The 57,671-nt window shown below is 35.6% G+C and carries 43 protein-coding genes, 3 tRNA genes, 1 rRNA gene and 6 pseudogenes (1 of these 53 only partly in view); 28 read left to right on the top strand and 25 right to left on the bottom strand.

The window, feature by feature from the left end; all coding sequences use genetic code 11:
- A pseudogene (locus AAGD74_RS00565) lies at nt 1–380 on the bottom strand (IS630 family transposase); it reaches 472 nt to the left of the window's first position.
- Nucleotides 381–447: 67 nt separating this feature from the next.
- Between AAGD74_RS00565 and AAGD74_RS00560 the strand changes: the two are divergent.
- Nucleotides 448–882, top strand: a pseudogene (locus AAGD74_RS00560) (IS481 family transposase); the annotation flags it as partial.
- A gap of 8 nt (nt 883–890) precedes the next feature.
- On the opposite strand, the gene AAGD74_RS00555 reads toward AAGD74_RS00560, so the two are convergent.
- A protein-coding gene (locus AAGD74_RS00555) for an IS630 family transposase (RefSeq protein WP_265029767.1) occupies nt 891–1,902 on the bottom strand; the annotation gives its coding sequence in 2 pieces (ribosomal slippage) (nt 891–1,439 and nt 1,441–1,902; 1,011 coding nt in all).
- A gap of 83 nt (nt 1,903–1,985) precedes the next feature.
- On the opposite strand from AAGD74_RS00555, the pseudogene AAGD74_RS00550 reads away from it, so the two are divergent.
- A pseudogene (locus AAGD74_RS00550) lies at nt 1,986–2,573 on the top strand (integrase core domain-containing protein); the annotation flags it as partial.
- A complete protein-coding gene (locus tag AAGD74_RS00545; RefSeq protein ID WP_341810660.1) occupies nt 2,573–2,743 on the top strand; it encodes a hypothetical protein in 171 nt (56 codons plus the stop codon). The pseudogene AAGD74_RS00550 and the gene AAGD74_RS00545, both read left to right, overlap by 1 nt.
- Here the strand turns inward: AAGD74_RS00545 and AAGD74_RS00540 are convergent.
- A pseudogene (locus AAGD74_RS00540) lies at nt 2,730–4,016 on the bottom strand (IS4 family transposase). The gene AAGD74_RS00545 and the pseudogene AAGD74_RS00540 sit on opposite strands and share 14 nt — an antisense overlap.
- 119 nt (nt 4,017–4,135) lie before the next feature.
- Between AAGD74_RS00540 and AAGD74_RS00535 the strand changes: the two are divergent.
- On the top strand, nt 4,136–4,462 hold the full coding sequence (locus tag AAGD74_RS00535) for a transposase (RefSeq protein WP_338482649.1): 327 nt from the start codon (nt 4,136–4,138) through the stop codon (nt 4,460–4,462).
- Nucleotides 4,463–4,578: 116 nt separating this feature from the next.
- Here the strand turns inward: AAGD74_RS00535 and AAGD74_RS00530 are convergent, their stop codons facing one another.
- Nucleotides 4,579–7,395: a WPE palindromic element domain-containing protein gene (locus tag AAGD74_RS00530; RefSeq protein WP_341810659.1), complete on the bottom strand. Its 2,817-nt coding sequence runs from the start codon at nt 7,393–7,395 to the stop codon at nt 4,579–4,581.
- A gap of 108 nt (nt 7,396–7,503) precedes the next feature.
- Here AAGD74_RS00530 and AAGD74_RS00525 point away from each other — a divergent pair, with 108 nt between their 5' ends.
- The 5 genes from AAGD74_RS00525 to AAGD74_RS00505 all read left to right on the top strand — a co-directional run bounded on the left by AAGD74_RS00525 (nt 7,504) and on the right by AAGD74_RS00505 (nt 16,884).
- Complete coding sequence (locus tag AAGD74_RS00525) at nt 7,504–10,611, top strand: AIR synthase-related protein (RefSeq protein ID WP_236514424.1); 3,108 nt, start codon at nt 7,504–7,506, stop codon at nt 10,609–10,611.
- A 1,233-nt stretch (nt 10,612–11,844) separates the two neighbouring features.
- Nucleotides 11,845–14,640: an excinuclease ABC subunit UvrA gene (gene uvrA / locus AAGD74_RS00520; RefSeq protein ID WP_006279734.1), complete on the top strand. Its 2,796-nt coding sequence runs from the start codon at nt 11,845–11,847 to the stop codon at nt 14,638–14,640.
- 54 nt (nt 14,641–14,694) lie between these two features.
- Nucleotides 14,695–15,009 carry a hypothetical protein gene (locus AAGD74_RS00515; RefSeq protein WP_010082388.1) on the top strand — a complete coding sequence of 105 codons (315 nt, stop codon included), beginning with the start codon at nt 14,695–14,697 and terminating at the stop codon, nt 15,007–15,009.
- 227 nt (nt 15,010–15,236) lie between these two features.
- Nucleotides 15,237–15,962: a ComF family protein gene (locus AAGD74_RS00510; protein WP_006279736.1), complete on the top strand. Its 726-nt coding sequence runs from the start codon at nt 15,237–15,239 to the stop codon at nt 15,960–15,962.
- Between the two features lie 64 nt (nt 15,963–16,026).
- Nucleotides 16,027–16,884, top strand: coding sequence for an ankyrin repeat domain-containing protein (locus tag AAGD74_RS00505; protein ID WP_341810658.1), 858 nt, complete (start codon nt 16,027–16,029; stop codon nt 16,882–16,884).
- Here the strand turns inward: AAGD74_RS00505 and AAGD74_RS00500 are convergent.
- From AAGD74_RS00500 to AAGD74_RS00490, 3 genes are read right to left on the bottom strand one after another with little or no spacing between them, the layout of a single operon-like run.
- Complete coding sequence (locus tag AAGD74_RS00500; protein WP_007548562.1) at nt 16,881–18,263, bottom strand: IS66-like element ISWen3 family transposase; 1,383 nt, start codon at nt 18,261–18,263, stop codon at nt 16,881–16,883. The two genes, AAGD74_RS00505 and AAGD74_RS00500, sit on opposite strands and share 4 nt — an antisense overlap.
- Before the next feature lie 50 nt (nt 18,264–18,313).
- Nucleotides 18,314–19,162, bottom strand: coding sequence for an FKBP-type peptidyl-prolyl cis-trans isomerase (locus AAGD74_RS00495; RefSeq protein ID WP_341810657.1), 849 nt, complete (start codon nt 19,160–19,162; stop codon nt 18,314–18,316).
- Nucleotides 19,155–19,946 (bottom strand): polyprenyl synthetase family protein, encoded by a 792-nt coding sequence (locus AAGD74_RS00490; protein ID WP_077188418.1) that lies wholly within the window; start codon nt 19,944–19,946, stop codon nt 19,155–19,157. Before AAGD74_RS00490 ends, AAGD74_RS00495 begins: the two co-directional genes overlap by 8 nt.
- A 145-nt stretch (nt 19,947–20,091) precedes the next feature.
- Between AAGD74_RS00490 and acpP the strand changes: the two genes are divergently transcribed.
- The 5 genes from acpP to thyX all read left to right on the top strand — a co-directional run bounded on the left by acpP (nt 20,092) and on the right by thyX (nt 25,010).
- Nucleotides 20,092–20,352 (top strand): acyl carrier protein, encoded by a 261-nt coding sequence (gene acpP, locus AAGD74_RS00485; protein ID WP_006279836.1) that lies wholly within the window; start codon nt 20,092–20,094, stop codon nt 20,350–20,352.
- A 13-nt stretch (nt 20,353–20,365) separates the two neighbouring features.
- Nucleotides 20,366–21,637 carry a beta-ketoacyl-ACP synthase II gene (gene fabF / locus AAGD74_RS00480; RefSeq protein WP_338482607.1) on the top strand — a complete coding sequence of 424 codons (1,272 nt, stop codon included), beginning with the start codon at nt 20,366–20,368 and terminating at the stop codon, nt 21,635–21,637.
- A gap of 632 nt (nt 21,638–22,269) precedes the next feature.
- Nucleotides 22,270–22,713 carry a CPBP family intramembrane glutamic endopeptidase gene (locus AAGD74_RS00475; protein WP_231115834.1) on the top strand — a complete coding sequence of 148 codons (444 nt, stop codon included), beginning with the start codon at nt 22,270–22,272 and terminating at the stop codon, nt 22,711–22,713.
- Between the two features lie 155 nt (nt 22,714–22,868).
- Entirely contained in the window at nt 22,869–24,146 is a 1,278-nt protein-coding gene (gene murA / locus AAGD74_RS00470; protein ID WP_006279833.1) for a UDP-N-acetylglucosamine 1-carboxyvinyltransferase, read from the top strand.
- A gap of 9 nt (nt 24,147–24,155) precedes the next feature.
- The gene (gene thyX, locus AAGD74_RS00465; RefSeq protein ID WP_341810656.1) at nt 24,156–25,010 is read left to right on the top strand and encodes an FAD-dependent thymidylate synthase; all 855 of its coding nucleotides are present in this window, start codon (nt 24,156–24,158) and stop codon (nt 25,008–25,010) included.
- A 72-nt stretch (nt 25,011–25,082) separates the two neighbouring features.
- Here the strand turns inward: thyX and AAGD74_RS00460 are convergent, their stop codons facing one another.
- The gene (locus AAGD74_RS00460) at nt 25,083–26,867 is read right to left on the bottom strand and encodes a hypothetical protein (RefSeq protein ID WP_077188420.1); all 1,785 of its coding nucleotides are present in this window, start codon (nt 26,865–26,867) and stop codon (nt 25,083–25,085) included.
- A gap of 144 nt (nt 26,868–27,011) precedes the next feature.
- Here AAGD74_RS00460 and priA point away from each other — a divergent pair, with 144 nt between their 5' ends.
- Nucleotides 27,012–29,354, top strand: coding sequence for a primosomal protein N' (gene priA / locus AAGD74_RS00455; RefSeq protein WP_265040694.1), 2,343 nt, complete (start codon nt 27,012–27,014; stop codon nt 29,352–29,354).
- 9 nt (nt 29,355–29,363) lie between these two features.
- Here priA and petA read toward each other — a convergent pair whose 3' ends face one another.
- The 6 genes and pseudogenes from petA to AAGD74_RS00425 all read right to left on the bottom strand — a co-directional run bounded on the left by petA (nt 29,364) and on the right by AAGD74_RS00425 (nt 35,678).
- Nucleotides 29,364–29,963 carry a ubiquinol-cytochrome c reductase iron-sulfur subunit gene (petA, locus tag AAGD74_RS00450; protein ID WP_010963095.1) on the bottom strand — a complete coding sequence of 200 codons (600 nt, stop codon included), beginning with the start codon at nt 29,961–29,963 and terminating at the stop codon, nt 29,364–29,366.
- Between the two features lie 92 nt (nt 29,964–30,055).
- Nucleotides 30,056–32,758 (bottom strand): DNA topoisomerase (ATP-hydrolyzing) subunit A, encoded by a 2,703-nt coding sequence (gene gyrA / locus AAGD74_RS00445; RefSeq protein WP_338482608.1) that lies wholly within the window; start codon nt 32,756–32,758, stop codon nt 30,056–30,058.
- A gap of 52 nt (nt 32,759–32,810) precedes the next feature.
- Nucleotides 32,811–32,883: transfer RNA gene (locus tag AAGD74_RS00440), tRNA-Val, on the bottom strand.
- A gap of 838 nt (nt 32,884–33,721) precedes the next feature.
- Nucleotides 33,722–34,597 carry a tetratricopeptide repeat protein gene (locus tag AAGD74_RS00435; RefSeq protein WP_265029909.1) on the bottom strand — a complete coding sequence of 292 codons (876 nt, stop codon included), beginning with the start codon at nt 34,595–34,597 and terminating at the stop codon, nt 33,722–33,724.
- A 168-nt stretch (nt 34,598–34,765) separates the two neighbouring features.
- Nucleotides 34,766–35,155, bottom strand: coding sequence for a DUF1284 domain-containing protein (locus tag AAGD74_RS00430; RefSeq protein ID WP_006279825.1), 390 nt, complete (start codon nt 35,153–35,155; stop codon nt 34,766–34,768).
- Nucleotides 35,152–35,678, bottom strand: a pseudogene (locus AAGD74_RS00425) (biotin transporter BioY). Before AAGD74_RS00425 ends, AAGD74_RS00430 begins: the two are co-directional and overlap by 4 nt.
- Nucleotides 35,679–35,763: 85 nt before the next feature.
- Between AAGD74_RS00425 and AAGD74_RS00420 the strand changes: the two are divergent.
- Both AAGD74_RS00420 and dapF read left to right on the top strand, forming a co-directional pair.
- Nucleotides 35,764–36,351 (top strand): nitroreductase family protein, encoded by a 588-nt coding sequence (locus AAGD74_RS00420; protein ID WP_006279823.1) that lies wholly within the window; start codon nt 35,764–35,766, stop codon nt 36,349–36,351.
- The gene (gene dapF / locus AAGD74_RS00415) at nt 36,332–37,120 is read left to right on the top strand and encodes a diaminopimelate epimerase (protein ID WP_006279822.1); all 789 of its coding nucleotides are present in this window, start codon (nt 36,332–36,334) and stop codon (nt 37,118–37,120) included. The genes AAGD74_RS00420 and dapF overlap by 20 nt, the downstream gene beginning before the upstream one ends.
- An 8-nt stretch (nt 37,121–37,128) precedes the next feature.
- Here the strand turns inward: dapF and sucD are convergent, their stop codons facing one another.
- From sucD to hemF, 9 genes are all read right to left on the bottom strand, one after another.
- Nucleotides 37,129–38,004 carry a succinate--CoA ligase subunit alpha gene (gene sucD, locus AAGD74_RS00410; protein ID WP_338482611.1) on the bottom strand — a complete coding sequence of 292 codons (876 nt, stop codon included), beginning with the start codon at nt 38,002–38,004 and terminating at the stop codon, nt 37,129–37,131.
- A gap of 3 nt (nt 38,005–38,007) precedes the next feature.
- Nucleotides 38,008–39,159 carry an ADP-forming succinate--CoA ligase subunit beta gene (sucC, locus tag AAGD74_RS00405; protein WP_338482612.1) on the bottom strand — a complete coding sequence of 384 codons (1,152 nt, stop codon included), beginning with the start codon at nt 39,157–39,159 and terminating at the stop codon, nt 38,008–38,010.
- Between the two features lie 37 nt (nt 39,160–39,196).
- Nucleotides 39,197–39,397: a 30S ribosomal protein S21 gene (rpsU, locus tag AAGD74_RS00400; protein WP_338482613.1), complete on the bottom strand. Its 201-nt coding sequence runs from the start codon at nt 39,395–39,397 to the stop codon at nt 39,197–39,199.
- A gap of 199 nt (nt 39,398–39,596) precedes the next feature.
- Nucleotides 39,597–39,670: transfer RNA gene (locus AAGD74_RS00395), tRNA-Pro, on the bottom strand.
- Nucleotides 39,671–39,888: 218 nt separating this feature from the next.
- On the bottom strand, nt 39,889–40,575 hold the full coding sequence (locus tag AAGD74_RS00390; RefSeq protein WP_006279818.1) for a 16S rRNA (uracil(1498)-N(3))-methyltransferase: 687 nt from the start codon (nt 40,573–40,575) through the stop codon (nt 39,889–39,891).
- Nucleotides 40,576–40,603: 28 nt separating this feature from the next.
- Nucleotides 40,604–40,675 (bottom strand) — tRNA-Glu (locus tag AAGD74_RS00385).
- 68 nt (nt 40,676–40,743) lie between these two features.
- The gene (locus AAGD74_RS00380) at nt 40,744–41,094 is read right to left on the bottom strand and encodes a hypothetical protein (protein WP_245611069.1); all 351 of its coding nucleotides are present in this window, start codon (nt 41,092–41,094) and stop codon (nt 40,744–40,746) included.
- Between the two features lie 55 nt (nt 41,095–41,149).
- Complete coding sequence (locus tag AAGD74_RS00375) at nt 41,150–41,866, bottom strand: hypothetical protein (RefSeq protein WP_338482614.1); 717 nt, start codon at nt 41,864–41,866, stop codon at nt 41,150–41,152.
- A gap of 81 nt (nt 41,867–41,947) precedes the next feature.
- The gene (hemF, locus tag AAGD74_RS00370) at nt 41,948–42,772 is read right to left on the bottom strand and encodes an oxygen-dependent coproporphyrinogen oxidase (RefSeq protein ID WP_236514518.1); all 825 of its coding nucleotides are present in this window, start codon (nt 42,770–42,772) and stop codon (nt 41,948–41,950) included.
- A gap of 160 nt (nt 42,773–42,932) precedes the next feature.
- Here hemF and AAGD74_RS00365 point away from each other — a divergent pair, with 160 nt between their 5' ends.
- The 3 genes from AAGD74_RS00365 to AAGD74_RS00355 all read left to right on the top strand — a co-directional run bounded on the left by AAGD74_RS00365 (nt 42,933) and on the right by AAGD74_RS00355 (nt 47,194).
- Nucleotides 42,933–45,413, top strand: a complete 2,481-nt coding sequence (locus tag AAGD74_RS00365) for a response regulator (protein ID WP_341810655.1) — start codon at nt 42,933–42,935, stop codon at nt 45,411–45,413.
- Nucleotides 45,414–45,503: 90 nt separating this feature from the next.
- Nucleotides 45,504–46,346 (top strand): ParA family protein, encoded by an 843-nt coding sequence (locus tag AAGD74_RS00360; protein ID WP_077188426.1) that lies wholly within the window; start codon nt 45,504–45,506, stop codon nt 46,344–46,346.
- A complete protein-coding gene (locus AAGD74_RS00355; RefSeq protein WP_006279814.1) occupies nt 46,343–47,194 on the top strand; it encodes a ParB/RepB/Spo0J family partition protein in 852 nt (283 codons plus the stop codon). Before AAGD74_RS00360 ends, AAGD74_RS00355 begins: the two co-directional genes overlap by 4 nt.
- A gap of 797 nt (nt 47,195–47,991) precedes the next feature.
- Here AAGD74_RS00355 and AAGD74_RS00350 read toward each other — a convergent pair.
- Nucleotides 47,992–48,606 (bottom strand): hypothetical protein, encoded by a 615-nt coding sequence (locus AAGD74_RS00350; protein ID WP_338482616.1) that lies wholly within the window; start codon nt 48,604–48,606, stop codon nt 47,992–47,994.
- Nucleotides 48,607–48,759: 153 nt separating this feature from the next.
- Here AAGD74_RS00350 and AAGD74_RS00345 point away from each other — a divergent pair.
- The 5 genes and pseudogenes from AAGD74_RS00345 to AAGD74_RS00325 all read left to right on the top strand — a co-directional run bounded on the left by AAGD74_RS00345 (nt 48,760) and on the right by AAGD74_RS00325 (nt 53,451).
- Nucleotides 48,760–50,264: ribosomal RNA gene (locus AAGD74_RS00345) — 16S ribosomal RNA — on the top strand.
- Nucleotides 50,265–50,364: 100 nt separating this feature from the next.
- The gene (sdhC, locus tag AAGD74_RS00340; protein WP_338482618.1) at nt 50,365–50,742 is read left to right on the top strand and encodes a succinate dehydrogenase, cytochrome b556 subunit; all 378 of its coding nucleotides are present in this window, start codon (nt 50,365–50,367) and stop codon (nt 50,740–50,742) included.
- A complete protein-coding gene (sdhD, locus tag AAGD74_RS00335) occupies nt 50,739–51,095 on the top strand; it encodes a succinate dehydrogenase, hydrophobic membrane anchor protein (protein ID WP_010963113.1) in 357 nt (118 codons plus the stop codon). Before sdhC ends, sdhD begins: the two co-directional genes overlap by 4 nt.
- An 84-nt stretch (nt 51,096–51,179) precedes the next feature.
- Entirely contained in the window at nt 51,180–52,430 is a 1,251-nt protein-coding gene (locus AAGD74_RS00330; protein ID WP_338976882.1) for a hypothetical protein, read from the top strand.
- Nucleotides 52,431–52,530: 100 nt separating this feature from the next.
- Nucleotides 52,531–53,451: pseudogene (locus AAGD74_RS00325) on the top strand (mannose-1-phosphate guanylyltransferase).
- Here AAGD74_RS00325 and AAGD74_RS00320 read toward each other — a convergent pair.
- Nucleotides 53,430–54,441 (bottom strand): IS630 family transposase gene (locus AAGD74_RS00320; RefSeq protein WP_265029767.1). Its coding sequence is split into 2 segments (ribosomal slippage): nt 53,430–53,978 and nt 53,980–54,441, totalling 1,011 coding nucleotides; the frame shifts between segments, so codons are not numbered across the junction. The pseudogene AAGD74_RS00325 and the gene AAGD74_RS00320 sit on opposite strands and share 22 nt — an antisense overlap.
- A 144-nt stretch (nt 54,442–54,585) precedes the next feature.
- On the opposite strand from AAGD74_RS00320, the gene AAGD74_RS00315 reads away from it, so the two are divergent.
- The 3 genes from AAGD74_RS00315 to AAGD74_RS00305 all read left to right on the top strand — a co-directional run bounded on the left by AAGD74_RS00315 (nt 54,586) and on the right by AAGD74_RS00305 (nt 57,434).
- Nucleotides 54,586–55,418 (top strand): IS5-like element ISWpi1 family transposase gene (locus tag AAGD74_RS00315; RefSeq protein ID WP_236514306.1). Its coding sequence is split into 2 segments (ribosomal slippage): nt 54,586–54,955 and nt 54,955–55,418, totalling 834 coding nucleotides; the frame shifts between segments, so codons are not numbered across the junction.
- A complete protein-coding gene (locus tag AAGD74_RS00310; RefSeq protein ID WP_341810654.1) occupies nt 55,411–55,848 on the top strand; it encodes a phosphomannose isomerase type II C-terminal cupin domain in 438 nt (145 codons plus the stop codon). Before AAGD74_RS00315 ends, AAGD74_RS00310 begins: the two co-directional genes overlap by 8 nt.
- A gap of 128 nt (nt 55,849–55,976) precedes the next feature.
- The gene (locus AAGD74_RS00305) at nt 55,977–57,434 is read left to right on the top strand and encodes a hypothetical protein (protein ID WP_341810653.1); all 1,458 of its coding nucleotides are present in this window, start codon (nt 55,977–55,979) and stop codon (nt 57,432–57,434) included.
- The last annotated feature ends 237 nt before the right edge of the window (nt 57,435–57,671 follow it).

Genomic DNA, 57,671 nt, shown 5'->3' with positions numbered 1-57,671 from the left:
CAAAAATTCAGCACGTTTTTCTTCGTTTCTTTCCTTGTATCCATATGTCTTTTTTTGCGCGTAAATCCAATTTTTTTAAGGGCTCGATAGATCGTTTGGATACTAACGTTGTTCCAAAGTTTAGCCATTTCCGATAGAGTCTTTCCTCCGTGTTCTCTGGCAAATTTGGCAAAGGTACCCCAGTCGGTAATTTTGTGATTGTAACCCCCATTTCCAAGTTTTTTTGATTGAAAGTCTCCTGTTTCTTTTCTTCTTTGCTGCCACTCCCATAAAGTAGTTCGTCCAATCTTAAATCTTGCTGCCACTGTTTCTCTGCTTTCTCCTTCGTCTAGCGCTTCCATTGCTTTTTTTCTTAAATCATAACTATATGCTGCTGGCATTCAACCTCCTTAGATGTATGGTCCCAGAGAGTGATGGTATACTATCATCATCATTTAAGGAGTCATTATGGGACAGATATTACATGGGTGCGCCAAAACAACACAGACGATTCGTAGAGCAATACAAAATAGAAAAGAGAGCATAGCAAAACTCTCCAAGCATTATAACCTTAATCCAAAAACTATTATTAAGTGGAGAAAACGTTCATTTACGAAAGATGCTGATATGGGTCCAAAGCATCCAAGATCAACTGTTTTAACGCTAGAAGAGGAAGCTATAATAGTTACATTTCGCAAGTATACACTACTGCCACTAGATGATTGCCTTTACGCTCTGCAGTCTACAATTCCGCATTTGACTCGCTCTAGCTTGCATCGTTGTTTACAAAGACACAACATTAGCAGATTACCAACTGTTGATGGAGAAGTTAAGTCAAAAAAGAAATTCAAACAATATCCTATCGGTTACTTTCATATTGATATTGCTGAAGTTAGAACTGATACCAATTCTCATTGTTGTCCAGTCAAATAGGAAACATTGCAGAGTTGTTTAATTGTGGAGCTGGCAAGAGAAGTAATAAATTTGCACAAAGCACCCTCAAGTAGAGCAATTGTATCGTATATTTTATTGCGCAAAATGTTCTGTTTTATATATAACCAAAGCCTCTCAACAGGATTTAGCTCAGGTGAGTATGGAGGTAGGTATATAATGTCGATATTTTTAGGTACCTTTAAATTTTTTGACCTATGCCAACTAGCACAGTCCATAACGAGAAAAGCCTCTCGTGTTTCTAGATATTGCGAAATTTGCTCAAGAAATATGTTCATGCAATCAGTGTTGACATTTGGTGCAAATAAGCTAGAACTCTCTCCATTTCTAGGATTAACTGCACTATAGAGATAGAAATTTTGCCTACCTAATTTTGTTTTAACCTGTGTTCTAATCCCCTTTTTAAACCACCCATGTCCAACTTTTGAATGTGTGCCAAACCGTGATTCATCAAAGAAAAATAGCTCTTTTTCTGGATACTTGCTAATAGCTCCATTGAGATTTTTTTTTGAATTCCTCTTGTTTACTTTTATCTTGTCCATTATGAACTGGTCTTGGTGTAATATATGAGAATTTCATCTTTTGCATATGGCGGTGTACTGTAGATTTGCTGATATTTAATCCGAACTTTTCCTGGATTCTTATTCTCATTTCTTTAATGGTGATATTAGGATTTTCTTCTATCCACTCTTCAATTTGCTGTAGTTGAGCCTGATTTAATTTAGTTTTTCTACGACGTTGTGAAGGAGCAAACAGTTTTTCTTCTCTGCCAATTTTCAAGAGTTTTACCCACGAAGTTAGTGCGCTTCTTGAAATGCAATATATTTTTGCTACAGCCGTTATACTGTACTTTTTTGCTGCAATTACAGCATTTAGTTTTTTTGAAACATATGCATTATTCCTTACTTTCTTCAGCATTTCTTTTGCTGATTCTACTACTTTTTCATCCAATAATTTTGATCTTAATGCCATTTAAACCTCGCTATTTTACTTACTTCAGTATGGCTTTTCTTCCATCATTGTCCATCTGTTTGCCCTGTAATGGGAATTGGTATGAGGAGGGCAAATTACATTTGTTTGTTGCTATTGATAGGACATCCAAATTTACCTATGTTGAGTTGTGTAACAGTGCTACAAAACCCATAGCTGCTGAGTTCTTACGTAATTTGATTAGAATTTTACCGTATAAAATCCATACTATTTTGACAGATAACGGTATACAATTTACAAACCAGAAGCGTCATAAGTATGCTTTCCAACATATATTTGATAGAGTTTGCGAAGAGAATGTTATTGAACATCGTTTGACAAAAGTTAGCCATCCTTGGACGAATGGGCAAGTCGAGCGTATGAATAAAACTTTAAAGGATGCTACAGTTAAGAAGTATTACTATCAATCGCACCAGCAACTTAAAGAACACCTTTATAACTTTGTTATGGCTTATAATTATGCAAAGAGACTCAAAACTCTTAAGGGTCTTACTCCTTATGAATTTATATGTTATCAGTGGACACAGTCTCCAGAATTATTTATACTAAATCCACACCATCACACTCTGGGACCATACACTCTGGTCACAGCAAGGAAAATAGCACTGACAGAAAATATCGTGGCTATGAGCAAACGAGAAAATTGCACGTAATGTTGAATATAAACAACAAAAAAGCCATAGCTGTAAAATACAGTAACGGTGTCTACTCTGATCACTATGGAGCTTGTGATTTGCTAAAAGAAGTTGATTTTCAGCATGCCATAAAAGCACTATATGCAGATAGAGCATGTGATCATACGCGTCAAGTTAAGAGATTGTGAGCAAATTTAGAGAGGTTAAAGTGGATACTCTAGCCCTTCTACGTTTGTCTTTTAATGAAAATCGCGACCAAGTTATAGTGAGTTTTTTAAGAAATGCTTTTAAACTATTAATCTTGGTTAATACTAAAAATAACTCTCTAACCCGTCTTTTTAGCTCAATAAATGCCTTTGTTAAGCTAAGTTCTGTATTCTTTTTCACTTCTGTGCAACCAACTATGCCGTAAAATATAAGAATTGCGCACAATTTAGCATATAGTTCACATAATACTCTGCATGGCTTTCCTTTTAGCTTATCAAGCCTGATATGACTTTTATACAATTTAAATAATTTGCCACCTTACTCTGTAATACTTGCTCAGCACTAATTTTATTTTCTGGAACATTAGTTATACCAATTCAACAATTTTTGATTTCTTTTAGAGGATCCTGCGATCTTGCTAATCTATTAGCTTTCCTTTTTCTGGCTATAGACTGTTCTTCAGTTAGTTTCTGACATATAATTCTTACTCTAATTTTTGCTTCTTTTCCTAACAATACCTCGTTTTCTAAAAATAACTTATCCTCTAAACATTCTAATAACTCCATTTTTTGATTTGTTTCTACATCATATACGTTGGTATCGACGACTTATGAAATAAGCTCCTATTTCATTGATTTGTTTAAAAGAACTTGGCACAAAATAACCGAGATCAGATATTAGCAAATCATTGCTTGATATATTACTTAAATGTTTCCTATATCCCTGGTCTGATCTTATTCCCTCCGTTAAATTAAGTTGGTCTATTATCTGATTCATGTAATCGAAAACTAATTGTAACTTTATTCCAGACTTAGTATTGCTTTCATAGCCACTGTAGCTAGTACCATAACCTTTATACATCTCTTCCATACTGTTAGGTAGAGTAATATAGCTACTGTCCAATAATTTAACACTATTAAATTGCTGTAAGATTTTGCAATCAACTTGCAAGATATTTTTAAAGAGAACCACAGATTCATTATACATCCTTTTCATAAATTCCACTGCTTCTTCAGTAAATCTAAAATCCAAACCTTGTTTTGTTATATCTATCGAGTCCTCGTTTAGTAATTGACACATTGTTTCTACGCTACAATTATCAACTCCTATATTACCCAAGACCATGGCTTTTACGAATGATGAACCTTTTAGCTTTCTCTTTCTTTTTATAAACCTTGTTGTAATTGAGATTTTCTCTGCTTTTTCATTAAAAAATTCTTTGAGCTTTTTTGATAAGCAAGTTATTTTATTCATTGGTTCTCTCACTAAAAGTATATCTGGGAGAACTTATACCTTATTATTCTATCTCTTTCATACCTTTATTTCCTTAACTTGACGCGTATGGAGCATGTGATAGGCACAAGTTTTATAAGTTGTGTAACAAATATGATATAAAGACAAAAATTCCACCAATAAACAATGCGGCAGAACATCCAGAAATAGATTATATGTCTGACAGGAATGCTGCTATTAGGTTAATAAAATTATACGGTGAAGATGGCATGAAAGAATGGAAAAAAGAAGTAAATTATGGGAAAAGATCTTATATTGAAGGGTTTTTCTCAAGATTAAAGCAAATATTCGGATTTAGTTTTAGGAATAAATCTGAGATAAATCGAGAAAAAGAACTGCTAATCAAATGCTATTTGCTTAATAAATTCACTGATATTGGTATGGCTAAATTTGAGATAGTTACATGAATTTACCATAAATCACCATCTCATAAAGTGTGATGCAACAAAGCCATCCCAGTGTCAAGCACTGGGATGACACCCTTTTGGATAGAAACCAGTGTCAGGTACTCGGATGACACCATTTACAACCACTCTCCTACCCTTTCTAGCTGTTTATAGCTGTTAAATCTCAAGAATTTATCAAAATATGGAGAGGCAATAAAGGGTGTGGAATCACTTAAATAGTTAGATAAAAAACCAGGCAGATCATTTTTTAATTCTTGCATTTTGTATCTATAATTTTGTATAGAAATAACTTTTATTTTATCATAATCAAGTTTCCAATAAGCAAGTTCTGAGACTTCTCTTTTTGTTATATGTTCTACCGCTAAGGCTTGTAAAATTAATTGCGGAAAAAACCCCGACATCACTTCTTCATTGGAAGGTGGTGTACCAAGCTTATAGTCTATAATTGCTACTTGCCCACTTGGTAGATACTCAACTCTATCACATCTTGCTGTCAGTAAGATTTCTTGTGGGATCAGATCTCTATTCGTCATCCAAGCAGTTTCATACTGATCACAAGAACCAGTGTCACGCGCTGGAATATGAAATATCGGACAGGAAAAGCTCTTTTCCAACTCAACATAATTGCTTCGAGTTTCATCAAATTCGACAAAAGATTGAATTATCTTTTGTAGTCTTACCCACCACATATTTGAAAAATTAAACTGACTAGTCGAGAATGCTTCTCGTGCAATGCTCATTGGAGATTTTTTGTTGCGTAAATATCTTGCAAGAATGTTGTGTACCATAGTGCCAAATTCCAATATCGATGGCTTAAAATTCAAGTCTCTTAATTGTTTAAGGCCCAGTATATACTCAACGTAAAATGAATAAGGATTACGAATTAGCTTTTCTATTGCACTGCAAGACATCACCTGCATTTTTTCTTTTCTAACTTCGGTTTGAGGTTTTGGCATAGGCTGAGTACATGGAACAGTACATTCAGGCGTATTTAATATCCTTAGCCAATCACGATAAGGATATTTTGACCCCTGCAACAGAATTTCCAAACGCTGCAATAGCATTGGTTTTCTATGGCTTAGCGATCTTGTAATATAAACCTTACTTGCACAAAACAAATTGTGTAAAGTATAAAAAAAATACCCCTGCTCTTCTTGCGCAGAAGGAAGATTAAATTTTTCTCTCGTAAGTGCATTCAAAAGCGGACTTTGAAAGCTTGGCGCTTCATTAAATCCAGCAAGTATCACAACTTTGTTGTGATATAAGCTGAATTTATTCAAGTCACTTGCTACAGAGAAAAACTCTTTCTCTAAAAATAAGGTCAGAATTTGGCTATATAACTCTAAGGAGCATTTAATTTCTACACCCTCACATGCATTTGAAAAATTACAGGTAAAATTACCTATTTCACTATTTAGCTCTGAAAAATTTATACCAGATAATATATTAATACACTGCAAATGAGTTGCTACCACATCAAAAATAGAGCAATTTATAGAACGAAGTAAAGGATTAAATATAACCTCTAACTTACTGATAATAACTAATATATCTTCTTTGTATTTTAGCTTTTTATGGGCATTGATAGCATTTATAATATCGCTCAGGCCATTTGTACTAAAGTTGCGTAATATCTCTATTTCAAATTCAGATAAAATCCGAGTGTACTCTTCTTGAGTGTAACCAAAAGTCACTAGCCTATGTTTAAGGAGCGAAAGTAATGACACACTGCTCCAATTTGAGGTCAAAACTTCGATACTATAAAGCAGAAGCGTTATATAAGGGTAATTTTCCGGTATGGCACTGTGTTGCCTTGATAAACATGCTATACGAGCTGCAAGTAATGTATCAAAGACGACCAAAGAAATGTTTTCATAACCTTCATTTTCTATAATTAATGATGTCACTTGTGCTTCTTCCTCTCTGGAATCACAAGTGATGACTTCAATATTGCCAACATGTCCACTACTAACTTTGCTTAGATCGGCAGTTGTATCAAAGACGTAATCTAGATATTCCTCAGGACTTCCTGTTATCCCAGCCCTTTCTTCTGTCATCCAAGTAGCTGACACTGGGATCCAGTTTTCATTATACAGCCACCTGGTGCGCTCATTTAAAGTTAAGTTTTCTGGATCCCAGTGTCTGGGCACTGGGATGACACCAGAACACGCTTCTGGCAGAAAACTAACATCCCTTCTATCCACTTTTAAATAATCGAGTAGATCTTTCAGGCAATATTGATAGTGTTTTTTATCAAGCAATTTCCAGTCTTTCTCTTTAATTTTCAAATTCAGGTTAGGCAAAATTATTTTTCCAAATGGCAGATCATATATAGCCTTAATTAACGACTTATCCTTTCCAATTCCAACAAAGATTATATGTTGGTCTTTTTGTAAAGAGGTTATCATATTGTTTATGTAATCACTCTTATGTTTTAATATATCTACTACTTCTAAATCTTTTAAAGTTTTACTCCAAGTCTCAGTGAGTAAGCTTATGAAATTCTCTATTTTTTTTGAATGTTCATCAAATTGATAACAATCCGTTGTTTGGGTAGATTGAATTTTATCAAGCAATGATGGCAGGCTATAAGCTAAATCAATTGGGAAATTATCATTATTTTTTCTATTCCATTCCAATATGAATTGAATGAATAGCAGCGTCCTTTTTATTGGACTTATAACTTTAACTCTATCAAGATTTAATATTAAATCTTCCTCATCAATGTTCTCTAGCGAAACTATCTCTGGCAAAATTATGCATTTTTCAGCGTTATAATTCTTGAATGCACTCAGCAGCGCTATCACATCCCTCTTGCAAGGAAGTATGACCTTTATCTCGGGAATTTTTTCTCTTTCATATTCAGAAAATATGTGCTGAACCAGCACATCAAAAAGGGATTCATCCACATTAACAGTAAAAACTCTTCCCACTAACAGTAACAATTAATACAATACTTTTATTGTATAGAAATTATTTAAAATATAAATGTGCTCGCAGTTTCTTATGCTATGATATATTAAAGTCTTTCACAATATTACATGGCAAACATCAGAATAGAAGTTTTAAATAAATGTGAACAATTTGGCCGCAGAAGGGTAGTTAATGTTTACTTGATTTACATAAGCAAAGAATTACCATCAAAATTACATGAAGAAATTTGTGGGCTATTTTATAATAAAGTCATACAAGACTGCCGTTATTATTCCTACAATGAAAACCTTGAAGAAGTTCAATATAACTTCATAGAACCACAAGCAAAGTGGGGCTTGGAGATAAGCTTTTTACCTGGCATGACTGACAATGTAGGCAACACAGCGAAACAAATTGTTAGAGAATATTTAATAAACAAGGACTACATTGATGAAAATGTTTGTATAAAAGCAAGAAGTTCAAAATTGATTCTAAGTCAAGCAACTGAAGATGATATAAAACAAGAATTTAATCCTATCACTGAGTATTGCATTCTTGTTTATAAAGAAAACGGCAATTGCTATTGGAGGCATTACGGTAAATTAAAAGGTGTCATCCCAGTGCCCAGACACTGGGATCCAGAAAATTTCAAGCAATTGTATAATGAAAACTGGATTCCAGTGTCAAGCACTGGAATGACAGAAGGTAGGGTTGGGATGACAGAGGATAGTACTAAGTCCGTTGACCTCAATGTAAGTGACCAAGAGCTTGAAAAGATCAGCAGAGATGGAATCGATGGTAATGGCACTTTAGGGCTCTCTCTGGCAGCAATGAAAGCTATAAAGGATTACTTTAAAAAACTTAATAGAAATCCATATGATATTGAACTTGAGTCCCTAGCACAAACTTGGTCTGAACATTGTAAGCACAATATCTTTTGCTCTCCCATTGATGAAATAAAAGATGGCCTATACGCACATTATATCAAGCGTGCAACGCGTGAGATAAATTCTGACATATGTGTGTCAGTTTTCTCTGACAACGCAGGAGGAATAATTTTTGATGACGATTACTTGATTGTAGATAAAGTTGAAACTCACAATAGCCCTTCAGCTCTTGATCCATTTGGTGGAGCAATGACTGGAGTGCTTGGAGTAAATCGTGATATAGTTGGTTTCGGTAAAGGCGCAGAGCCTATAATGAATACCTATTACTTTTGCTTTGCCAAAGAAGCAAAAGGCAAGTTTTATAGGGATAAAGAGCGCACTGATGAGATCTTACCGCCAAAATATATAATGAAAGAAGTGATTCACGGTGTTAATGTTGCTGGTAATTGCTCTGGTATTCCAACACAACTTGGATCGGTATATTTTGACGATAGATTTTGTGGAAAGCCGTTAGTCTTTGTTGGCAGTGTCGGAATTATTCCACGCAACATAAATAACGCACCTTCACACATCAAAGGGCCTAAAAACGGCGATAAAATCGTAATTATTGGCGGAAGAGTTGGAAGGGACGGAATTCACGGTGCAACGTTTTCCTCAGAGGCTTTGTCGGGAAACAGCCCTTCAACAATTGTGCAAATTGGTGACCCTATAACACAAAAAAAATTATCCAACGCCGCCTTGGAAGCAAGAGATCTTGATCTTTATAATGCAATAACGGATAATGGAGCAGGCGGTCTATCATCATCTATTGGTGAAATGGGAAAAGACGGATTTGAAGTTGATTTGAGCAAGGTTCTCCTTAAAAACGATGGTATGGCTCCGTGGGAAATATGGATATCAGAATCACAAGAGAGAATGACCTTAGCAGTGCCAGAAGAAAATCTCCCTATGTTTAAGCAAATCATGAAAAAACATGATGTGGAGGTTTGTGTGATTGGAGAGTTCAATGAGAGTGGTAAAGCTGTTGTTAAATGTCCTAAAGGGAAAGTAATAATGGATATCGGAACTGAATTTCTGCATGATGGTAATCCTAAAGTGCATTTACAGACAAAGCCGTGGTCTAAGGAGTCTGCTGTATCCTTTCCTGTCATCCCAGTGCTTGACACTGGGATCCAGCAGGTAAAGCCTGCAAACATTTTACGCCAAAACTCATCTAATGGTGGAATTGAATGTGAAATGGATTCCAGTGTCAGCTACTTGCATGACACCCTTTGCGTGTCAGCTACTTGCATGACATCAAGCCAAGAAACTGAACTAAAAGAAATGCTGAGCAGACCAAACATTTGCAGCAAAGAGTTCATAGTGGTGCAATATGATCATGAGGTTCAAGGATCGTCAGTGTTAAAACCACTGCAAGGCAAGGGAAGAATGTGCAGCGAAGCTATTGTCTCAAGGCCTGTTCTTTCTTCAAATAAAGGTGTTGTAAAATCGCAAGGATTTGGCTCAAGTTATGGAGAAATTGACACCTACCACATGGCAGCATGTGCAATTGACACCGCGATACGCAACTATGTAGCCGCAGGAGGAAATATAAATCATCTAGCGTTGCTCGACAATTTTTGCTGGTGTGATGCTTATAATCCAGAAAGGCTATGGCAGCTAAAGAGAGCTGCAGAGGCTTGTTACGACTTTGCAACTGCATTTAAAACACCATTCATATCCGGAAAAGACAGTATGTTCAATGACTTCAAGGGATATGATGAAAATGGCGAGAAAGTGATAATCTCCGCACCACCTTCATTACTCATCTCAGCAATTGGAATTATAGAAAATATTGAAAATGCGGTATCGCTTGATGTGAAAATGCCGGGAGACTTGATATATGTACTTGGAGAAACACTTGATGAACTTGGTAGATCTGAATATCAGTTATATAGTGGAATAGGTAATAACAACGTACCAAAAGTTGATGCAAAGAGCGCTAGGAAGTTGTATGAGCGTTACAACCAGGCAATAAAAGATGGCATAATTGCCTCTGCAATTGCACCAAACTTAGGCGGATTAGTTATTGCTCTGGCAAAATCGCTAATTGCAGGAGACCTTGGTGCTGAAATCGATCTTTCACTAGTGCCAATAGGAAAAATACAAAATACAGACATAATAAACAAGATAATAATGTTTTCTGAATCGCAAAGTAGAATTTTGGTTACTATTGCACCACAAAATCAGAAGAGGTTTGAAGAATTGTTTGAAGGTGCAGTTTATTCATGTATTGGCAAAGTAACAGAGAAAAAGGTGCTAAACATAAAGGATGTTTTAAAAGTAGATCTGAAAGATGTGGCATGCTAATATAAAATATTTTTCTTATTATGCTAAATAACTCTTTTACTATATGTAATGTTTATTTAGAATGAATGTATGTTATTAATTTTGGGTAGGTAATTATGTCTATTTTATCGATACTCCTGTTTATCAGTCTTTCTTTACTCAACACTTCAAATAAATTGATGATATGTGCTGCCTTATTTGTGGGAGCTGCTTTAGTTGTAAATTCAATGGTTGAATTTTATGGCAGAAGCAAAGCTACGTACAACTTAATAGTGTGTACAGCGCTATGTTGTGTTTTTAAATGGCAAAGTTTTAATTTGATGATATTGATTTCATATACTGCAATTTTAGTATCTCTTCTCTCAAGCATAATTATTTTTGAAAAATTGAAGTCCAAGTTGAATTTTCATATGGCAAATTTCATTACTTTAATTATAGCATCAGTGGTTGATAGTGCCGTTGTATGTGTTGGATTACTATACAAATTTTCTGCAGGTAAATGCTTATCAATATACATTAGAGATTTAATTTTTAAGTTTTCTTATGTGTCAGTATTGAGCATCTGCTTGTTTGTAGGAATGTATTTATTTTGCTTGGCGAACAAGAAGTATTTTAAGATTTCCACATAACCTGTTTTCTGATATAGCTAAACTGACTTTGGGTCCTGGGGGTGTATTTGGTGGTCCTAATACGTAACAACAGTTTAGAATTTATAGGTAGCCTAAACTCACAACTGTACAAACACTATGATTTGAGCCTATCAGGGGGGTGTCATTCCAGTCTGGAATCCAGAAAAAAGAATGGTGTCATCCCAGTGCTTGACACATAGCTGTACGAACATTCATTTTTGAAGGTAAATTGCACAGCAAATGGTGTCATTCCAGTCTGGAATCCAGAAATTTTGCTTATAACTGAGCTGATGAGCTAAAGGTAGTTGTCTTACGCTAAAACAAACGTTTTTAATTAAGTTGCATAGAACCAGTGTCTGGGCACTGGCCCACTGGTGGGAATTGCTCCTAAACTACAACGTTCGTACAGCTATGTGCTTGACACTGGGATGACATCATCAGGGCACTGGCCTACTTAACCGTCATACCGTCGCGGTATCTCAGCCGCTAACAAGTAGCGGAATGACGATTTATCAAACGCTGCCTAATTTTCCGTAACAGTTGAAAAAATCAATAGAAAATCAATATATCACTATAAATTCACGTATTTTGAGGCTATAATGGTTAATACGCTATATGGTATAATATGGACGATTTTATCAGAGTTAAGGGCGCAAGGGAACATAATCTGCAAGGTGTAGACGTCAATATACCGAAAAATAAGCTAGTTGTTATAACTGGGCTAAGTGGTTCTGGCAAGTCTAGCCTTGCATTTGATACGATTTATGCAGAAGGCCAACGCCGGTACGTTGAAAGCCTGTCAGCTTACGCGCGTCAATTTCTCAACATTCAGGATAAACCAGATGTTGAGTCGATTACAGGTCTCTCTCCTGCAATATCTATCAACCAGAAATCGATCTCAAAAAATCCAAGGTCAACAGTTGGAACTGTTACCGAAATTTACGATTACTTGCGCTTAGTATATGCACGAATAGGAGTTCCTTATTCACCTGCAACTGGATTACCAATAACAAAACAAACGGTGTCTCAAATTGTAGACACTATAATTGCGTTACCTTTAGAAACTAAGATATATATACTTGCCCCTGTTGTGCGTGGTAGAAAGGGAGAACATCTTAAAGAGATATTGGAAATTAAAAGACAAGGTTACGTAAGGTTCAAAATAGATGGTGAAGTGTACAATGTAGATGACTTGCCTAAACTCGATAAGAACAAGAAACACGACGTTTTTGTGGTTGCAGATAGAATATCAATATTGGGCGATATAGGAAATCGACTGCCAAGTAGTATAGAATCCGCACTAAAACTTGGTAATGGTCTAATGTATGTAGAAATAGTAAACCTACCTGACAACCATAATTCCGAGTATAAAAATGGTCAAATTCTAACTTTTTCAGAGAATTTTGCATGCCCCGAGTCTGGTTTCACTCTTGAGGAAATAGAACCAAGATTATTTTCTTTTAACAGCCCTTACGGTGCATGTGGTTCGTGTAATGGGCTTGGTAAAAAACTAAGTGTTGATATAAAGCTAATAGTACCGGATGAAACTCTTTCAATATCTGAGGGTGCTTTAAAGCCAGTGGGATCAATGTTCCGTCAAGTGCACACAGGTTATGGATTTCTAAAAAGTGCAATTCTATCACTGGCTGAAAACTACAAATTTAACCTTGATATTCCGTGGAAGAACATAGATCAAGAAGTAAAAGATATGATACTCTTTGGCTCTAATAAATTTCAAGGTTTGATCAGTATCTTGGAGAACCAGATGGATTATGATGAAACACTTGTTGAGCGATATTGCTCTGTCACTCACTGCAGAGAATGTACTGGCTATAGATTGAAAAAAGAAGCGCTTACAGTGAAAATTGATAGCAAACATATAGGTGAAATATCAAGGCTCAGCATCGATGAATCCCTTAAATGGTTTGAAAATTTGCCAGACAAGCTCACAGAACAACAGAAGCAAATCTCAAGTAAAATATTAAATGAAATAATCAAGAGGCTAGCATTTTTAAAGAATGTAGGGTTGAATTACCTAACGCTTGATCGAGAATCTAGCACTCTCTCTGGTGGCGAGAGTCAGAGGATCAGGCTTGCTTCACAAATTGGCTCTGGTTTAACAGGAGTGCTGTACGTGCTTGATGAACCCTCGATAGGCCTTCATCAATGCGATAATGATCGGTTAATTGCTACACTGAAAAACTTGAGAGACATGGGTAACACTGTAATCGTTGTTGAGCATGATGAAGATACAATAATGGCTGCTGATTATGCGATTGATATTGGTCCTGGAGCTGGCGTAAATGGTGGAAAAGTTGTTGCAGAAGGAACACCAGACCAGGTGCAAAGAAATTCAGGGAGCATAACAGGGCAATATTTGAGTGGAGAGAAAAAAATTTTAATTCCAAGAAGAAGAAAGCAAGCAACTCAGTTCATAAAAGTAATAAATGCATGTGAAAATAACTTAAAAAATGTGAACGTTAAATTTCCTATAGGGAATCTTATTTGTGTTACTGGAATATCAGGAGGGGGAAAATCAAGTTTAGTCATAGAAACGTTATATAAATATTCAGCACATAAGATACATCATTCGTCTGCACGGTATGGCCAATGCGATAAGATAGAAGGCCTTGAATATATAGATAAAGTTATAGAAGTTGATCAGTCGCCAATTGGTAGAACTCCTGCGTCAAATCCAGCAACATATGTCGGTATGTTTACTCATATAAGAAATTGGTTTGCAGGTCTTTCGGAGTCAAAAGCAAGGGGGTATAATATAGGCCGGTTTTCATTTAATACCAGAGGGGGAAGGTGTGAGGCTTGTAAAGGTGATGGGCACTTAAAGATAGAGATGCATTTTCTACCGGACGTTTACGTGAAGTGTGAGCAGTGTAAAGGACGAAGGTATAATCGGGAAACATTGGAAGTTACTTATAAAGAAAAATCAATCTCTGATGTGCTTGATATGACGATAGATCAAGCTTGTGATTTTTTTGAAAACCTTCCAATGGTAAAAGAAAAGTTGGTTTCTTTGCAGGAAGTGGGGCTTGGCTATATAAAACTCGGACAGTCGTCAACAACGTTGTCTGGGGGTGAAGCACAACGAATAAAGCTGTCCAAAGAGCTATCAAAACGATTTACCGGAAGAACATTGTATATTCTTGATGAGCCAACAACTGGATTACACTTTGAAGATATAAATAACTTACTAAAAATACTCCATAGATTAGTCGATCTGGGAAACACTGTTATAGTTATCGAGCACAATTTGCACGTTATAAAAACTGCAGATTATATAATAGACATCGGACCAGAGGGCGGAATAAAAGGCGGAGAAGTGATTGCTACTGGAACTCCAGGAGAAGTGGCAAAAATTCCAGAAAGTGTTACAGGCAGGTATCTTAAAACGTATTTATTATAAACTATTTCTTAATTATATTAGGCTAGGTTGCATATTTATGATTTGGAGATAAGAATGTCAGTATATCGATACTTTAGAAGGTACGTTGAATATGGAGTTGTACCTGCTAAGAAAGCAGAAGATAACACACTAGTTCCAGAAAATAGTTTCTATAAATCTGTACGTTACGTTGATAATGTGCTAGGACCTGTGAAAGATGTAATTTGTGGAGTTGAGAGTAAAGACAATTATAACAAGTATTATCAAGATAATGATAAACGTGGGTCACAGGGCAGAGAAAGTGTATTCATTGTGTGCACTTGGTGCTATTTTAGCAGCCAACATAATATTGCAACCTTTATGTTTGATACTATAACTAAAGTGACTTAGGTTTACCGACGATTTGATAAACGACAAATTCGTCATCCCGCTGCTTGTTAGCGGGATCTAGAGATACCGCGGCGGTATGACGTAGGAAAACCTGACTTGCACTAGCTACAGCACTCAGCAGTGGCTCAGTTTGAACTATATTGAAATGAAATAAAAAGTGAAAGAGTGTAAGCTTAAGTTACTTTAGCTATACTATATAAATTATTTTATAATATATTTAATGAGTTGTGAACCTTCTCTTACTAAAAAAAGCTACAAATCTCATATTTCCAAGCGTATGCGTAAGTTGCGAATGTATCATTGATGAAAATCTTAATCTGTGTAGTGAATGCAACAAAAAAATCAATTTTCTAACTAAGCATTACTGCAATGTTTGTGGCGTAGTAATCTCAGACAATATTTATACGTGTGGTAAGTGCATCATCAATCCTCCACCGTTTAAAGTATTAAGATCAGTTTTTGCTTATGATCAACATAGTAGAAACATGATTATAAATTTCAAATTTTTTGATAATTTGAATTACGTAAAAATCTATGCAAAGTGGATACACCAAGCTAATCAGGATACATTTCAGAACGCAGAGGTCATAATTCCTATACCGTTACATAAAATGCGCTTGTTTAAACGTAAATATAATCAAGCAGCGTTGCTTGCAAAAGAGTTGAGTAAGTTGTCCAATTTATCCTATACGCCATTTGCAATAAAACGCCTTCGCCATACTGTGCCTCAAGCTGGTCTTTCACTTAAACAGCGTGAAAAAAACTTAAAGAAGGCTTTTAAAACAAGCAACAAGAAAATTATCAAAAATAAAATCGTGATATTAGTTGATGATGTGGTAACAACCGGAGCAACTGTAAGATCTTGCTCTCAGGAAATTTTAAACTCCGGTGCAAAAGAAGTGAGAGTGCTATCACTTGCAAGAACGGTAAATGATTGTGAAACTATTACGTAAAAATCTTGACTTGTTTTTGTTTTATCTATAAAATAACTTATAGCAAATAGTTGTTGGAGAGCTTATGAGTATAAAAGAGCAAGAAATTGATGCCATATCCCAAGAAATAGAGCAAGAATCAAAAGAAAGTGACATAATTGAAGAAATTAAGCAAAAGCTGCTCGTATGTAACCAAGATACATACAATCAGTGGAAAAGACTTAATTTTCACATAGATCATTTATTTGAAATACGGCAAGAGATTACCCATGCTTCTAGGTATTATACTACTGCGTTAAATATTGCTGCTCATAAAGGCTTAGTAAAAACAGTAAGACGTCTACTGGAGAAAGGTGCAGAGGTTAGTACACGCGATGGTGGTAGACACACTGCTCTGCATTGTGCCGCTAACAGCGGTAATACGGAAATAATAGAATTACTACTGGAGCAAGGAGCATATATTCACTCATGTTCTAAACTTGGCTCAACACCGCTGCATTTTGCTGCTACTAATAATCATATAAATGCAGTGAGGTGCCTGTTAAATAAAGGAGCTAGTCCTTTAGCACTAGATAATAATAATTCCATTCCCAGTATGTTTGCTACAGACAAAGAGGTGATTGCTGTCTTGGAGAAAGCAGAAGAAGAGAAGCCTAAGGAAAATGCTGCAAAGGAGGCAGAGGAAAAAAAACATCAGGAAGAGGCTGCTGCTTTAAAGAAAGCAGAAGAAGAAAAACATAAGAGAGAAATGGAATGTAAGAAAAAAAGGCAAGCAAAAATGATTGCTGTAGGTGGTATTGCAACTGCATTGATAGTGGCGGGTATTGGATACATTGTTGAATTACCTATACTAGTAACTATTGGTATATCTGTATCCATTGCATTAGTATCTGTTTGCATTGCGTACGTAATGTCAAAGTATCCGTTCAGGAGAGTGGTTTAAGAAACAATAGATAGGAGATTTTGGAAAGGATTGAGACCCCTTTGTTTCCAAGTTAAGTATAATGAAATTATCCGCTCAAGGAATGTATTTCCCCGCTTTGATTGTGTAAAATATGAGTTTTTGCGATAAACGACATAATGCCGAATTTGCCGTTCAGCGTGGTTATTTGTCAGCGGAATATTTTCTGGGTCATCTAAAAATTTCCACATCATTCTTTCAGATCTCAGAACATTTTTTGCAACTCGAGAGGCTCCAATTGCTTCAGGTAAACGAGATATCTCCTTCAAGTAATACTTTGTACGTTTTCTTAATTTTCTGGCACGTCTGACAAACCTCAAAACATCTATCTCACTTTTTAGTAAAGCTTTTTTTAGTGCAAATAATTCAGTGGCCACGTTTCTCAAGTAACAACCCAGAACTTTAACTTCAATATTCCAACTATGTGCTAATCTTTCAAAATCTCTTGATAAATGTGCCCAACAGATTTGCCTGTTTTTATCGGCAAAATAATTGTATGCTGCATACCTGTCAGTTATTACCAAGCTATTGCGATTGCAGAATTTACTATTTTGTAAAACTTTCATTCCTCTTGACTCTGTAAATTTTACAAAACTTGCCGTATTGCTTGCAAACATCCAACACCAAGCGAGTTTACCTTTGTTATAATGGCTCGTTTCATCAATATGTAGAACTTTACTCCTACTTATCTCTTGTTCGATCTGCTCATACATTTTTTTGCATTTTGAAGCAACTCTATGTTCACTATTTGATATGCTACCGACGCTTATGTTCAAATTGAAGATATCATTTACGACACTCGCTATTTCGCGTTTTGAATTTTTGTAGAATCCGCTGAACGCTGCAATTATTGACTTAACCCTTGGACCAAATGTATCTGGCGTAACACCTTCCGGTAACTTGCTACTTCTTCTCTTTCCGCATCTCCGACAACGGCCATGTTCTAACTGATATTCCACTACATAAGGCTTGATTTCTGGAAGATCAACTTTCTGATGAATATATGGTTTTTCACATATTGCAATTTCTCCTCCGCATTCGCAAGTATTAGGCAACTCTATCTTTACTACTTTATCTGCATCCATGTTGGCGCGAAAACTTCCTTTATGACCAACCTGACCGCCAATATTCCTTTCGCTTTTCGGCTTATTCTTTTTTATTTTATACAACTCTTTGGAACTTGGTATTGATGAATTTTTTGAGCTTAAACCGAGTCTTTCTCTTAACTCAGCATTTTCTATCTTTAAAGCCTTATTTTCTGCTTTTAAACTTTCATTCTCTTTTTCCAATCTTTCTATTTTTGCTTCTAACCTTTCTATTTTTTGCTGTAAATTTTTGCAAAGTTCTAAAAGGTTTACCATATTACTTCACTTTTGCTCTATGATTATCTTCTTAGATCACCTTGTCTACCTTATTCTGCCACTCCGCTGAACGGATACAACATATCGTCAGTAATAGTCAAAAGGTCAGGCGGAGAAAGAATAGTTCTTTTATTACCAGCTCTCATTCCCACAACTCCAAGCTCTATAGCAAGTGGTATTTTTTTATCGCCAACCCTAAATTGCACTGTTTGATCTTTGGCTATATATTCTCCATTATGCTCCTTTACGCTATATTTAACCGATATCTCATCACCGCACCTTACTTGTTTTCCAGTCTTGTTAATTAAGTCATTAAAAACCATCAGATTATTTACTGAGTCGGGATATTTATCCTTTACTTCGATCAGTTTGACGTAATAAGAATTAAAATTCATTTTGTTATCATTGGCAATAGTAACTACACGCTCTCCGCCTTCTTTCATACCTATTACCCCTAAACTCACTTCTTTTAGGTTATCTTGACCTATTTTCAAAGTAACATCAGAAACTTTGCTAGGGAGTGTTGCTAAGTTATTATTAGAAATTTTATATATTTGCAGTAGGACTTCCAGGCCGCAGAAAGCCTTGCTGCCACTGCCTTCAGTAATTTCATAAAAATTTATCGAATCTTCTTCTTTTTGCTGCGTCATTTCTTCTAAATATTCTGTTAGCCCATGCTTTTCAATATAGCGGTCAAGTGCTGATTCAAGTATTGGCTTCACTAGGTAATGTGCTATCGTCTGTATCAAACCACCATGCGTGGCACTTATCTCATAAAGCTTGTCCTTTTTTTCCGGTTTACCTTTGTTTATATAGACAATAGTAAACACAAAAGCAGAAGTTAAAGTGAGAATCATTACTATGGAAATAAGCATTTGTAATATAATTTTTCTAACCATCTTTCTTTACTTGATTCAATAAATCATATAAATAATTAGTATCCCCTGAAAGCGCACTCAAATTATCCAAGCCTTGTTTAAAGAGGCCGTCTATATAGTTCTCTACTTCACTTTTACCAAGCACAGACATAAGATTATTTGTTTTATCTTGTTCGTAGTCTTCAATATCATCCTTAGCTTGAAAGATAAGCCCTAGATTTATTCCATAGTTATATAACGCTTTACGTTGCTTGTCTATAGCATTTCCTATTATAGCGCCTATTTCACATGAAGCTGCAAATAGTTTTGCGGTTTTCATCAAATGAATTTCTTTTATTTTGTTAAAATCTGCACCAATATCTAAAGCCTGTCCTCCCACCATTCCCCTAATTCCTATTGCCTGAGAAAGAACTTTTATGATCTCACAGCGTTTCTCATTTAACGAAGATAATACCTCAAAAGCCAGAGTAAGTAGTGCATCTCCGGCAAGCACTGCTGTTGCTTCATCAAATTTTTTATGGCAGCTTAGCTGGCTTCTGCGAGTATCACTGTTGTCCATGCACGGTAAATCATCGTGAATTAGAGAGTAAGCATGAACAAATTCAATTGCTGCAGCAACTGATATTACTTTTTTAGCTTCCGCGTTAAACACTCGCGATGAAGCTACGACTAAAAAGGAGCGTATATGTTTTGCAGGAGCAAGGAGTATATAACGCATAGCTGATATAAGCTTATTCTCGCTATTTTCGGGTAAGAGTTTATTTACTTCTACAATAAGCAAATTTTTTGTTGTTTCGTCTAGCATTTTTGAATTGTTAATTGTTTAGCACGTAACGCTAGCCAGCTAGGGCAGTAGAAAACTTTACTGTAGTTTACCAGTTATAAAAGATATTGCAAACATAAAAATTTTTTATAACATCAAAGAATAGGTTATTTTTTTGGTAAGAAATGTGAATAGCGAACTAGCAAAGAGCACTAGAGAAGACATAGAAGAAAAAGTAAAAAAGATTATACTAGAGCACATTAGTAAGGATGTAGAGAAATTCAACAGCTCTTCAAAGCTTTCGGAGCATGGTACAGACAGTTTAGATGCAGTTGAAATCATCATGGCGGCAGAAGAAGAGTTCGGAATAGAAATTCCAGATGAAGACGCACAAAAAATGGAAACTATGGAGCAAATAGTTGAGTACATTAATAATAAAAAAGGCTAATAGTTAGTGTTAAATGAGCAGAAGAGTAGTAGTCACTGGTGTTGGTTTAATCACTCCACTAGCGGCAGATGTTGACAACACTTGGTCAAGGCTAATAAAAAGTGAGTCTGGCATAAAAGCAATCAATACGGATAGATTTGACTCTTCTGATCTTGCTTGCAAAATTGCAGGGCAGGTGCCGTTGCAATCAGACAACATTGAGCACCATTTCAATCCACTAGATTATATTTCTGAGAAAGACTCAAAAAGGACAGATCGTTTTATTCATTACGGTATTGCAGCAGCTATTCAGGCAGTAGATGATTCATTAATTTTGGAAAGCCAAAATATCAATCGGGAACGTGTTGGTGTAACTATTGGCTCTGGTATAGGTGGTCTTCCGTCAATTCAGGAAAATGTAATTACCATGCAGGAAAAAGGGCCCAGACGTGTCAGTCCATTTTTTGTCCCTGCAAGTCTAATAAATTTGATATCTGGCCATATTTCTATTAAATACGAATTTACAGGTCCAAACGATTCAGCAGTAACCGCATGTGCAACAGGTGCGCATGCAATCATAAACTCAGCAAGAACTATAAAACTTGGTGAAGCGGATGTTATGATTGCAGGTGGAGCAGAAAGTGCACTGTGTAGAGTTGGAATTGCAGGTTTTGCATCTATGAAGGCGTTATCAACTAAATTCAATGATAAACCCAAAGAAGCTTCAAGACCATGGGATGCAGAACGCGATGGTTTTGTTATGGGTGAAGGAGCAGGTATATTGGTGTTGGAAGAATACGAACATGCAAAAAAAAGGGGGGCAAAAATACATGCTGAACTGGTTGGGTACGGACTCACAGGAGATGCGCACCACATTACAGCACCACATCCAGAAGGAAGAGGCGCATTTAAGGCAATGCAGCTTGCTTTAAAGAGCGCACAAATTAATCCCAATCAAGTAGGGTATATCAATGCACATGGAACTTCAACGCCACTTGGAGATAAAATTGAAGTAATAGCAATGAAACAGTTATTCGGTGACTACGTTTATAAAATACCTGTTTCTTCAACTAAATCTTCTATAGGACATTTACTTGGTGCTGCAGGGAGCATTGAAGCAATATTCAGTATTCTTGCGTTAAATAATGGAATTATTCCGCCAACCTTAAATTTACACAAGCCTTCAGAAGGATGTGATTTAAATTTTGTACCGTTTAAAGCTCAGGAGCATAAAATTCAATATGCACTTTCTAATTCGTTTGGTTTTGGTGGCACTAATGCATCGCTCATATTTGGACAAGTTTAGTTGATGTCACCCCAGTGTCTTCCTCTTGTCATTCCAGTACCCTCCTCTTGTCATGCAAGCAGCTCTCCTACTGTCATCCCAGCACGTGACACTGGGATGACAAACGGTTGTGAAAGGGAATACATATAAAAATTAAACTATCAATAGCAATTCAAAAAGAAAAAATATTCTATTCATCCCTGAAGAAGTATTTTATTGACAATTTATGAATAAAGATCAATAATGCAGAAAAGGAATTGATAGGCGTATGAATGAATTTAACCACTATTAATTGTACATTATTTGTTGTAATTACATATTTTTTGACGTGCATTATAGCTTGGTGCTTACCTTTCAAAGACATAACATTATTAACAACATTTGTTCCGGCTTCAGTTGCAATTTTGCTAACCATTTATAATAAACAGAAGGTAAGGGATCTTTTTAAACTTAGTTCGCCAAAAAACTGTCTATTAGGGTTTATACTTATTCTGGTAAGTATGCTAATTTCCAATGGTCTTTTGTCAATTTACTGCGGTTTTTCATTTTTCCGAGAGTCTTTTACGTTAGACCGTGTAAAGGATTTGAGTGCAGTTTTGAGTCCATTAGTGATGTTATTTGTTTTATTATCAACCTTTGTGATGTGGATCATTATGTCTCTTGGTGAAGAGATCGGTTGGCGTGGCTATCTTTTGAAAAATCTTAAAAGCAAAATATCAAATTTTTATATCAGAGCAATTATTGTCGGTATTATTTGGTCAGTATGGCACATACCAACTTATGTGGTTGCTGGCTCAGCTTTGTGGAAGGATGGCTTTACATTCCCGACTATTTGTGCTTATACCCTTTATATTTGTGCAATGTCTATAATGTTTACCTGGTTGTTTGAAAAAGACAACTCGATTTGGCCAGTAACTATTGCTCATGCAACAAATAATCTTGTGTATAGTGTTTTGAGCATTCTAATGCCGTCTCCTCCTCTGTCAACTTTCGATGCAGTAATTCGCCTTACATTAGGAGCAGCTGGTTATTTCATTGTTGCAATTGGTGTTATTTGGTTTGATAAAGCTCGAGAGCGTCATTTGAGTAATTCATAGTATAAAATTTCGGGGGCAATTCGCATCAGGTGTCATGCAGGTAGCATGACACTGGGATGATGAGGAAGAAAAAGCAAATTTTGCCTTTTACGGTCAATCTATTATACTTAGTAAGACTTCAATAAACTAATGAATTATACTTTATATCTAATTAAATGCACAAGATATTAATAAGAAATAACTACAAACCTTTGGTCGGAAAAATCAAGATTAATGGCTCAAAAAATGCTGTTTTACCAATAATGGCAGCAAGTCTATTAAGTAGCTCCCCGGTAATTTTGCATAATGTACCTGATTTAATTGATGTGCATCTAATGTCTAAGTTGCTTGAAAGTCTTGGAGCAGAAGTAAACTTTATGCACAATAAAAATTATAAAGCGAACCATACTTTGAAAATTGACTGCAGCAATATCAACAATCACGTGATGCCATATAAAACCGCAAGTAAGCTAAGAACTTCTTTTCTAATATTGGGTCCAATGCTTAGCAGATTTGGCAAAGCGAGAACAGCATTTCCTGGTGGATGCAACATTGGAAAGCGTCCCGTTGATATGCATATTAAAGCATTAGAAGAAATGGGAGCTAAAATTGAAATTGACGGCTATAATATAATTGCAACAGTGAAAGGAAAGCTACAAGGAAAAGAAATCACATTTGAGAAAATAAGTGTTGGCGCAACAGAAAATGTAATAATGGCAGCAACATTTGCAGAAGGAGTGACAACAATAAACAATGCTGCAACTGAGCCGGAAGTTCTTGATTTAATAGATTTTCTGAAGAAAATGGGTGCTGATATTGAAATTGATAATACAAAGGTCATAATAACAGGAGTTGAAGCACTAAATGGATGTGTTCATAAAATAATACCAGATCGCATAGAAGCAGGCACCTATGCACTAGCTGCTATAATAACCGGTGGTAAGTTGGAGTTGGAAGGAATAAATCTATCTGATATAAGGTGTATTACAAATGAGTTGGAGACTATAGGAGCTATGGTTGAACTGTATGATGGAGGCATTGTTATTTCCAGAAAAAATGGCTCTATTAAGTCTGCTAACGTTGCGACAGATCCATACCCCAATTTTCCCAGTGATATGCAACCACAACTGATGTCTGCAATGTGCATCGCTGATGGGATATCAGTAATTGAAGAGAACATTTTTGAAAACAGATTTACACATGCAGATGAATTGAGAAAGTTAGGTGCTAATATCAGCATCGAGAAAAGCAAAGCTACTATAAGTGGAATAAAAAGCTTATCTGGAGCTAATCTATATGCTACTGACTTAAGATCAACAGCAGCTTTGGTGCTTGCTTCTTTGGTAGCCGGTGGAGAAACTATAATAAACAATTCACATCATTTATGGAGAGGATATGAAGCAATGCATGAAAAACTCAATTCATGTGGAGCTGATATCTCCATTTCGTCTTGAGGATATTTTATGAATGAAGCAACCAAAAGAACTATAGTAAAAAAAATAGATGCAATCTTATATGAAGAACATAAGGTATTAGACCATGGATTTATTCGAGTAGTGGATTATATGGGCTCTGATAGCGCTATAGTTCAAGCTGCTCGTGTTTCTTATGGTAAGGGAACAAAACAGATAAGTCAGGATGAAGCACTTATAAAGTATTTAATGAGACATCATCATACAACTCCATTTGAAATGTGTGAAATTAAGTTTCACGTGAAACTTCCAATTTTTGTTGCAAGGCAATGGATAAGGCATAGAACTGCAAATGTGAATGAATATTCAGCAAGGTATTCAATACTTGATAATGAATTTTATACACCTAAACCAGAACAAGTTGCAAAACAATCTGACAATAATAAACAAGGTAGCGGGGAAGCTTTTGATCCAGATACCTCAAAGGAAATAATAGATTCTCTAACAAATGACTCTAATTTAGTATATTCTCATTATGAAAAATTTATTGAGCAGGGGCTTGCAAGAGAAATTGCCAGAACTAACCTAATGCTTAATTACTACACGCAATTTTATTGGAAAATAGATCTGCATAATCTCCTTCATTTTTTGAAGCTTAGAGCTGATAAGCATGCCCAATATGAAATCAGAGTTTATGCAGAAGTTATGCTGGATATAATAAAAAAATGGGTTCCACTGGCCTACAATGCCTTTGTTGAATATTGCCTAGAATCAGCCTGTATTTCAAGAACTGGTCTAGAAATAATTCGCAAATTAATTAAAGGGGAAAACGTTACTAGAGAAGAAAGTAATATTGGTAAAAGAGAATGGGGCGAGCTGATGTCTATACTTGATAAACAATCTTAAAGATAAAGGCATACGTGTCAATCTCCTCTGTCAGTTAACTCTCGTTCACCAGATTGAATCTTGCTTTTTACATCACATTAACTCATCACTTTTATAGAACATCTCATTAAAATCATTTAGAGTTCCAAAATCCTGACCCTTGATAAACAGGTGATCATTAGCAACATGTGCTTCATCAAGAGTAAACAGCTCGTAATGATGATTGTGAGCGGGCCTAACAATTTCATTATATAAAACCATTACTTGTTCGTAGTTATATCCATCGCCAGCATGATATTTACCACGTACGGTATCATAAAAATTCTTTACATCATCATATGTCACTTGCAGCTCCACCTTATACTTTCCCACTTCAAGAGGACTTCCTGTCTTTATTTTTAAGGGATGTTGTGAATTTGCAACACTGTTAGAAGTTTCTGCTTCAATATCAGAATTTTTATCCATATTTTCTATCACACTTGCCATAACAGTTTCTTGTTCATCTTCTGTTGGTTTTGTTTGTTTTTCAGTCTTATTACTGCTACTGTCAGTTTCCACAGTTACTTTTTTTACTTCTATATCTTTTTGAGCTTTCTCATTACTTTGCTTGTGTATTTCATCTCCATGCAATTTTTTCTGCAGAGCTTTTTTCGTATCAGCATAATCATCACGATTGCTTTGCAAAGCTGGTTTATAACTGCTGCTATCATCCGCTTGCATTTGATCTATATAGTTAGATTCTTCTTCCTGTATAGTATTTTTTGCGTTATCCTCACCAACCGTTCCTTTCTCCCCAGACTTGGCTTCACTCTCTACCACAACTTCTTCGTCTACTTGCTCATCATCAATTGTAAATTCAGTACCTATCTGATTGCTATCTTCCTCCAATTCATTAGATAATTTTTCAGATAGCTGGTCACCACTCAAATATGGTTCCTTTGAATATTTAGCATAATTATGGGGATCGGTTCTGTTTTCTGAATAAAACCCACTTTCAAAGTCTGAGTAGGAGCTTTGATTGAGCACAAAAAATAAGTTTTCATAATTAACCAGCATATCACTATCAGGGCTAACAAAATTTAAATATTCATCGCCTTCCCATTCTGGGTGGTGTCTATACTCTGCTATGTAGTATTTACTAGAGTCGAGAGGTATCTTGTCACCTTCTTCCCCATCAAGTTGTAAAACTACTGCTGAATGCCCATTACCTAAATCATTACCTTTTACCACTTTGAATATTTTAATCTCATCCTTTTCTACAAGTTCTTTTAACTCCTCGTTCTTTTCATTTAACTCTTCCTCCCTTTGTCTTTCTGCTTCTCTTTCTCTTGCCAATCTTTCTGCTTCTTCATCAGCTTTCTTCTGCAGTTGTGAGAATACATTTTGTAATATATCTTGTGTGGTTAAGCTATTTGTGTTGCTTAAAAAATTATCTAACACATTTGATGCAATTGGTGACAATTCACCGTGATCATCAAATACTTTTTCCTTTGCTTTATCATAGTGATTTGGGTTATAGATTGCATACAGAGGATAAAAACCATAATCTGCAATTGACGCTCCGTCAGGTGATAGTTCCATTGAGAATCCATAGTAATTAAGTGGAAGATTGGAGGTTAAATATTTACCGTTATCATCCCTAACGTGTAGCTCACTTCTACCATTGTGCTCACTATATTTGTTGTAGTAGATATAAAAATTCTCATGGTTAAGATTGAAGTGATCATCTAGATTATCGAATTGAATTGTACTGCCAAGCTTCTCCCGCAAAAGATTTTTGCTTTCATCTGTAAGCTTTATATGTGCAGAAAAGTAGTATCGATCTATAGGTTCGCCTTTTTCTATTTCAAAGTTCAAAGTAATCTTGTCGTTGACCATTGGTAGCCTCCACAAATTCTATAAATCATTTTATTTATCAATCATACGGTCTGTACTATGAAAAATGTGTTAAACATTAAGATTTTCTCTGTACCGATTCATCTATATTGCCAAGCTTAATAAAGTTACAAGCTCTTTAAAACAATGTTAAACTCAATCACTATGGCAAAAACAGTTGACGTATTACTACCACTTCCAATTGATCAGTTATTTTCATATGCAATTGAGGAAAGTACTGAGATTTTACTTGGAGATTACGTAGTAGTGCCATTTGGCAAAAAACGCTTAATCGGAATAGTTTGGAAATACAGTGATAAAAGTAACCGAGAATTAAAATTTATTGAGCAAAAAATCGATTTACCAAATATTAGACCAAAATTGATTGCATTTGCAGAGTGGGTTGCGCAATACAACTTAATACCTATTGGTATGCTTGCCAAAGTGATAATGGGAGGAGTGTTAAAAGTAAATCACATAGATAAATTGGTTTGTGTTGAACAAAAGCAGGAAACAAGTGAAATAAGCTGCAAATTGAGTCCTGAACAGCAGGTAGCTAGTGATAAAATAATCAGCAATTTGAACGAATATTCAGTGACTTTGCTTGACGGTGAGACCGGGTCTGGAAAAACCGAAGTTTATCTCTCTGTGATTGCACAATTGATTAAGAATTACACTGCCGTTCCAAATGCTGCTCAGACTTTACCATCCCAGTGCCCAGAGACACAACTGTACGAACATTGTGATTTGGGTCTACCAAGAGGGTGTTATCCGAGTAGCCTGACACTGGGATCCAGTTTTTCATATAACCTCATTACAAATGTTTATTTTAACTTAAAACCAATACCTAATTTACAATCAAAATTCCTGGATTCCAGTGTCAAGCACTGGAATGACACCTTTATACTCAAGGCAAAACCCACTGTAACATTTAGCATACCGTCTTTGCCACGTACTAGTATGACACCAGAATATGTTGAAATGACATCAGGAGAAGGTAATGCGCAAGTGCTAATCCTCTTGCCTGAAATTGTTTTAACTTCACAATTGGTAAACCGTATTCATGGTCAGATATCAAAAAACTTAGTTGAATGGCACTCAGAGCTCACTCCAAAAACTCGCCGGAATAATTGGCTCAGCATAGCGAATGGAAATGCGCAGATAATTATTGGTGCACGGTCAGCGCTTTTTTTGCCTTATAAAAACCTAAAATTGATTATCGTTGATGAAGAGCACGACTCATCTTTTAAACAAGAACAGGGAATTATATATAATGCTCGAGATATGGCGATAATCTTAGCCAAATTTGAAAATATTCCGATTATTTTATCATCAGCTACTCCACTGCTTGAAACGATTCATCATGTTAAAAACGGGAATTACAATCATGTAAAGCTAACTAAACGATTTGGTGGTGCAGAATTGCCACTCATTAAAGTAGTAGATATGAGGAACAACAAGCAATGGATCTCCTCTGAGCTTTTTGAAAGCATCAAACAAACCATAGAGAAAAAACAGCAGGTTATGCTTTTTCTAAACCGCAGAGGGTATGCACAACTGGCAATTTGTAAAAAGTGTGGATATAAAATTTCCTGCTTAAATTGTGCTGTTTGGCTTACATATCACAAGAAAAAAAATGCTCTTTTGTGCCATCATTGCTCTTATCAATTAAAACTTCCAGAGAAATGCTCTAATTGCCAAAGTGAACAGCCATTGTCCCTCTACGGCATAGGAATTGAAAGGTTGCTTGAAGAAATGGTGAAATTAATACCAAACGCAAAAACTGCGATGATAAGCAGCGATCAGAAGTCGGTTAGTAACGTAATTGACTTGATATTGAAAGAAGAGGTGAACATTATAATCGGCACACAAATAATTGCTAAAGGGCACAATTTTCCCAAATTAACTTTGGTTGGAGTAATGAATGCAGATTTGAGTCTCGAAAATTCTGATTTGAGAGCAGCGGAAAAGACGTATCAATTATTGCACCAAGTTGCAGGCAGATCAGGAAGGTTTAATGAAAAAGGAATGGTAATAGTGCAAACCAATAATCCTGAAAGTTCAATAATAAAAGCATTGCTGCATCAAAAAAGAGACTCATTTTATGAAATCGAACTTAAGTCAAGACGCGAAGCCAAAATGCCACCATTTAGCAGATTAATAGCGCTTATAATCTGTGGTAAGAATCAGATTGCAACACAAAAAGCAGCGAATGAAATAGTAAAATCTCTTCTTTGTCATCCAAGTAGCTTAACTACTTGTATCCAGGAAAAAAATGTAGGTGTAGACAAAAAGGAATTTGAAATTCTTGGCCCATCACCAGCAGCGATAAATTTTTTAAATAATAAGTATCGGTATAGGGTATTATTAAAAATACACAATAAACACAGTTTATCTATACAAAAAAAGCTGAAATATTGGATTAAAAATTGTAACTTGAATTCGAGTATTGCAGTGATAATAGATGTTGATCCTGTGAGTTTTTTTTAACGAGTTCCGTTAAGCCTTCTTGCCAATTACCACAACATTCTCACTGGGAAAAAAATAATCAGGTACAGCCATATTTTTCGGTGCAGGACCCCCAATTACTCGACCTGATGTATCATAATATGAACCGTGGCAAGGACAGAACCAACCATTACCATCTCTTGTAGCGTGGTCAACCGGTACACACCCAAGATGTGTACATATTCCAAGCATAATTAACCATTCGTCTTTTCCTTCGTATACTCTCTGCTCATCTAATTGAGGATCCCTCAAGCTCTTCACATTCACAGCTCTTGCAGCCTCAATTTCTTGCTTTGTGCGTCTACGAATGAATACTGGTTTACCTTGCCACTTTACTTTTACTCCGTGTCCTTCCTGAATTCCAGACAAATTCACCTCCACTGTGGAAGTTGCTAGAACTTCAGCAGAAGGATTCATAGATTTAACCAGTGGCCAAAGTCCACTTGCAGCTCCTATACCTGCCATAGCGCATGTAGTTAATGTTATAAAATCTCTCCTACTCTTATTTTTAGTAAGATCTTTAACAGGAGGTGTTTTTTTATCCTCTTTGTCTGCCAGTGGTTTTTTATTTTTAGTTAATTTTTTGTCCATTGATCTTTACTTAGCCATAAGTATATATTTTAATTTAAATACTGCGTATTAATCAACAAAAACTTGCGCTTTTTGTTTAACCTATACTACGGTTAAGAAGCGATAGAGTTTTCAACTTCAAAAATACTATCTTCAGTGGAATCAGGATCTTCAATTTTCGCTACTGACACCACTTTTTCTCTACTTTCTGTTTTAAACAGAGTGACTCCTTGAGTGCTGCGTCCTGCAATTCTAATCTCATTGACCGAAATGCGAATTAACTTTCCTTTATCTGTAATAAGCATTATATTATCACCCTGCTCAACTGGAAAACTAGCAACAACATTACCGTTTCTGCTAGTAGTAAGAATATTGGTGATACCAACACCACCCCTGTTAGTTACTCTATACTCATACGCAGAAGTTCTTTTACCAAAGCCATTTTCAGTAATAGTTAATATAAACTCCTCATTCACTGCAAGTTTTAAGAATAATTCGTTATCTATTCCTAAATCATTCAAAGTCTTTTCCAATTTAGAATCAATGGAGTTATTAATTGCAGTCCCCAGTCTTTTTGCAAGTGGAACTTTTAAGTAAAGTTCTTTTGTTTCTGTTGCTACACCTATCCCATTTAATATGGTCATGGATATCACGCTGTCATTCTTTACAAGTTTGATACCTCTTACGCCATCTGAATTGCGACTCTTAAATTGACGCACATCACTTACAACAAATCTGATACTTTTTCCAAGCGTTGTTGAAAGTAAAACATGGTCAATTTCATTACATACCTTAACCGATACTAATTTGTCTCCTCCATCGAGCTTTATTGCTATTTTTCCATTGCTTGGAATATAGTGAAAGTCCGCTAAAGAGTTACGCCTTATGTTTCCATAGGCAGTAGCAAAAACTATGTTTTGATTTTCGTCATTTTCACTTGGCAATGGCATGATATTAGTTATAGTTTCACTATCGCTAAGCGGAAATATGTTAACAAGCGCTCTTCCACGTGCAGTTGGTTCTGCAAGAGGCAACTTATAAACCTTTAATCTATAGACTCGGCCAATATTAGAAAAGAATAAGAGGCTAGTGTGAGTATTTGTCACAAATAATTCTGTAATTACATCTTCTTCTTTTAATCCCTGTCCTAGCTTTCCTTTTCCACCACGACGCTGAGTTCTGTAGTGAGAAAGTTTCACACGCTTGATATAACCATTCATAGTTACGGTTATCACCATATCCTCTTGTGGAATTAGATCTTCAGCTTCAATGTCCGCGTCTGACTCCTCTATTGAAGTTTTTCGCGGCACAGCAAATCTGTTCTTTATTTCTTGTAGATTGTTTTTTATTTCTTTCATCAACTTCTCTCCTGAGCCAAGAAAAGCGATATATTCTTTTATCAGGTTGATCATTGAACTTAGCTCAGCTTCTAATTTGTCTTTTTCAAGGCCTGTTAAACGCTGCAGTTTCATATCAAGGATAGCCTTAATCTGTAGCTCAGTTAATCTATACACTCCATCTTTCAAAAAGCTTGAGCTATCTGAAATCAACTCGATAATAGTGTTGATTTCATTCGAAGTTTTCCATTCTTTATTTAAAAGTTCTCTACTTGCTTCCGCAGGATCTTTTGCACCGCGGATGATTTTTATCACTTCATCTATGCTGAGGACCGCAATGTAGAGCCCTATATATATATGAGCTTTTTCTCTCGTTTTTCTTAGACGAAATTCTGTTCTCCTGATTAACACTTCTTTTCTAAAGTCAACAAAAGCAGCTATGATTTCTTTTAACGACATCAAAGCAGGCCTGTTGTTATTGAGCACTAAAGTGTTAACACTAAAACTACTTCTTAGTGGAGTTAGCCCCAATACTTGATTAAGTATAAAACTTGCTTCAGCATTTCTTCTGAGGTCAATTACTACTCTAATACCAGACTTATCGGACTCATCCCTAATTTCTGTTATACCATCAATTCTTTTTTCTTTTACAAGCTCACCTATCTTCTCAATTAATTTTACTTTATTTACCTGGTAAGGTATTTCATCAATCACTATTGCTTGCCTATCTTGTGGCAGATCTTCTATATGAGTCTTGCCTTGCACAACAATTGATCCACGACCAGTTGCAAATGCTGATCTTATTCCAGACCTTCCAAGAATTGTTCCCCCAGTTGGAAAATCCGGCCCTGGCATCACTTCAAGTAACTCATCCAAAGTAACTTCAGGATTATCTACATATAACATACAAGCATCTATTATTTCTCCAAGGTTGTGAGAAGGAATATTGGTTGCCATACCAACTGCAACACCACTTGCACCGTTTACCAATAGATTCGGAAACTCTGCAGGCAGCACAACTGGTTCTGTTTCATTTCCATCGTAGTTTGGCCTAAAATTAACTGTATCTTCATCAATATCATTCAGTAAAAAGTGCGACACTTTTTGAAGTCTTGCTTCTGTGTATCGCATTGAAGCTGGTGGATCTCCATCTATCGAACCAAAGTTACCTTGCCCATCAATAAGTGGTAAAAGAAGAGAAAAATCTTGAGCCATCCTGACCAAGGAATCGTAAATAGCTGCATCACCATGTGGGTGATATTTCCCCATTACGTCCCCAACTATACGAGCCGCTTTTTTATATGGCTTACCGGCATCGAATCCAGCTCTTGACATTGCATATAATATGCGCCTGTGAACAGGTTTAAATCCATCCCGCACGTCAGGTATAGCCCGGCTTATGATAACGCTCATTGCGTAGGAGAGATAAGAATCTTCCAGCTCTTTTACTATTGAGATTGGTACTATATTATCCTGCATTTTTTATACTTTAATTGAAGTAATTAATAATACTAACATTCAGTTAAGCAAATGGGCAATGACAGACTTGAACTGCCGACCTCCTCGGTGTAAACGAGATGCTCTACCAGCTGAGCTAATTGCCCCTTTAGATTTAATTCTATAGCTCAATATTATTATTGTAAACAAAAATAGCAATAAATTGTATCCGTTCAGCAGAGTGGCAAAATAGGTAGACAAGGTGATCTAAAAAGATAATCATAGAGTAAATGTGAGGTAAGTCCTTACAATAAATGGTGTCGTCCAAGTAGCCGACACTGGGATCCAGAAAAAAGAATGGTGTCATTCCAGTGCTTGACACTGGAATCCAGCTTTTTCATAATCATTAAAACGTTGTATTTTAACATAAAACAGCTATTTTTATGCTCGCCAACTTAATAAAATTCCTGGATCCCAGTGGGCTTTGTTGCATCGCTACTTATGAAAGGCTAACTATAATTAGGATTATAAGCAACTTATTGAAAATCTTGTTTTTTTGCAATCAATCTGATCAAATTTAAGAATAGTAATTTGTTATTTATATTAATAAATTTAATTCTATTGAAAATAGCTAAAGCATTGAAATTCTTGAATTTTAGCCGGATTAGTGAGTGGTAGTGAAATTTCTTTTACTCAAATTTAGGTATTCACTGACCGTTCTTGTTGTAAATACCAGAATAATAAGCTACTGATATTCTCCACCTTTTTTATCTTTAATCCATCATAGCTAGCGATGCAACAAAGCCCCCAGTGTCAAGCACTGGGATGACACCCTCCTAATAGGCCAAAATCACAATGTTCGTACAGTTATGCATTTGTTGTGTAAATTACCTTTGCAAACAAATGTTCGTACAGCTGTGTTTCACACACTTTGCTTCAATATTTGCACATTAGCCACTCACTTGAACAGATACGATAAATTAGATTTAGGTGAGCTATAAGCTTTTATGAAATCTTTGAGTGCGTGCTGTGAAGTTTTATAAATTTTAGTCTTGCTGTCACTTTGTATAAAGGTATTTTTTCACTCACATCTTTCGAAGTTGTAGCCATGTTCAACAATTTTAAGTAGAATATTGTAGCATTTTGAAAATCTGAAAGTTTATCTAGAATAACAGCTAAATTATAAGTATAAAAAATATTGTTTTCATCGAGGGAAATAGCAGTTATCATATACTCTTTACCTTTTACATAATCCTCCTTTTTCATATAGATCATACCTAAATTTGCTAATAAAGGAGCATAATTTTTATGTATATCATACAATTTTAACATTTCACTCAACGCCAGATCAGGATCATATTGTGAGATTATCGTCAGAAAATTTTTTAATATGTAAGGGTTACTAGGGTGTTCTTTTAACAGTCTTGTGTAAATCTCTACAGCTTTTTTGTATTCTTTATTAGCGTAATAAATATTTCCCAATCCAATTAAAGCATTTTTATGATAAGGAAACTTTGCGATAATCTGATTAAGGAGAGAAATAGCTGCTTCATTATCTCCTGATTCAAAGGAATCTTTTGCTTTTTTTAAAGTAGAGTATATGTCAAAACTCTTGCCAGAATTCTGCGAAATTTTGATATTAAATTTGTCACTTTTTCTCTCAATAACATCAAGATCTTTATATTTTTTATCAGCTTTTATATGCTTGACAACACTATCGAAGGCCTTTTGTATCTCCAAATTTTCACTAGCATAGGTAACAGAAGACCTCCATAAAATCACAACGCAAATTAACATGCAGATAAACATAGGTCCTAGTGTTGTGGCATTGGCTGCAGCGTGTAACCAGTAAACCTTATTTCTTTGAGCTATGCGTAACACATTACAAATTCATAAATGCTAAATTACCTATCTCATACAATAATAAAGATATTATTAATTAGCGGGACGAACATGCTGTGTAGCTTTTCAGAATGCATTTATCTTTTGTCTTCCATATTTCGCTTTATTTCCACAAAAATGCTTCAATTTATCTTAACATTTTGTCAACTACCTTTGTAGATTTAAAAGGGCATTTTTACATATTCCATATGGCTGCCAGTTGCACCCCTCACATGCGTACTCGAATTTCTTTAAAGACATTTTCTCCCTAATCTTTTTTACTGCCTCATTCCAAGTTAAAGTCTCGCCAATTTTAATTCCTAAAATTTCCATATGCCTTCTATCTAGCTCTAAAACTTTAGCTTGTGTGGTGCATTTACCTTGTTTAGTCTGATTTGGACAAGCACTACAGATATTATCAAGGTTACCAACTACTTCGATTTGAGTACTAATTACTTTGCTTGCTATCCTTTTATAATTTTCTACAAAACCCTGAGAATACCCATATCCCCGAAACGCGAGGGTGCACATGAAATGATGAGGGCGGAATTTTATCATTTTTTCAAATATTGCAAAGCTGCTACAAGTAGAAAAATTTTTACCAACCAGGAAGGATAAATGGTAAAACACCCACCATTATTGCTTGTCCCAGACCCAAGTAAACAGCAAGCCAACTAACACCACAAATAAAGATTACAACTGTACCAGCCAGACAACTTAAAGAATTACACACAAATGATTTATATTTAGAGTTCAGTAATTCATTTACTTTGCTCATTACCATAACAGCAGCTAAACAGCCAATTAAATATCCACCGGTTGGTCCAAGAAGAGCGTGATAACCACCAGAAAAATTCGCAAGAACAGGCAATCCTGCTGCACCAAGTGATAGATATGTAAGCACAGAATAGAATGCTGTTCTGCGGTTAAATTTAAGCCCAATAAGCATTACTCCTAAAGTTTGCAATGTGATAGGCACAGGCTGCAATGGTATACTTATTTGAGCCATCAAGAATAAAAGTAAAACGCAAGACAATATTTCAGCCAGTGTTGATCTGCTGCTAGATTGTGTTATAAACATACCTTCCCAATAAAAATAACTTATTGAATGTAATATATGTGTATGAGAGGTTTTGCAATTTAAATTTTGCTTATATTGTGCTACAATGAATTATTTATGCACTATTAAATTAAAAATGATGAGTAAACAAGATCTATTATCGTTGATGAAAGCAAGACACAGCGGACGTTCATACGATCCTACAAGAGCAATATCTCAGGAAGACATGGATATTTTAATGGAAGCTGTAAGGCTGACTCCCTCATGTTTTGGTGATGAACCCTGGAGATACGTAATATGCAACAAACAGAACAATCAAAGCGCATGGGAAAAGCTGCTAAATTGCCTTGATGAATCTAATCAAAAATGGGCAAAAGATGCACAAGTGTTAATCATATCTTTAAGTGCTAAAAACTTCCGTAAACAAGGTAAAGGAGAAAATCTTTGGGCTAATCATGATACTGGTGCAGCAAATTATGGACTTATGTTACAAGCTGCAGTTATGAACTTAATGGCCCATCAAATGGGTGGATTTGATAGAGATAAAATAGTGAAAGAGTTCAATATACCCAATGACTTTAACGTAATGTCAGTGATAGCGGTTGGTTACGAAGAAGAGGGTGCTGAAACAAGTAAGAAGAAAAGAAGACCAATAGAAGAAATATTTTTTTATGATGAGTGGCCAAAATTCTGAAAATTTTATCAAAATGCACGGCACTGGTAACAATTTCGTTATCATAGACTCACGTTCAACAAACAATTTAGACTGGAACCATAGACAAATTGCTGATCAAAGCAGTTGTGATCAAGTGATAATTATAACAATGTCTAATGCTGCAGACTGTTTTATGCATATCTATAATGCTGATGGAAGTCGAGCTGAAATGTGCGGAAACGCAGCACGCTGTGTTGGATATTTGATAATGTCAGAAAAAGGTGCTGAATACTCCATTATTGAGCTAACAAGCAAACGCATTTTAGAGTGTTTTAAAGTGGGTGATAAATCCATAAAGGTTAACATGGGTAAACCTTTGCTAAAATGGCATGAAATTCCCTTGTCTACTGAGTGTGACACTCTTCACTTACCTATAGAGCTTGAAATGCTAAAAGATCCTGTTGCAGTAAATATTGGCAATCCTCACATAGTTTTTTTTGTTGATAACATAAGTGAAATACCATTGCGAAATTTAGGACCAAAGCTAGAAAATCACGCATTATTTCCTCGGAAAATTAATGTTAGTATTGCACAAGTTGAAAAGTCTGGAGAAATAGCTTTAAGAGTTTGGGAAAGAGGTACAGGCATTACTGCATCATGCGGTAGTGCAGCCTGTGCAGCACTTGTTGCATCCACACTACGTGGATATCTGGTTGCCCAACAGACTTCAGTAAATTTACCAGGAGGCAAGTTATTAATCGAATGGGCAAATAACGTATTCATGACCGGTGATATAGGGTTTTTGTGATCCTAATTCTAGTGATGCATTACTTCCAATACCTTCTTACCAATTACTGCAGGGGTTTCAGCAATTGCAATTCCAGCGCTCCGCATAACTTCTAGTTTTGCACCAGCACTTCCACCGCTGGAAGAGATGATTGCTCCAGCGTGTCCCATACGTCTTCCTGGAGGTGCCGTTTGGCCTGCTACAAAACCAACGATTGGCTTTTTAGTTTTTTCTGTTTTTACAAAATGTGATACATCTTCTTCTTCGTTTCCACCTATTTCACCAATAACTACAATACCATGAGTATCGTCATCTTTTAAAAAGAGCTCCATACAGTCAACAAATGTCATACCATGAACTGGATCTCCCCCAATTCCGATACATGTGGATTGACCAAGACCAACAGCGGTTGTTTGTGCTACTGCCTCGTAAGTTAAAGTTCCGGAGCGAGACATAATTCCTATGTGTCCACGCTTATGGATATGGCCAGGCATAATTCCTATTTTGCATTCTTCAGGTGTAATAATTCCCGGGCAGTTGGGACCAATCAATCGACTTTTTGAGCCGATAAGCGCACGCTTAACTTTCACCATATCAAGTATAGGAATGCCCTCTGTAATACAAATTATCAATTCTATTTTTGCATCTATTGCTTCAAGTATTGCAGGAGCAGCAAATTTAGCAGGTACATATATAACTGTAGCATTTGAACCGGTTTTTTCTTTGGCTTCTGCTACAGTATTAAAAACCGGTAAATTAAGGTGAGTGCTACCACCCTTTCCAGGAGTTACACCTCCCACCATTTTCGTTCCGTAATCAATTGCTTGCTCTGAATGAAATGTGCCTTGTGCACCAGTAAAACCCTGGCATATTAATCTTGTATCTTTGTTTACTAAAACGGACACGCTTTATTTTACCTCTTTTACTATCTTTTGCGCAGCTTCATCTAGCTCATCTGCAGCAATAATATTTAATCCTGACTCTTCTAAAATTTTTTTTCCTTCTTCAAAATTAGTACCTGATAATCTAACCACTAGAGGAACTTTAATGCTCATTTCTTTTGCAGCCGCAACAATTCCACTTGCGATAATATCGCAACGCATTATACCACCAAATATGTTAACCAGAATTCCTTTTACGTTGCTATCAGACAATATGATTTTAAATGCTTCAGTTACAGTTTCTTTACTCGCTCCACCACCAACATCCAAAAAGTTAGCAGGCTCTGCTCCGTAGTATTTTATTATATCCATTGTTGCCATAGCAAGACCTGCACCATTTACCATGCAACCAATACTGCCATCCATTTTGATGTAACTGAGCCCATACTTTGAAGCCTCTATCTCTTCTTTCACTTCCTCATCATAATCACGAAGTTCCATAATTTCTGGGTGACGATATAAAGCATTATCATCGAAATTAATTTTTGCATCGAGCGCAATAAAATCTCCAGAATTTGTTTCAACCAGTGGATTAATTTCAATTTGGCTCGCATCAGTTGCAATAAACGCATCATATATTTTTTTTGCAATGCTCGATATCTTTTCTATTTGTTCTGGACTCAAATGAAAACTGCTGCTTAACTTGCTGCTATCAAAACTTGTAGCAGGATCAATATCAAATTTCACAATTTTTGCAGGAGAATTTTTTGCCACTTCTTCGATGTCCATTCCACCTTCTGAGGAAAATATGAATATTGGCCTACTGAGCTTCGGGTCGATTACCAGGCTTAAATAATACTCTTTCTTAATGCTTGAGCCTTCTTCAACGTACACTTTTCTTACTTGCTGCCCGCTTGGCCCTGTTTGATGAGTAACTAAAGTCATACCAATCATGTCCTTTACAAACTGTTGAGCTTCTTCAACTGACTTTGCTAGCTTTACGCCACCGGCTTTACCCCTACCACCTGCATGAATTTGAGCTTTAACTACAAACACGTCAGATTTTAATTGACTTACTTGAGTCTTTACTTCTTCTGCAGATGTAGCAACAAAACCTTTTGGCACTGGGACATTAAATTTATGCAAAACTTCTTTCGCTTGATATTCGTGAATATTCATAAAATAACCAATGATAAACTATTAACTTGAGTACAAACTACCAACCATAACGTTGCCTTCTGCACTCTTGTTGGTACCTCTTTTTTTTAGCTTCAGCTTTCTTTTTAGCTCTTTTTTCTGATTTTTTTTCATGATATTGTTTTTTCATTTTCAACCCTTTTCCTTCCTTTTGAATTGTTTTTTTCAATACTGGAAGAGCTCTGTCTACATCACCATAATGGACTGATACTTCTATCAAACTCTATACCTCCTTCGGTAATCATTTCAAAATCTATTTATAAATTAGAAAATTAACATTGTCAATTATTTTATAAACTTGAGCGTTAAAATGTAATATGCCATAATTTACATGGTAAATAATGTCATTCCAGTGTCAGCTACTTGCTTACTGATGGAGATTGCTCTTATGTTACAGCGTTCTTACAATTATACTAACATCGGGGCGGAGAGATTTGAACTCCCGACCCTTTGGTCCCAAACCAAATGCGCTACCAGGCTGCGCTACGCCCCGACTTCTTTACTCAGAGTATCAATAACTCAGGCAAAATGCAAGATTCATTTGTTTACTTTAGAAAAAATATAATATGAGATTTAATATTATCTTAGAATATGTTTTTTATTAGCTCCTCTTTAACAACAGACTGCTTCGTAGAAAGTCTACAGGGTTTTTGTGCGCGCAACACTGAACCAGATTTCTTTATGACCCAAACCTTAGCCATATTTAAAAATCTAGCTACACCAATTGGTGAAAGTGAGTGCAGCAACTACAGCAGTATCGACCCTTAAAATTCTTTTTCCTAGACTCAATTTTTGACAAAACTTATCGGCAAGATCAAGTTCATAAGATGAAAAACCACCTTCAGGACCAACAATAATAGCAACATTTTTTTTGCCTTTCAGCACTTTATCAGCTTTACCTGTTTCATCACACAAAACAAAATTTTTACTTTGGGAATCAGGTAACTCACAAAAGTTAATAGGAGGCAAAATCTCTGGTATACTTATCCTACCTGATTGTTCCGCTGCTTCGATTGCTTGTAATTTTGCTCTACTTAGGTTAATATTTTTTACCACTGTACGTTCTGTTGAAATAAATTGAATGCAGATTACTCCCATTTCAGTTGCCTGTCTTACTATGTTGTTCAAAGCAGCACTTTTTACCATGGCACAATACAGGTATAAATTTTCCTCATATTGCTGTTGTTTAGTGCATTCTTTGGGTGTAACTTCTGTCAATTTACGCGATATATTAACTACTTCTCCTAACCATTCTCCATCTTTTCCATTAAAAAGAGAGAGATTATCATACTTCTTAAGCCGCATTACATTGCAAATATAGTGACTTTGTTGTGGATTAAGTGCTAAACTCACGCCTTGTGATAAAGCTTCTTCAACATAGAGCCTAATTTTTCCCATTCAAAACTTTAATTATATTCTACTTGAGTGACTCTTACGGGATTTGAACCCGTGTTACCACCGTGAAAGGGTGGTGTCCTAACCACTAGACGAAAGAGTCAACTTGAATCTAACTAGGTTATATCGATTACATATATAAAGTCAATTCAATTATTTTGAATCACATAGTTAGAGGGATATATCAGTAATCTTATATCGACAGCCTCCTATTACTCCATGCTCAATACTCACTGAACCTATCTCAGATTTAGGAGCTAATTCTAATTGTTGTTCAACTTTTGTATCGGAATCGTAGCCAGAATCTCTACGCTCATATTTCTGCCTTATTTCTTCTACACTAAAGCCAGCCTTGGTCTTAATTTTTTGATCATTAGTCTGTTGCTGACTTATCGACTTATTAGCACTTAGCTCATTTAGCTTCACTTGCCAATCATTCACTTTATCTTGCACTAACCCATGGCAAGTTCCAGAATTAGCTTTTATGTCTTTTGCTTTTCTTTCTGCTCTTTTCTTGGACAAATCTACCCTAGCATAAATAGGTTCTGACGACTGTTCTGGCTCTTTCTGTTTTAGGCTAGTAGGCTTTTTGTTCTGAAAGATCATCTATAGTGCAATAAATAGGTTCTTCTGATATACTCAAATAACCACTATCGTCCAATGATAAATTTTCAGTGGATTTTTTATGTGAATCATATATTTCAGCATAAATAGATTCTTCTGATACACTCAAATAACCATTCTCCCCTAATGAGTTACTAACCTTAGTGTCATACACCTCAGCGTAAATGGGCTCTTTTGAAGGCAAAGCATCATAGCTAGTATTCTTTGACTTATACTCAAAAGTTCTAGGAGGTTTTTGTTGTATAGCTTCAATATTCAAATCATCTGTAGAATAATACTCTGCGCCTTTTCCTAGTAAAAAGGAAACTGTGGGGTGAAGAATTATCTCTGCTGGTAAGTTTTTCTCACTATCCAATTTTAGATTTTTTGATTCTGCTAAACTCTCAATAACACGAATTATAACATTCTTTCCATTCTCATCTATTGAGTGGATATCAGCTCCACGATTAATCAGCAATTCCATTATTTTGTGATCTGTAGCATGTCCTAAAGCCTGATTTAAAGCTTGATTATTATTTATATCAAATGATCCTGTATCCTTGAGAGACATAGTCTTTGAAAAGAATTTTCTAAAACTATTTAATGCATCATAGAGAATTAGAGTCAGTTTAACACCTTTTATGTCATTGTTTTTGACAGATTTAATTAAAAAATTATCTATTATGCCCATGATTATACCCCCTATATAAAAGCTCACTACCATGGTACAATTTTAAACTATGATGATTTATTTTCTACTAATAGCAGCTCTCTATAACCACTTAACAAGTGGTGGCATTGACATCATAATTGCATCTGGATTGCCGTCAGTCATTAAACCAAACCTTGTGCCACGATCGTATAACAGATTGAATTCTACATATCTGCCACGTTTTATTAATTGATTTTCTCGTTGTTCTTTTGTCCAAGATTTTTGCATATGTTTACGTATGACGTGCGAATAAATTTCCAAAAAGGCTTCACCTACTGCTTTTGTGAACTCAAAATCGTTTTCCCAGTTGCCAGAACTCAGATTATCATAGAAAATGCCACCAATGCCACGCGGCTCTTTTCTGTGTTGTAAGAAAAAATAATTGTCACATTGCTCTTTAAATTTTGGATAATATCCGGTGTCAAATCTATCACATGTCATTTTGATTGATTCATGGATATACTTGCAATCTTCTTCATTTTTATATATTGGCGTAAAATCCATTCCTCCACCAAACCATTGTTTTGAAGTATATATCAGCCTTGTGTTCATATGTGCTGCAGGGATAAGGGGCGATTGCATATGAGACACTAAAGATATACCGCTTGCCCAAAACTCTCCGTTACTTTCACTTGCACCAGGAATTTCATTAATGGCTGAATCTGCAAATTTTCCGTGTACTTTTGAAACGTTTACTCCAACTTTTTCAAAAACATTACCAAAAATAATTGTAGATTCACCACCTCCACCACCTGGGCGATCCCACTTTCTCTTTTCGATCTTTGGCTCTGCGGATGATTGTTTTTCAATTAATAAGAAAGATTCTATGATCTTATCTCTTAGTGCACAGAACCATTTAAATGCTTGTGTTTTTTGTTTTTCCATAATATCCTCTTGCTGGCTTATTAACATTGTTATATCTGATATTTAAGGAACTTAATTAGATTTGGATGATAATTATCTATCAAAGACGTTAATAAATCTATAATAATTAAATCAATATAATAGAACATTTTCGTATGTACAACAATGCCAAGTAACAATAATGAATAAAAGATACATAGATAACAAAAAAGAGAACAGGGTTGACTTCATACTAAGAAATTATGGAATGTCAATTGTTGTGATGGCAGTTATTATGCTCTTACCTCCAGTAGCAATATCGATACTCTACTTTTTTGATATATATAGTCAGCATATTAATATAGAGATTAATTTATTAGTTAGCATTCTAACAACTCTCTTTATGATGTATAATGTAAAACGCTACAGATACCTACTTAATACTATAGAATTTCAAAATGCAATATTTGCAAATGCACTAAATCATAATACAGAATTTTGCCTTATTTTACATAAGGATGAAGGTATTATTTATGCTGATGCAAGGTTCTACGAAAGGTTTAAAGATCATATAGATGATGACATTACGTTAGCCAAGATTCTTGAAATAGGAGATGTTTCAGAAGCAGACAAAAAAGTACTCTATCATGCACTAAAAAATAACTCTTCTGTACAGGTATGCATTTCCTTAAACAAGAAGAATAGAGTATCTAACTTTCTTTTGCTCTTTGAGCCGATACCAGATAATCCCCAAATTGCTATAAATAGTAATAAGATTTTAAATTTATCATTAGTGCCAATAGCAAGGCCAGATGGGTATTTTGTATTCAAAGCAACACAGATAAACAAGGAGCAGATATATGAAGAGTTAATAGAAAAACACAGCATAGGAACTTACATTGCAAATGCCAAAGGGGTGATTTTATCTGTAAATAAAAGATTTTTAGACATATTTGAACTAAAAAAACTGGAAAAAGGTAGCTCAATCAGTGATTTTATATCTCAATCTAAATATAACAATACAACAACCGATAATGAAATTTTGTTTTTTACTATAAGTGGTATTCCATTCAAGGCTTATATGAGCACTGCTATATTTTGTGATAAATACAACCATAGCTATATATATGGCTTTATAACACCAACCGAATCAAATATTGTTGATTATCAATTACACCCTTGTTTTGCAAATTCATCAATTGCTATTGCACAATGTGACATAAACGGCAACTTTGTAAAGAAAAATACGGCACTAATAAAGCTTGCAGGGTCAGATAATAATTCAATCTTTACGTTGATATTGGATAGTTATCATGTGAAAATACGTGAATATTTTTCGAGTAATAGAATAAATAATGCGTCTTTTGATGTACAGCTCAACGGCGGTAATAACATAAAAATATATTTCAATAAGTTTCTTCATAATAAAATGATCTTCATACTTTGTTATTTTATTGACAATACTGAACACAAAAACCTAGAGATAAAGCTTGAGCATTATCAAAAGATGCAAGCTATAGGGCAGTTAGCAGGTGGTATTGCGCATGATTTCAACAATATATTGACTGGGATAATAGGATTTTGCGATTTGCTTTTACTCCAACACTCAGCTGGTGACCCATCTTTTGGAGATATAATACAGATACAGCAGAATGCAAAGCGTGGATCAAATTTAGTAAGACAATTGCTTGCTTTCTCAAGAAGACAGACCTTGCAGCCAAAAATTATTGATGTAAATAATACTATAGCTAATCTTTATGAAATGATAAAAAGATTAATAGGTGAAAATATAAAATTTAATATTTATTATGGTAGAGACTTGGGTGCTGTTAGGGCTGATCAAGGGCAATTAGAGCAAGTTATACTTAACTTAGCAGTCAATGCTAGTGCTGCTATGGAAAAGGGCGGAGAATTAACTATACGAACCTTTAATCAAAAGATTGACTCATTAAATTCTACACCTCAGGATATGTTTTCTCCAGACAAGGAAGCGATTGAACATGGAAATTATGTTGTGATTGAAGTAATTGATACTGGATGTGGAATGACGAGTGATACAACTGAAAAGATCTTTGATCCATTTTTTTCTACCAAAGATATTACCTCTGGTACAGGTCTTGGCCTCTCTACTGTATATGGCATTATTAAACAAACTGAAGGATACATCTATGTTGCTAGCAAAGTAAATCATGGAACTAAATTTAGCATATTTTTGCCCATGGTTTACATATCAGATGAAAATGATAGAGAGGAAGATAGTGAAGAAACAGAAAAACCGGTAGTAAGTGAAATTAAAGGTAATGGTATAATTTTATTAATCGAAGATGAAGATTCAGTAAGGGAATTCATCTCTAAAGCACTCAAAAGAAAAGGATTTGATGTAATAGAAGCAAGCATAGGCAGCGAGGCGCTAGAAATAATCAGTAAAAAAAGTCAACACATAGATCTTATAATCACTGATGTAATCATGCCAGAGGTGAGCGGCCCAGAAATAGTTAAAGAAGCGTTGATCCATAGGCCAAATATCAACGTTATTTTTATTTCTGGGTATGCAGAAGATGCTTTTTTAAAGAGTGATGACATCAATATAGAAGATTTTCACTTTTTGCCAAAACCATTCACTCTGAATGAATTAGGAAACAAGGTTCAAAGTGTGTTACACAAAGTAAAAAAGACAGTCTAATTTTAGTGTGGTTAGCAACAAAAAAATTTTCTAATGCAAAAGTTTCTTGCATATATACAATAGAATTATTTTATACATAAGATAAAAGGCGTGAGCAAGATTATTGCAATAGTAAATCAAAAGGGTGGAGTTGGCAAAACCACAACTAGTATAAATTTGTCGACAGCCTTTGCTGCTGTAGGAAAAAGCACTTTATTGGTAGATCTTGATCCTCAAGGAAATGCTAGCACCGGACTCGGGATTTCTTATCGTAGTAGGGAAGAAAAAAACATATACAAAATACTACTAAGCAGCGAAAATAGATTGATAGAATCGGCAATTTTCAATATAAAGGAAATTCCAAATTTATCACTAATTTCGTCAGTAGTTGATTTATCAGCTGCAGAAATTGAATTATCGCAACTTGAGCGAGGAAAATTTGTGCTAAAAAGCGCATTAGAGAAGATACGCGATAATTATGAGTATATAATCATCGATTGCCCTCCATCACTTGGGCTTCTAACCATAAATGCTTTGACTGCTGCTAATTCTATTATTGTCCCTCTTCAGTGTGAATTTTTTGCTTTGGAGGGATTGAGCCATTTAGTTAAAACTGTAGAGCTGATAAAAAGAAATAACCTAAACCCTTTTTTGGCAATAGAAGGGATAGTGTTAACAATGTATGACAGGCGCAACAAACTCAGTGAACAGATTAAAAACGATATTTGCCAGTATTTAAATGATAAAGTATACAAAACTATCATCCCATTGTATGAGACTGTTATTCCACGTAACGTACGGTTATCAGAAGCGCCTTCTCATGGAAAACCCGCTATTGTGTATGATCTTAAGTGTCCTGGTGCACAAGCATATATAAGTTTGGCAAGGGAAATTTTAAAAAAGCACGCGAGCAGTTGTAAGGAGAAGAAACTAGTAAGCGAGGGCGTAGTATGAAGGATGATAGACGCCTCGGCAGAGGTCTTGCCGGCCTCATAGGCGATAATTATGATAATAAAGAAGATCGACAAGAGCACTTGCCTATTTCATTACTGCACCCAAGCAAATTTCAACCGAGGAAACATTTTGACGAGGAGTCATTAAGAGAACTTGCAAATTCGATAAAGAAAAGTGGCATTATACAGCCTATCGTGGTACGCAAAGATTCAAATGATGATGGTTATGAAATAATAGCTGGAGAACGTCGTTGGCGAGCAAGCAAGATTGCAAATCTTGATAGTGCACCGGTTATCATAAAAGATCTGAGCGACAAGGAATGCTTGGAAGTATCCATTATTGAAAACATACAAAGGCAAGATATTAATCCAATAGAGGAAGGTGAAGCTTACAGAAAACTGATAGATGAGTTTTTCTATACACATGAGGAATTAGCTTCAGCTATAGGCAAAAGCCGCAGCCACATAACCAATATGATTCGGATGTTGTTGCTCCCTGATAGGGTGAAAACAATGATCAATGAGAAAAAATTGTCTATGGGTCATGCAAGAGCGTTGATTAATGTTGAAAATGCGGAAAGTATTGCAGAAAAAATAGTTTCTCAGGGCTTAAGCGTTAGACAAACTGAAAAACTGATAAAGGACCTACATCAAAACAACAATCAAAAAGAGCAGAGATATACTAGAAATCAAGATATGACAGTAATAGAAGGCGCTATATCTTCTCAACTTGGTTTAAAGATCAAAATTAATGACAACAATTCTAAGGGTAAAGTTATGATACGGTATGATAATCCAAATGAATTGGATTTGATATTGAAAATTTTGAATAGGAAACTTGAGGCATAGCTAGTAGTTGGCTAGCAAAGCAACAAACCAATATCAACTGTTGGTGTCATGAAAGTAGCTGACACTGGAATCCAGGAATTTTATTAAGTTGGTAAGCATAAAAGTATAACTTCTACGTCATACCGCCGCGGTATCCGCTAACAAGCAGCGGGATGACGATTGTCAGGGTAGCTGTCATCCCAGTGCCCTGACTACTTGGATCCAGGAAAAAGAATGGTGTCATCCCAGTGCGTGATACCCTAGTAGAAATCGTTTTTGTAATTGCAACATTCGTGCAATCTTTAGCCATAAATATTTAAAAAATTTACCAAATAAAAAAAAAGGCAAAAGAAACCCCGTGGTGGTTGGCTACTTACCATGTACTAAAATATCGGCGTTTTTTTTATTCTAAAACGCTTGATTAAGAGCGATTTAGCTGCTTTTAACTTGCAACTAACCTACACCGCAAGTGTTTAAGAAATTTACTAAGCAGGAAAAAAGGCAAAGAAACCCCGTAGTAGCTAGCATTCAAATTCTCCCTTGTCAATTTGACGTTTTTTGCTGTCTTAAACGCTTTGTAAGCGCGTTTCGGCTTATATAGGTAAAAACCCAGAATTTTTAAAGACATGCGATGCACGTAGTGCGAAAAATTAAACATGAGACGCCAAATACCCTAAGTTTTTTGTCATTAACCTGCACAGATTGCGAAGATAAATAAATAGCTTCAGTTTTATGATAAGGGAGCTGGCGAGGCTTGTCAAGGAAGTTTTTCGTTTCATCCAATGCGCTGCCAAAAGCTATGCAAAAAGTCCAATGAGTTAACTCCCATATATCCTGAGTAATTCTTGTGCATTAGCTTTGATTAGGATAGGGCATTTTCTATCATTTAATAGGGAACGCAATATTTCAGTTGCACCCTGAACGTCGTTATTGTGTATCTTTACTATAGCGATGGCTTCTTGGCTTGAATAAGGGTATACTGTGCTTGATTCTAAATTATCAATTTTGTCTTTATTTATTTTTTCACCGTTGGAGTGAAGTAAGCTCATTACTTCTGAATATTGTGCTAACTCACGCAAAACACCAGGAGCATCTTTATCATCTGCCAAATCATTATAAATAGATGCTGTGTCTGTTGGCATTGAATCTGAGATATGATTGAATGCGCGTTCAAAATTTGCTAAATACTCCCAATTTGAATCTATTTCTTCTAGCAGCGGCTTATTATCTTTTTTTAAGAATAATACTTCGTAAAACTTGTCACCTGCAGTTATAGATTGTTTTGTGTTATCAATGTTGCGCAATAAGTATAATGTGATGCCAACTAACATTGGCGCGAGTGCAAGCAGAAAGATGTATTTTTTCATGGTAATATTCCAAATAGTTATATATTTATACATTAATGCTTTTGATTTGCAAAAACATATTGACATAGTGATTATATCATATAATAATATTCTTAAAGTTGTTTGAATAGTTGGAGATTAAAATATTTCTAAAGTAGAAATAAAGACAGCAGTATTAAGCTAAATTATTTTTTGTCGGATTTATCCGATGTACCCTCAACCTTTTATAGGTTGAAGTCTAAATTTGAGAGTTTGATCCTGGCTCAGAATGAACGCTGGCGGCAGGCCTAACACATGCAAGTCGAACGGAGTTATATTGTAGCTTGCTATGGTATAACTTAGTGGCAGACGGGTGAGTAATGTATAGGAATCTACCTAGTAGTACGGAATAATTGTTGGAAACGGCAACTAATACCGTATACGCCCTACGGGGGAAAAATTTATTGCTATTAGATGAGCCTATATTAGATTAGCTAGTTGGTGGAGTAATAGCCTACCAAGGCAATGATCTATAGCTGATCTGAGAGGATGATCAGCCACACTGGAACTGAGATACGGTCCAGACTCCTACGGGAGGCAGCAGTGGGGAATATTGGACAATGGGCGAAAGCCTGATCCAGCCATGCCGCATGAGTGAAGAAGGCCTTTGGGTTGTAAAGCTCTTTTAGTGAGGAAGATAATGACGGTACTCACAGAAGAAGTCCTGGCTAACTCCGTGCCAGCAGCCGCGGTAATACGGAGAGGGCTAGCGTTATTCGGAATTATTGGGCGTAAAGGGCGCGTAGGCGGATTAGTAAGTTAAAAGTGAAATCCCAAGGCTCAACCTTGGAATTGCTTTTAAAACTGCTAATCTAGAGATTGAAAGAGGATAGAGGAATTCCTAGTGTAGAGGTGAAATTCGTAAATATTAGGAGGAACACCAGTGGCGAAGGCGTCTATCTGGTTCAAATCTGACGCTGAGGCGCGAAGGCGTGGGGAGCAAACAGGATTAGATACCCTGGTAGTCCACGCTGTAAACGATGAATGTTAAATATGGGAAGTTTTACTTTCTGTATTACAGCTAACGCGTTAAACATTCCGCCTGGGGACTACGGTCGCAAGATTAAAACTCAAAGGAATTGACGGGGACCCGCACAAGCGGTGGAGCATGTGGTTTAATTCGATGCAACGCGAAAAACCTTACCACTCCTTGACATGGAAATTATACCTATTCGAAGGGATAGGGTCGGTTCGGCCGGGTTTCACACAGGTGTTGCATGGCTGTCGTCAGCTCGTGTCGTGAGATGTTGGGTTAAGTCCCGCAACGAGCGCAACCCTCATCCTTAGTTACCATCAGGTAATGCTGGGGACTTTAAGGAAACTGCCAGTGATAAACTGGGGGAAGGTGGGGATGATGTCAAGTCATCATGGCCCTTATGGAGTGGGCTACACACGTGCTACAATGGTGGCTACAATGGGCTGCAAAGTCGCGAGGCTAAGCCAATCCCTTAAAAGCCATCTCAGTTCGGATTGTACTCTGCAACTCGAGTGCATGAAGTTGGAATCGCTAGTAATCGTGGATCAGCACGCCACGGTGAATACGTTCTCGGGTCTTGTACACACTGCCCGTCACGCCATGGGAATTGGTTTCACTCGAAGCTAACGACCTAACCGCAAGGAGGGAGTTATTTAAAGTGGGATCGGTGACTGGGGTGAAGTCGTAACAAGGTAGCAGTAGGGGAATCTGCAGCTGGATTACCTCCTTAGGCTTTGCGCATAACTTACCATTTTTAATGATGGTGTTGTTATGTGCTATACTGCTGTCTTTACTTCTACTTTATTTTAATTTCCCGATAACGGAATTTTATGAGTGATAGACCTCTTTCTCCACATTTACAAATATATAAAGTACAAGTTACTAGTTTTTTCTCTACTATGCATAGATTGACTGGTATCTTGCTATTCCTTTTATTAATGATACTTTCTTGGTATTTCATATTACATGTTTACTTTCCTGAGTTACTTATAGTAAGGTACTTAAATGCATTATTATTCACTCCTGTTGCTAAATTAGCTTATGTCTTATGTTTTATAAGTTTTGTATATCATTTTCTTAATGGTATTCGTCATTTATTGTGGGATGCTGGGCTTAATTTAGAAATTACTGGCGTTTCAAGGAGTGCTATACTGCTGACAGTAACGCTACTTCTTTCTACTATGGCTTTTTTATTTATGTTTATATGAGTCAGTCTGGAAATTCAGTACATCATTGGTGGGTTCAGCGTGTTTCTGCGGTAATTTTACTGTTCCTGTTTCCTTGGTTTATCTATTCATTTTCTTGCACATTTTATACTGATAGCTCTTTGTCTTTTAGTGAAAAATTTATTAATCACCCTCTAGAGCTTTTATTTTTTGTTGTATTGTTGTTTTGCATTTTTTGGCACGCAGTTCTTGGAATGCAGGTAGTATGCGAAGATTATATACACAGCGTACCTTTGAGGATTTTTACAATTACATGCATAAAGTACTTATCAAGCATTACTTATATAACCCTCGCTTTTACAATCTTTATCTTCTACAGGCATATTTTCTTGTAAAATCACCGGTGCTGTGTTAATATATTATTAGTGTACTAGTTTTATTATTGAACTATAGCATTATAGCGATTTTGGTTTGACAATATGTTTGAAGCATTAAAAAAGGGAGCAATAGATCTTACACTTAAAGCAAAAGGTCTGCTTACTTCACCTGAATCTCAAGTTTACGTCGAAGACCTTAGAAAGGTAATGATGTATGATGGAAGGAAATGCCAGTATCCAAAAAATTATGATCAAATTGTACAGTCTGCTAAAATCATAGAAAACAGGGATATGCATGGAAATGCTATACTAGATAAAGATAAAAATCCAACCTATAAACTTTTGTATGGTCAAAAAGATGAGAATGGAGAACAACCAAGTTTCAGATTATCTTTAGTTACCAAAGATAAAGATAATGATAGATCTTATTTTACTATCAATTATATAGACAATCAGGGTAAGCAAATTCCGATAAATGAGTTGCATAAGTCATATTTTGAGCCATTAGGCTTTTCGAGAATGGATTTGAAAAAACACGTGCCAATTTTTGAAGCTGAAAAAACTAAGGATCCTCAATATCCATTTGAATTAACTAATTCTTCTGTGCTAACTAAAGAGGTAAAAAATAAAGAAGGTAAAGTTCAGGAAGTTGTTGATGAAAAAGGAAGAAATGGAGAATTATTATACACTAGTGATTACAAGAAGCTAAGCACCCATTTTTCAGAAATTAGAGATCAGGATGGTAATCTAGAGCTAGATAAAAGTCTTATATCTGTTCCTATCGTTTTTGCTACAAGCTTGGCTAAAGTTTGTACTAAATTGTTGACTTCTCTTCCTATAAAGTTAGGGGAGCATTTAATAAGCAAACAAAACCCAATTGCAAAGTCTTTTGGCTATCTTTTGTTCACCCCTGCGATGGCAGTGAAGAATTCAGTAAATATGGTAGCTACAATACTTAAGGCCCCAATTTTATTGTTTGTAGCAAATGAGAAAAAATATGGTGATGCTTACTTTACTATGTGGAAACACCAATTGAAAGGATGTTGGGAAGAAGCAAAAAGTGACTTTAATGTTATTAAAGGTGAAGAAAGGCTAAAGCCGGATCATGGGAATCGTGATTCACTAGTGGGCACATGGGATGAGCTTAACGCTAGAAGGCCAAAGAAACAAGGGGATGATAAAGAAGTTAGCAAGAGTAATGAAATACTAAAGAGTCCTGAGGAAGAACAAAATAAGGGTAATGAAATATTAAGTGATAAAAGAAAAGGTCATGTTGAGGAATTACAAAATAGAAGAAATTCACAGCAAGGGCAAGGCGCTACACATGATCACTCTCATTCGCAATTACTTTAAATCAACATTTACTTTCTTTATTAACTATTCCACAACAAAAACTTGCATGTATTTTGCCCTCAGTATAAGATATTAATTATTTAATTAATATCTTAACTAAATGCGCCCTATAATATTGTGTGGTGGTAGTGGTAGCAGACTTTGGCCTTTATCTAAGCCAAAGCAATTTCAGAAAATATTTAGTCAGAACACTATGTTTCACAACACTTTGTTGAGGCTAAAAAGCGATTATATGCCGCCCATAATTGCTACAAATATACAGTACGAGTCATTAGTGATGGAGGAATTGCATGCACTGCAAGAATATAAAGTGATTTTCGAACCAGTGAAAATTGGAACAGCAGCGGCAATATTAATTGCTGCACTTCTCTGCAATGAAAACGAGACAATGTTAATTCTGTCTTCAGACCATTTTATAGGTGATTTGAATAGTTTTTATGCTTCTACTCAAAAAGCGTCTAAGTTAGCCTCTGAAACTAACTCTATAGTCACTTTTGGGGTTAAGCCTCATGAATTCAATTCTGAATACGGCTATATAAATGCAGTATATGATCAGAAAGAAAAATGTCATATAGTGAAAGATTTTACAGAAAAGCCCGAGCGTAAGTTAAGTAACGATCATTATTGAAACTCTGGAATATTTGTGTTTAAAGCAAAACGCTACATAGATGAGATTAAAAAATCTGCCCCGAATCTTTACAATTTATGTTTTAAATATTTCACACCGCAAGAGAGATTTCTGTATTTAAAACAACGAGATTTTGCAGGAATTGAAGGCATATCCATTGATTACTTGGTGATGGAGAAAGCAAAAAACGTTGCAATGATAGAAGCTAATTTCGATTGGTTGGATGTTGGAACTTGGAATTCAGTTTTAGAATTGAGTGAGAAGTTTAGTAAAGAACCGGCATCATTTCAGCATGTGATTAGAGAAAAAGAACCAGTTTCAACGACAGAAAGTAATAAAAATTTATTGAGTGGAGCTTGTAATACCAATTCTCATTGTTGTCCAGTCAAATAGGAAACATTGCAGAGTTGTTTAATTGTGGAGCTGGCAAGAGAAGTAATAAATTTGCACAAAGCACCCTCAAGTAGAGCAATTGTATCGTATATTTTATTGCGCAAAATGTTCTGTTTTATATATAACCAAAGCCTCTCAACAGGATTTAGCTCAGGTGAGTATGGAGGTAGGTATATAATGTCGATATTTTTAGGTACCTTTAAATTTTTTGACCTATGCCAACTAGCACAGTCCATAACGAGAAAAGCCTCTCGTGTTTCTAGATATTGCGAAATTTGCTCAAGAAATATGTTCATGCAATCAGTGTTGACATTTGGTGCAAATAAGCTAGAACTCTCTCCATTTCTAGGATTAACTGCACTATAGAGATAGAAATTTTGCCTACCTAATTTTGTTTTAACCTGTGTTCTAATCCCCTTTTTAAACCACCCATGTCCAACTTTTGAATGTGTGCCAAACCGTGATTCATCAAAGAAAAATAGCTCTTTTTCTGGATACTTGCTAATAGCTCCATTGAGATTTTTTTTTGAATTCCTCTTGTTTGCTTTTATCTTGTCCATTATGAACTGGTCTTGGTGTAATATATGAGAATTTCATCTTTTGCATATGGCGGTGTACTGTAGATTTGCTGATATTTAATCCGAACTTTTCCTGGATTCTTATTCTCATTTCTTTAATGGTGATATTAGGATTTTCTTCTATCCACTCTTCAATTTGCTGTAGTTGAGCCTGATTTAATTTAGTTTTTCTACGACGTTGTGAAGGAGCAAACAGTTTTTCTTCTCTGCCAATTTTCAAGAGTTTTACCCACGAAGTTAGTGCGCTTCTTGAAATGCAATATATTTTTGCTACAGCCGTTATACTGTACTTTTTTGCTGCAATTACAGCATTTAGTTTTTTTGAAACATATGCATTATTCCTTACTTTCTTCAGCATTTCTTTTGCTGATTCTACTACTTTTTCATCCAATAATTTTGATCTTAATGCCATTTAAACCTCGCTATTTTACTTACTTCAGTATGGCTTTTCTTCCATCATTGTCCATCTGTTTGCCCTGTAATGGGAATTGGTATAAGAGGTTGTCCGGAAACAAGTAAAAGGCTATAATATCTGAAATTTTAGTACGGGGTAAAGATGAGAAAAAAGTATCCAACAGATCTAAGCGAAAGGGAATGGGCAAGAATAGAAAAACACTTCAGAGTATCATACAAGAAAGGAGGAAGGCCGCCAAAGTATAGCAAAAGAGAAATATTAGAAGCAATTTTCTATGTATTGCGTACAGGGTGTCAATGGCGGTATTTACCAAATGATTTTCCGCTATGGAAGACTGTGTATGAGCAGTTCAGGCAATGGAAGAAGCAGGGAATTTTTGAGAAAATGAATTATGAAATTACAAAATATAGTAGAAGAAAAATAGGAAGGAATGAGCAGCCGAGTGCCTGTATAGTAGATAGTCAATCTGTAAAGACTACAGAAAAGGGGGGATCAAAGGCTATGATGGAAGTAAAAAAGTAAAGGGTAGAAAAAGGCATATAATTACAGACACTCAGGGTTTTATACTAGGTTGTTACGTAGGCGCTGCTAACGAAAATGATAGAGATGGTATTAAAATAGCATTAAACAATATGAGAACAAAATATACTAAAGTTAAAAAAATGTGGGCTGACATGGGATACCAAGGAAGAAATTTAAAGAATCACATAAAGGAAGAATATGACATAGATATTGAAATTGTTACAAGGCCTCCATGTAGATTTTGGGTGCACAAAGATACGCCACCTGAGCTACTACCAACAAGAGAACAAGGGTTTAAAGTACAGCCAAGAAGATGGGTTGTAGAAAGGACTTTTGCTTGGGTTAATAGGAATAGAAGGCTATCGAAGGAGTATGATTTACTCACAACATCCACTGAGAATTTCATATACCTAGCTATGAGTAGGGTTATGTTAAAGAGGGAATATGCTTGAATTTACTTGTTTCCGGACAACCTCTAAGCAACCAAACAAAAGTCTAATTTCATTTATTCATAAAGTTAAGAAAGTAAAGGTGATAAGGAAAGAAGTTAAACCATGGGGATTTTGTAGTATAATTTTAATGAGCGAAAATTTTCTTATAAAATATCTTTTTATCAATCCATTAAGCTGCACTTCTAAGCAATTCCATCACTATAGAGATGAATACCATATAGTGCTATCAGGAGTTGGATATGTTAGTTTAGAAGACAAAGAATATGCTATAGCAAAGGACCATATGATAGAAATCCCAAGGGAAGTTTCCCATAGGATTGAAAATAGAAGCACAAGCTTTCCACTTGAAATAGTTGAATTTCAGATAGGAGAGCATTTATCTGATAATGATATAGTGAGATTGGATGATGTATATGGAAGAATATGGTAACGCCATAAATGCATTTGTTGGCAATTTATAATATGGGTATAGCTGCTTTATGTAAAAAATAATATTTACTAAATCTTAATATTTTAAACCTATACCCATATTTTAATAAATAATGAGTTGTAATTAGTATGAATAATCCATTTAAAAGTGAGAACTATAAAAAAAATCTCGATTCTCTGATCAAAGCTGTAAAGCTAGGAAATGCAGAGAAACAATATAACAAAACGTTAAGGGATTTATCTCATGCATTAGAAGGTTTTACAGGTGAGGCAAAAGGTATAGCTGAGTTTGTTATATATACTGACTTGAACAATTATGTAGAACAGCCATTAGGTCTTTTTAAAACATTAATGAATAGAATTTTGGGAAAAAATTTTCCAACCAAGAACAGTAGTATAAGTAATTTTATAAATGATGAGTTGTCAAGTTTCACTTTAGAAACAGCAGCTAAGTATACAAGAATTTTAAAAAAAATTGATCTCTTGGAACAATTAGAAAAAGATTTCAGAAAAAATAATATTTTAAAAGATTCTTTAAATTTAGAACAAAGTGAAAAGAGTCAAGGAAAAGATAGATCACACGAAGTGAGTTTGGAAGGTAGAAAGCAAAAGGAAGGTACTTTTGAGCTGCGAAAAGAAGAACAGCCGAAAGAAAAATTAGGTGGTAATCGCATGAGGCAAATAAAGCGACCAACAACAGCACCTCCGGCTGCTCCAGATTCGAGGAAGGTACGCTTTAAATCAGAAATATCCTCAGATGGAGAAAGCAAGGCAAAGTCTACATCTTCTTTACTAAAAGGAGCTAATAGTTTTAGTATGCCTGATGCTAAGGAAAATCCTTCTGAGGATTCAGGCCATGGAAATTCATTAGATGAAAAGCCTGGATACAAAGAGATATCAAATTATCAAGAGAAGAAGAGTAAAATTTTAACAGAAAATTCACAAAGTTCAAAATCGCCTAGAGAAGAGCTAATTTATGTAACAGTTCCTAAAGAACATATGGAAGCAAAAAGAGAACTTAAACAAAAACAACAATCTAAACCTCCAATATTGCCAAAATCATCAATAGCACCCCCATTGCCAAAAAAAATGTTTACTGCTGGTCAAGAAGTTAGACAAAAACCAAAAGTAGTAGGAACTGTTCCTAAATCAACTAAAGATAAACCTGAATTACCACTAAAACTTAAAAAGTTAGGTCATACTGATCAAAAATCAAGCACAAAGCTAGAAATGGTAGTATCTTCTATGGAAAAAGAAATTAATTATAATATCGATATTAAAGTACAAGAGATAAGAAAAAAATTCAAACAAAATCAAGCAAAAGAAAGTCCTAATGCGCAAACTATTGAAAGCAGGACCCCTCCTGTTGCACAAGTGAATATAGATGTGGAGAAAAAAACTAGGCCATCACCAAAAGTTGCTTCCCAATCTCGCTTATTTCCAATGAGGGATGAAATATCTCAGATGAATCCCTTATCAGCAAAATCTGATCCGAGACCTCATGTTAGCAAAAATGCTCTTCTCACAGATGTAAATGTAAAGCAACTAGTTGTACAATTTGAAAATTATGGAAGGAAAGAATTATAACTTATTGAATAAACCCAATAATATTCTTGATTTTTTCTATGTTATAAAAGCACAAGCTCTCCACTTGAAATAGTTGAATTTCAGATAGGAGAGCATTTATCTGATAATGATATAGTGAGGTTGGATGATGTATATGGAAGATTTTGAAATTCTAATGTTAAAGATACTCTATAAGTCTGCTAAATTTAAGGAAGCAAAAATCTCTAGTTTTTAAATAAAGAAAAGTCTACAATTATA

It is taken from the genome of Wolbachia endosymbiont (group A) of Campoletis raptor (genome assembly GCF_964026755.1).
GTDB classification, from domain to species: Bacteria; Pseudomonadota; Alphaproteobacteria; order Rickettsiales; family Anaplasmataceae; genus Wolbachia; species Wolbachia pipientis.
This window is presented reverse-complemented; position numbering and strand designations above follow the sequence as displayed.

Excerpts from the sequence above, each read along its gene's own strand:
- AAGD74_RS00545 (WP_341810660.1), top strand. The coding sequence starts at position 2,573 with ATGTTGAATATAAACAACAAAAAAGCCATAGCTGTAAAATACAGTAAC.
- AAGD74_RS00525 (WP_236514424.1), top strand. The coding sequence starts at position 7,504 with ATGGCAAACATCAGAATAGAAGTTTTAAATAAATGTGAACAATTTGGC.
- uvrA (WP_006279734.1), top strand. The coding sequence starts at position 11,845 with ATGGACGATTTTATCAGAGTTAAGGGCGCAAGGGAACATAATCTGCAA.
- AAGD74_RS00515 (WP_010082388.1), top strand. The coding sequence starts at position 14,695 with ATGTCAGTATATCGATACTTTAGAAGGTACGTTGAATATGGAGTTGTA.
- AAGD74_RS00505 (WP_341810658.1), top strand. The coding sequence starts at position 16,027 with ATGAGTATAAAAGAGCAAGAAATTGATGCCATATCCCAAGAAATAGAG.
- AAGD74_RS00500 (WP_007548562.1), bottom strand. The coding sequence starts at position 18,263 with ATGGTAAACCTTTTAGAACTTTGCAAAAATTTACAGCAAAAAATAGAA.
- AAGD74_RS00495 (WP_341810657.1), bottom strand. The coding sequence starts at position 19,162 with ATGGTTAGAAAAATTATATTACAAATGCTTATTTCCATAGTAATGATT.
- AAGD74_RS00490 (WP_077188418.1), bottom strand. The coding sequence starts at position 19,946 with ATGCTAGACGAAACAACAAAAAATTTGCTTATTGTAGAAGTAAATAAA.
- fabF (WP_338482607.1), top strand. The coding sequence starts at position 20,366 with ATGAGCAGAAGAGTAGTAGTCACTGGTGTTGGTTTAATCACTCCACTA.
- AAGD74_RS00475 (WP_231115834.1), top strand. The coding sequence starts at position 22,270 with ATGTCTCTTGGTGAAGAGATCGGTTGGCGTGGCTATCTTTTGAAAAAT.
- murA (WP_006279833.1), top strand. The coding sequence starts at position 22,869 with ATGCACAAGATATTAATAAGAAATAACTACAAACCTTTGGTCGGAAAA.
- thyX (WP_341810656.1), top strand. The coding sequence starts at position 24,156 with ATGAATGAAGCAACCAAAAGAACTATAGTAAAAAAAATAGATGCAATC.
- AAGD74_RS00460 (WP_077188420.1), bottom strand. The coding sequence starts at position 26,867 with ATGGTCAACGACAAGATTACTTTGAACTTTGAAATAGAAAAAGGCGAA.
- priA (WP_265040694.1), top strand. The coding sequence starts at position 27,012 with ATGTTAAACTCAATCACTATGGCAAAAACAGTTGACGTATTACTACCA.
- petA (WP_010963095.1), bottom strand. The coding sequence starts at position 29,963 with ATGGACAAAAAATTAACTAAAAATAAAAAACCACTGGCAGACAAAGAG.
- gyrA (WP_338482608.1), bottom strand. The coding sequence starts at position 32,758 with ATGCAGGATAATATAGTACCAATCTCAATAGTAAAAGAGCTGGAAGAT.
- AAGD74_RS00430 (WP_006279825.1), bottom strand. The coding sequence starts at position 35,155 with ATGATAAAATTCCGCCCTCATCATTTCATGTGCACCCTCGCGTTTCGG.
- AAGD74_RS00420 (WP_006279823.1), top strand. The coding sequence starts at position 35,764 with ATGAATTATTTATGCACTATTAAATTAAAAATGATGAGTAAACAAGAT.
- dapF (WP_006279822.1), top strand. The coding sequence starts at position 36,332 with ATGAGTGGCCAAAATTCTGAAAATTTTATCAAAATGCACGGCACTGGT.
- sucC (WP_338482612.1), bottom strand. The coding sequence starts at position 39,159 with ATGAATATTCACGAATATCAAGCGAAAGAAGTTTTGCATAAATTTAAT.
- AAGD74_RS00390 (WP_006279818.1), bottom strand. The coding sequence starts at position 40,575 with ATGGGAAAAATTAGGCTCTATGTTGAAGAAGCTTTATCACAAGGCGTG.
- AAGD74_RS00375 (WP_338482614.1), bottom strand. The coding sequence starts at position 41,866 with ATGGGCATAATAGATAATTTTTTAATTAAATCTGTCAAAAACAATGAC.
- hemF (WP_236514518.1), bottom strand. The coding sequence starts at position 42,772 with ATGGAAAAACAAAAAACACAAGCATTTAAATGGTTCTGTGCACTAAGA.
- AAGD74_RS00365 (WP_341810655.1), top strand. The coding sequence starts at position 42,933 with ATGAATAAAAGATACATAGATAACAAAAAAGAGAACAGGGTTGACTTC.
- AAGD74_RS00355 (WP_006279814.1), top strand. The coding sequence starts at position 46,343 with ATGAAGGATGATAGACGCCTCGGCAGAGGTCTTGCCGGCCTCATAGGC.
- AAGD74_RS00350 (WP_338482616.1), bottom strand. The coding sequence starts at position 48,606 with ATGTCAATATGTTTTTGCAAATCAAAAGCATTAATGTATAAATATATA.
- sdhC (WP_338482618.1), top strand. The coding sequence starts at position 50,365 with ATGAGTGATAGACCTCTTTCTCCACATTTACAAATATATAAAGTACAA.
- sdhD (WP_010963113.1), top strand. The coding sequence starts at position 50,739 with ATGAGTCAGTCTGGAAATTCAGTACATCATTGGTGGGTTCAGCGTGTT.
- AAGD74_RS00330 (WP_338976882.1), top strand. The coding sequence starts at position 51,180 with ATGTTTGAAGCATTAAAAAAGGGAGCAATAGATCTTACACTTAAAGCA.
- AAGD74_RS00310 (WP_341810654.1), top strand. The coding sequence starts at position 55,411 with ATGCTTGAATTTACTTGTTTCCGGACAACCTCTAAGCAACCAAACAAA.
- AAGD74_RS00305 (WP_341810653.1), top strand. The coding sequence starts at position 55,977 with ATGAATAATCCATTTAAAAGTGAGAACTATAAAAAAAATCTCGATTCT.